The 57,522-nt window shown below is 70.4% G+C and carries 46 protein-coding genes and 6 pseudogenes; 38 read left to right on the forward strand and 14 right to left on the reverse strand.

From position 1 onward, the window contains the following. Positions 1–95: 95 nt before the first annotated feature. A pseudogene (locus ACIBJF_RS36010) lies at positions 96–329 on the forward strand (sigma-70 family RNA polymerase sigma factor); the annotation flags it as partial. Here the strand turns inward: ACIBJF_RS36010 and ACIBJF_RS36015 are convergent. After that, a complete protein-coding gene (locus tag ACIBJF_RS36015) occupies positions 311–670 on the reverse strand; it encodes a winged helix-turn-helix transcriptional regulator (protein ID WP_399180229.1) in 360 nt (119 codons plus the stop codon). The pseudogene ACIBJF_RS36010 and the gene ACIBJF_RS36015 overlap by 19 nt on opposite strands. 101 nt (positions 671–771) lie before the next feature. Here ACIBJF_RS36015 and ACIBJF_RS36020 point away from each other — a divergent pair, with 101 nt between their 5' ends. Then, positions 772–1,341, forward strand: a complete 570-nt coding sequence (locus ACIBJF_RS36020) for an NADPH-dependent F420 reductase (protein WP_399180231.1) — start codon at positions 772–774, stop codon at positions 1,339–1,341. Here the strand turns inward: ACIBJF_RS36020 and ACIBJF_RS36025 are convergent. Together ACIBJF_RS36025 and ACIBJF_RS36030 are read right to left on the reverse strand one after the other, a co-directional pair. Continuing rightward, positions 1,338–2,048 (reverse strand): glycerophosphodiester phosphodiesterase, encoded by a 711-nt coding sequence (locus ACIBJF_RS36025; RefSeq protein ID WP_399180233.1) that lies wholly within the window; start codon positions 2,046–2,048, stop codon positions 1,338–1,340. The genes ACIBJF_RS36020 and ACIBJF_RS36025 overlap by 4 nt on opposite strands. Before the next feature lie 36 nt (positions 2,049–2,084). Continuing rightward, on the reverse strand, positions 2,085–3,152 hold the full coding sequence (locus tag ACIBJF_RS36030) for an adenosine deaminase (RefSeq protein WP_399180235.1): 1,068 nt from the start codon (positions 3,150–3,152) through the stop codon (positions 2,085–2,087). A gap of 170 nt (positions 3,153–3,322) precedes the next feature. On the opposite strand from ACIBJF_RS36030, the gene ACIBJF_RS36035 reads away from it, so the two are divergent. Beyond that, complete coding sequence (locus ACIBJF_RS36035; RefSeq protein WP_399180236.1) at positions 3,323–4,126, forward strand: DUF4190 domain-containing protein; 804 nt, start codon at positions 3,323–3,325, stop codon at positions 4,124–4,126. A 69-nt stretch (positions 4,127–4,195) separates the two neighbouring features. Here the strand turns inward: ACIBJF_RS36035 and ACIBJF_RS36040 are convergent, their stop codons facing one another. After that, positions 4,196–4,753: an NADAR family protein gene (locus tag ACIBJF_RS36040; protein ID WP_399180238.1), complete on the reverse strand. Its 558-nt coding sequence runs from the start codon at positions 4,751–4,753 to the stop codon at positions 4,196–4,198. 209 nt (positions 4,754–4,962) lie between these two features. Between ACIBJF_RS36040 and ACIBJF_RS36045 the strand changes: the two genes are divergently transcribed. The 9 genes from ACIBJF_RS36045 to ACIBJF_RS36085 all read left to right on the forward strand — a co-directional run bounded on the left by ACIBJF_RS36045 (position 4,963) and on the right by ACIBJF_RS36085 (position 15,158). Continuing rightward, complete coding sequence (locus ACIBJF_RS36045) at positions 4,963–6,498, forward strand: gamma-aminobutyraldehyde dehydrogenase (protein ID WP_399180240.1); 1,536 nt, start codon at positions 4,963–4,965, stop codon at positions 6,496–6,498. Between the two features lie 97 nt (positions 6,499–6,595). Further along, on the forward strand, positions 6,596–7,843 hold the full coding sequence (locus tag ACIBJF_RS36050; protein ID WP_399180241.1) for a PotD/PotF family extracellular solute-binding protein: 1,248 nt from the start codon (positions 6,596–6,598) through the stop codon (positions 7,841–7,843). Positions 7,844–7,851: 8 nt separating this feature from the next. Beyond that, complete coding sequence (locus ACIBJF_RS36055) at positions 7,852–9,003, forward strand: ABC transporter ATP-binding protein (protein ID WP_399180243.1); 1,152 nt, start codon at positions 7,852–7,854, stop codon at positions 9,001–9,003. Continuing rightward, the gene (locus ACIBJF_RS36060) at positions 9,003–9,938 is read left to right on the forward strand and encodes an ABC transporter permease (protein ID WP_399180245.1); all 936 of its coding nucleotides are present in this window, start codon (positions 9,003–9,005) and stop codon (positions 9,936–9,938) included. Before ACIBJF_RS36055 ends, ACIBJF_RS36060 begins: the two co-directional genes overlap by 1 nt. Beyond that, positions 9,939–10,739 (forward strand): ABC transporter permease, encoded by an 801-nt coding sequence (locus ACIBJF_RS36065; protein ID WP_399180247.1) that lies wholly within the window; start codon positions 9,939–9,941, stop codon positions 10,737–10,739. Between the two features lie 67 nt (positions 10,740–10,806). Continuing rightward, positions 10,807–12,237: an NAD(P)/FAD-dependent oxidoreductase gene (locus ACIBJF_RS36070; protein ID WP_399180248.1), complete on the forward strand. Its 1,431-nt coding sequence runs from the start codon at positions 10,807–10,809 to the stop codon at positions 12,235–12,237. Positions 12,238–12,376: 139 nt separating this feature from the next. After that, the gene (locus ACIBJF_RS36075; RefSeq protein ID WP_399180250.1) at positions 12,377–12,649 is read left to right on the forward strand and encodes a hypothetical protein; all 273 of its coding nucleotides are present in this window, start codon (positions 12,377–12,379) and stop codon (positions 12,647–12,649) included. 139 nt (positions 12,650–12,788) lie between these two features. Then, the gene (locus ACIBJF_RS36080) at positions 12,789–13,247 is read left to right on the forward strand and encodes a hypothetical protein (RefSeq protein ID WP_399180252.1); all 459 of its coding nucleotides are present in this window, start codon (positions 12,789–12,791) and stop codon (positions 13,245–13,247) included. An 84-nt stretch (positions 13,248–13,331) separates the two neighbouring features. Beyond that, entirely contained in the window at positions 13,332–15,158 is a 1,827-nt protein-coding gene (locus ACIBJF_RS36085) for a chitinase (RefSeq protein ID WP_399180253.1), read from the forward strand. A 70-nt stretch (positions 15,159–15,228) separates the two neighbouring features. Here ACIBJF_RS36085 and ACIBJF_RS36090 read toward each other — a convergent pair. From ACIBJF_RS36090 to gabT, 3 genes and pseudogenes are all read right to left on the reverse strand, one after another. Further along, positions 15,229–15,480, reverse strand: a pseudogene (locus ACIBJF_RS36090) (phosphatase PAP2 family protein); the annotation flags it as partial. A 420-nt stretch (positions 15,481–15,900) separates the two neighbouring features. Then, positions 15,901–16,126: pseudogene (locus tag ACIBJF_RS36095) on the reverse strand (phosphoesterase); the annotation flags it as partial. A gap of 136 nt (positions 16,127–16,262) precedes the next feature. After that, a complete protein-coding gene (gabT, locus tag ACIBJF_RS36100) occupies positions 16,263–17,597 on the reverse strand; it encodes a 4-aminobutyrate--2-oxoglutarate transaminase (protein WP_399180255.1) in 1,335 nt (444 codons plus the stop codon). Between the two features lie 313 nt (positions 17,598–17,910). Here gabT and ACIBJF_RS36105 point away from each other — a divergent pair, with 313 nt between their 5' ends. The 4 genes from ACIBJF_RS36105 to ACIBJF_RS36120 all read left to right on the forward strand — a co-directional run bounded on the left by ACIBJF_RS36105 (position 17,911) and on the right by ACIBJF_RS36120 (position 25,330). Further along, positions 17,911–20,382, forward strand: coding sequence for an ATP/GTP-binding protein (locus ACIBJF_RS36105; protein ID WP_399180257.1), 2,472 nt, complete (start codon positions 17,911–17,913; stop codon positions 20,380–20,382). 128 nt (positions 20,383–20,510) lie between these two features. Further along, positions 20,511–22,169: a PucR family transcriptional regulator gene (locus ACIBJF_RS36110; protein ID WP_399180259.1), complete on the forward strand. Its 1,659-nt coding sequence runs from the start codon at positions 20,511–20,513 to the stop codon at positions 22,167–22,169. A 150-nt stretch (positions 22,170–22,319) separates the two neighbouring features. Next, on the forward strand, positions 22,320–23,765 hold the full coding sequence (locus tag ACIBJF_RS36115) for an aldehyde dehydrogenase family protein (protein ID WP_399180260.1): 1,446 nt from the start codon (positions 22,320–22,322) through the stop codon (positions 23,763–23,765). A 203-nt stretch (positions 23,766–23,968) separates the two neighbouring features. Next, on the forward strand, positions 23,969–25,330 hold the full coding sequence (locus ACIBJF_RS36120) for a S8 family serine peptidase (protein WP_399180262.1): 1,362 nt from the start codon (positions 23,969–23,971) through the stop codon (positions 25,328–25,330). 116 nt (positions 25,331–25,446) lie between these two features. Here the strand turns inward: ACIBJF_RS36120 and ACIBJF_RS36125 are convergent. Continuing rightward, positions 25,447–26,019 (reverse strand): annotated as a pseudogene (locus tag ACIBJF_RS36125) (fibronectin type III-like domain-contianing protein); the annotation flags it as partial. 226 nt (positions 26,020–26,245) lie between these two features. Here ACIBJF_RS36125 and ACIBJF_RS36130 point away from each other — a divergent pair. Continuing rightward, on the forward strand, positions 26,246–27,466 hold the full coding sequence (locus ACIBJF_RS36130) for an RNA-guided endonuclease InsQ/TnpB family protein (protein ID WP_399180263.1): 1,221 nt from the start codon (positions 26,246–26,248) through the stop codon (positions 27,464–27,466). 139 nt (positions 27,467–27,605) lie between these two features. Here ACIBJF_RS36130 and ACIBJF_RS36135 read toward each other — a convergent pair whose 3' ends face one another. Beyond that, the gene (locus ACIBJF_RS36135; RefSeq protein ID WP_399180264.1) at positions 27,606–28,619 is read right to left on the reverse strand and encodes a LacI family DNA-binding transcriptional regulator; all 1,014 of its coding nucleotides are present in this window, start codon (positions 28,617–28,619) and stop codon (positions 27,606–27,608) included. A 316-nt stretch (positions 28,620–28,935) separates the two neighbouring features. Here ACIBJF_RS36135 and ACIBJF_RS36140 point away from each other — a divergent pair, with 316 nt between their 5' ends. Next, entirely contained in the window at positions 28,936–30,873 is a 1,938-nt protein-coding gene (locus ACIBJF_RS36140; RefSeq protein ID WP_399180266.1) for an acyl-CoA dehydrogenase family protein, read from the forward strand. Between the two features lie 38 nt (positions 30,874–30,911). On the opposite strand, the gene ACIBJF_RS36145 is transcribed toward ACIBJF_RS36140, so the two are convergent. After that, on the reverse strand, positions 30,912–31,388 hold the full coding sequence (locus ACIBJF_RS36145) for a hypothetical protein (RefSeq protein ID WP_399180268.1): 477 nt from the start codon (positions 31,386–31,388) through the stop codon (positions 30,912–30,914). Positions 31,389–31,631: 243 nt separating this feature from the next. On the opposite strand from ACIBJF_RS36145, the gene dxr reads away from it, so the two are divergent. The 3 genes from dxr to ispG all read left to right on the forward strand — a co-directional run bounded on the left by dxr (position 31,632) and on the right by ispG (position 35,555). Further along, positions 31,632–32,903: a 1-deoxy-D-xylulose-5-phosphate reductoisomerase gene (dxr, locus tag ACIBJF_RS36150; RefSeq protein WP_399180270.1), complete on the forward strand. Its 1,272-nt coding sequence runs from the start codon at positions 31,632–31,634 to the stop codon at positions 32,901–32,903. Next, complete coding sequence (locus ACIBJF_RS36155) at positions 32,900–34,201, forward strand: M50 family metallopeptidase (protein ID WP_399180272.1); 1,302 nt, start codon at positions 32,900–32,902, stop codon at positions 34,199–34,201. The genes dxr and ACIBJF_RS36155 overlap by 4 nt, the downstream gene beginning before the upstream one ends. A gap of 196 nt (positions 34,202–34,397) precedes the next feature. Further along, positions 34,398–35,555, forward strand: a complete 1,158-nt coding sequence (gene ispG / locus ACIBJF_RS36160; protein ID WP_351807114.1) for a flavodoxin-dependent (E)-4-hydroxy-3-methylbut-2-enyl-diphosphate synthase — start codon at positions 34,398–34,400, stop codon at positions 35,553–35,555. 24 nt (positions 35,556–35,579) lie between these two features. On the opposite strand, the gene ACIBJF_RS36165 is transcribed toward ispG, so the two are convergent. Continuing rightward, positions 35,580–35,999 carry an ATP-binding protein gene (locus ACIBJF_RS36165; RefSeq protein WP_399180274.1) on the reverse strand — a complete coding sequence of 140 codons (420 nt, stop codon included), beginning with the start codon at positions 35,997–35,999 and terminating at the stop codon, positions 35,580–35,582. Positions 36,000–36,252: 253 nt separating this feature from the next. On the opposite strand from ACIBJF_RS36165, the pseudogene ACIBJF_RS36170 reads away from it, so the two are divergent. From ACIBJF_RS36170 to ACIBJF_RS36215, 10 genes and pseudogenes are all read left to right on the forward strand, one after another. Next, a pseudogene (locus ACIBJF_RS36170) lies at positions 36,253–36,985 on the forward strand (helix-turn-helix domain-containing protein). Beyond that, entirely contained in the window at positions 36,982–37,179 is a 198-nt protein-coding gene (locus ACIBJF_RS36175; protein ID WP_399180276.1) for a DUF397 domain-containing protein, read from the forward strand. The pseudogene ACIBJF_RS36170 and the gene ACIBJF_RS36175 overlap by 4 nt, the downstream one beginning before the upstream one ends. Before the next feature lie 104 nt (positions 37,180–37,283). Next, a complete protein-coding gene (locus tag ACIBJF_RS36180) occupies positions 37,284–37,661 on the forward strand; it encodes a WXG100 family type VII secretion target (RefSeq protein ID WP_399180278.1) in 378 nt (125 codons plus the stop codon). After that, positions 37,658–41,962, forward strand: a complete 4,305-nt coding sequence (locus tag ACIBJF_RS36185; protein ID WP_399180280.1) for an RHS repeat-associated core domain-containing protein — start codon at positions 37,658–37,660, stop codon at positions 41,960–41,962. Before ACIBJF_RS36180 ends, ACIBJF_RS36185 begins: the two co-directional genes overlap by 4 nt. Continuing rightward, complete coding sequence (locus tag ACIBJF_RS36190) at positions 41,962–42,762, forward strand: hypothetical protein (protein WP_399180282.1); 801 nt, start codon at positions 41,962–41,964, stop codon at positions 42,760–42,762. Before ACIBJF_RS36185 ends, ACIBJF_RS36190 begins: the two co-directional genes overlap by 1 nt. Positions 42,763–42,912: 150 nt before the next feature. Continuing rightward, positions 42,913–43,266 (forward strand): annotated as a pseudogene (locus ACIBJF_RS36195) (hypothetical protein). 387 nt (positions 43,267–43,653) lie between these two features. Further along, on the forward strand, positions 43,654–44,073 hold the full coding sequence (locus ACIBJF_RS36200) for a hypothetical protein (protein WP_399180284.1): 420 nt from the start codon (positions 43,654–43,656) through the stop codon (positions 44,071–44,073). Positions 44,074–44,457: 384 nt separating this feature from the next. Further along, positions 44,458–45,306, forward strand: coding sequence for a GNAT family N-acetyltransferase (locus ACIBJF_RS36205; protein ID WP_399180285.1), 849 nt, complete (start codon positions 44,458–44,460; stop codon positions 45,304–45,306). A gap of 20 nt (positions 45,307–45,326) precedes the next feature. After that, a complete protein-coding gene (locus tag ACIBJF_RS36210) occupies positions 45,327–45,857 on the forward strand; it encodes a GNAT family N-acetyltransferase (RefSeq protein WP_399180287.1) in 531 nt (176 codons plus the stop codon). 87 nt (positions 45,858–45,944) lie between these two features. After that, positions 45,945–47,648: a proline--tRNA ligase gene (locus tag ACIBJF_RS36215; RefSeq protein WP_399180289.1), complete on the forward strand. Its 1,704-nt coding sequence runs from the start codon at positions 45,945–45,947 to the stop codon at positions 47,646–47,648. Positions 47,649–48,105: 457 nt separating this feature from the next. On the opposite strand, the gene ACIBJF_RS36220 is transcribed toward ACIBJF_RS36215, so the two are convergent. From ACIBJF_RS36220 to ACIBJF_RS36230, 3 genes are read right to left on the reverse strand one after another with little or no spacing between them, the layout of a single operon-like run. Then, positions 48,106–49,005, reverse strand: coding sequence for an aminoglycoside phosphotransferase family protein (locus ACIBJF_RS36220; protein ID WP_399180290.1), 900 nt, complete (start codon positions 49,003–49,005; stop codon positions 48,106–48,108). Between the two features lie 52 nt (positions 49,006–49,057). Then, positions 49,058–49,552: a ferritin-like domain-containing protein gene (locus tag ACIBJF_RS36225; protein WP_399180292.1), complete on the reverse strand. Its 495-nt coding sequence runs from the start codon at positions 49,550–49,552 to the stop codon at positions 49,058–49,060. Then, complete coding sequence (locus ACIBJF_RS36230) at positions 49,549–50,058, reverse strand: hypothetical protein (RefSeq protein WP_399180294.1); 510 nt, start codon at positions 50,056–50,058, stop codon at positions 49,549–49,551. Before ACIBJF_RS36230 ends, ACIBJF_RS36225 begins: the two co-directional genes overlap by 4 nt. 329 nt (positions 50,059–50,387) lie before the next feature. Between ACIBJF_RS36230 and rimP the strand changes: the two genes are divergently transcribed. The 7 genes from rimP (at position 50,388) to truB (ending at position 57,437) form a co-directional block, all read left to right on the forward strand. Continuing rightward, complete coding sequence (rimP, locus tag ACIBJF_RS36235) at positions 50,388–50,906, forward strand: ribosome maturation factor RimP (protein ID WP_399180295.1); 519 nt, start codon at positions 50,388–50,390, stop codon at positions 50,904–50,906. A gap of 2 nt (positions 50,907–50,908) precedes the next feature. Beyond that, positions 50,909–51,895 carry a transcription termination factor NusA gene (nusA, locus tag ACIBJF_RS36240; protein ID WP_399180297.1) on the forward strand — a complete coding sequence of 329 codons (987 nt, stop codon included), beginning with the start codon at positions 50,909–50,911 and terminating at the stop codon, positions 51,893–51,895. A 141-nt stretch (positions 51,896–52,036) separates the two neighbouring features. Further along, on the forward strand, positions 52,037–52,333 hold the full coding sequence (locus ACIBJF_RS36245; protein ID WP_351807097.1) for a YlxR family protein: 297 nt from the start codon (positions 52,037–52,039) through the stop codon (positions 52,331–52,333). Between the two features lie 144 nt (positions 52,334–52,477). Then, positions 52,478–55,546, forward strand: a complete 3,069-nt coding sequence (infB, locus tag ACIBJF_RS36250) for a translation initiation factor IF-2 (RefSeq protein WP_399180299.1) — start codon at positions 52,478–52,480, stop codon at positions 55,544–55,546. Positions 55,547–55,738: 192 nt separating this feature from the next. Beyond that, on the forward strand, positions 55,739–56,032 hold the full coding sequence (locus ACIBJF_RS36255; protein WP_208898485.1) for a DUF503 domain-containing protein: 294 nt from the start codon (positions 55,739–55,741) through the stop codon (positions 56,030–56,032). Between the two features lie 41 nt (positions 56,033–56,073). Beyond that, a complete protein-coding gene (gene rbfA / locus ACIBJF_RS36260; RefSeq protein WP_351807095.1) occupies positions 56,074–56,535 on the forward strand; it encodes a 30S ribosome-binding factor RbfA in 462 nt (153 codons plus the stop codon). Continuing rightward, positions 56,532–57,437: a tRNA pseudouridine(55) synthase TruB gene (gene truB / locus ACIBJF_RS36265; protein ID WP_399180302.1), complete on the forward strand. Its 906-nt coding sequence runs from the start codon at positions 56,532–56,534 to the stop codon at positions 57,435–57,437. The genes rbfA and truB overlap by 4 nt, the downstream gene beginning before the upstream one ends. The last annotated feature ends 85 nt before the right edge of the window (positions 57,438–57,522 follow it).

The raw sequence follows: 57,522 nt of genomic DNA on the forward strand, positions 1-57,522 counted from the left end.
GCGGTCGTAGGGCGGGTAAAACCGTCAAGCCTGCCGCAGCGATGTAGGCAGGAATCTCCTTCCCGAGGCTTGCCGAGGGGAGGGGAGAGCTTCAACTCGACGGCAGCGTCACCCTCACCCAGAACGAACGCGGCGCCGACTACGGCCTCGGCGTGTTCCCGACCACCTGGGACGCGGTCGAGAAGGACATCACGACCGGCCCCGCCCAGGGCGCCCGGCGCTACAGCCTGGTCCGCGACACCGGCGACGACTCCGCACCCGTCCCGCAGTACCTCACCCGCGCCACCCCGGCCGACACGGCGACGGTGCCTCAGCGGTCCCGGGTGTAGTGCTCCTGGGCGGCCATGACCTCGTCCCCGTGCTCGAACGCCCAGGCACCGAAGGCGTCGATCGGACCGAGCAACGTCCGTCCCAGCGGTGTCAGTCCGTATTCGACGCGGGGCGGCGAGCCGCCGTAGGGCCGCCGCTCCATCAGGCCGTTGAACTCCAGCCGGCGCAGCGTCTCGGTCAGCACCTTCTGGCTGATCCCGCCGATGCGCTCGCGCAGCGCGCCCGGCCGGCTGGGGCCGTCCCTGAGGGCCCACAGAATCACCGAGTTCCAGGTGTTGCCGAGCAGGTCGAAGGCGAGCCGGGCCCGGCAGTCGGCGAGAAAGGCGTGGTCGTCGGTCACACACCGAATGGTGCCCGAGCGGCTTCCTACTGTCGTGCGCGTATTCAACGGGCTGGCCAAAGGAGGCAGTTGTGCGGATAGGGATTCTCGGTACGGGGTCGATGGCAAACGCGCTGGGCGGGCAGTGGGAGCGGGCCGGGCACGACGTGGTCGCGGGCAGCCGGTCGCGCGGCGATGTGCGGGCGGCGGTGGCGCACGGCAGTGACGCGGTGCTGCTCGCGGTGCCGTACGCGGCGGCCGCGGACCTGGTCGCCTCAGTCGAAGTCGCCCTGCGCGGGCGGGTGTTGATCGACTGCACCAATCCGGTGGGCGGCCCGGACTTCGGACTGCTCACGGCCGGCGGCCCGGCGGCGGCCGAGCGCATCGCCGCCGCCGCGCCCGGCGCCCGCGTGGTCAAGGCGTTCAATCTGTGCCACGAGAGCGTCTGGCGGCTGACCCCGCCGGTGTTCGGGGGCCGCCCGCTCGCCGTACCGGTGTGCGGGGACGACGGGGACGCGCTCACGGTCGTACGACGGCTGGTGCGGGACCTCGGCTGTGAGCCGCTGAACGCCGGGGGACTGGACCGGGCGGGGCTGCTGGAGGCGACGGCGGCGCTGCTGATCGGGCTGTGGGTGGGGGAGGGGGCGGACGCCCAGGCCATCGCGCCCCCGCTGGAGTTCTCCGGTGCCTAACGGCCGGCGGTGCCGCCGATGCCGCCGCCGTTGCGCAGGGCGTGCAGGACGTCGACCCGGTTCGTGGTGATCGAGTCGACGCCCAGGTCCAGCAGGCGGCTCATCGAGCGGCGGGTGTCCGGGGTCCACACGGACAGCAGGTAACCGTCGTGGTGGACGCGGGCCGCCAGCTCCCGGCTCACCAGGGAGAAGCGGTAGTTGAGCCAGCGCGGGCGGACCGCGTCCAGCAGCGCGGGCCGGGGCGGGGCGAGGCTGGTCCAGGTCAGCGCGATCTCGGCGGCCGGGTCGGCGGCGCGGACGGCGAGCATCGCCTCGGCGCCCGCGCAGTAGTAGACGCGCTCCTGGGCCCCGCTCTGCCGGACCACGTCCATGACCCGATCCACCATGCGCCGTCCGACCCGCCCGCACAGGTCCACCATCACCCGGCTGTCGCCGGTCGCGGCCAGCGTCTCCGCCAGGGTCGGCACACCGCCCGCCGTGAGCCCGCGCACCTCCTCGGCGGACAGCGCGGCGAGCGGCCGGCCGAGTTCCCACAGCCGCTCCAGCGTGTCGTCGTGCAGCAGCACGGGGACGCCGTCGCGGGTGAGCCGTACGTCGATCTCGACCGCGTCCGCGCCCCGGTCGAGCGCGGAACGCAGCGAGTCGATGGTGTTCTCACGGACACGGTAGGGGTCGCCGCGGTGGGCCACGGCGGTCACGGTCTGCATGGCCCCCATTGTGGGGTGCCCCCGATGTGGGGTGTGTCAGGAGGCGAGCCAGGCGCCGGTGTAGGTGTCGATCTCCGCCGCGATCCGGGCCTTGCCGCCGGCGTCCAGGAACGACGCCTCCACGGCGTTCTTCGCGAGGTCGGCCAGGCCCCGCTCGTCCAGGTCGAGCAGCCGGGCGGCCACCGCGTACTCGTTGTTGAGGTCGGTGCCGAACATCGGCGGGTCGTCGGAGTTGATCGTGACCAGCACCCCGGCCCGGGTGAACGCCTTGATCGGGTGCTCGTCCAGGGTGCGGACCGCGCGGGTGGCGATGTTCGAGGTCGGGCAGACCTCCAGCGGGATGCGGTGCTCGGCGAGGCGGGCGAGCAGCCCGGGGTCCTGCGCGGAGCTGGTGCCGTGCCCGATGCGCTCGGCGCGCAGATGGGTCAGCGCGTCCCACACCGTCTCCGGGCCGGTCGTCTCGCCGGCGTGCGGGACCGAGTGCAGACCGGCGGCGATGGCCCGGTCGAAGTACGGCTTGAACTGTGGCCGGGGCACGCCGATCTCGGGCCCGCCGAGCCCGAACGACACCAGTCCCTCCGGCCGGATCCGGTCGTCGGTGGCGAGCCGTGCCGTCTCCTCGGCGGACTCCAGCCCGGCCTCGCCGGGGATGTCGAAGCACCAGCGCAGCACGGTCCCGAACTCGGCCTCGGCGGCCTTGCGGGCGTCCTCGATCGCCGCCATGAAGCCCAGCTCGTCGATGCCGCGCCGGGTGGAGGAGAAGGGGGTGATGGTCAGCTCGGCGTAGCGCACCTGCTGCCGGGCCAGGTCGCGGGCGACCTCGTAGGTCAGCAGCCGGACGTCCTCCGGGGTGCGGATGAGGTCGACGACCGACAGGTACACGTCGATGAAGTGCGCGAAGTCGGTGAAGGTGAAGTAGTCGGCGAGGGCCTCGGGGTCGGTGGGGACCTTCGAGTCGGGGTGGCGGGCGGCCAGTTCCGAGACGATGCGCGGGGAGGCGGAGCCGACGTGGTGGACGTGCAGTTCGGCCTTGGGCAGTCCGGCGATGAAGGTCCGTAGATCGCGGTCGGCGGTGCCGGCGGCGGGTACGGAACTGTCGGTCATGGGGTCCTCCCCGGGAAGGGCGCCCGCGTGGAGTGGCCGGTGGTGCCGGGTCGCCGGTGCGGGCGCGGTGATCGGCTGATCGGTCGCGCGGGATCATCGTAGGCCCCGCCCCCACGCCGTCCGGGCCTGCCCGTAGCATGGCGGGACGTCCAGCAGAGGGGGCCTTCACCATGTCCGACGAGGCGCCACAGTCCACGCCACAGCGGCACCAGCCTGCGGGCGAGGCACCGACGGCACCCTGGGTGTCCCTGGACAAGCGGACACAGGAGGACCAGGCCCCCTGGCAGGCTCCGGGGCAGGGGGCGATATCCGGGTCGCGTCCGGATTCCGTACCCGGTGACGGGTCCGTCCCCTACCAGCGGACGCTGACCTCGCTGCCCTCCTCGCCCGACGAGCCCGCCGATGCCGCGCTGCAGGCCTGGGCCCCGCCAGCCGCCGCCGCGCCCCCGGCGGCGAACCCCTTCGCGCCTGCGGCGGCCACGCCGCCCGCGAACCCCTACGCCCCGCCGGCCGGCCACGCGAACCCCTACGCGGCGCCGGCCGCCGCCTACGCACCGCCCGCCGCGCAGCACGCGGGACCCGAGCCCGTGCCCCCGCCGCCCATCGCCCCCGACGGCCCCGGCCAGGTGCCGTACGGCTACCCGGGCATGCCCACGGCCTACGGCTACCCCGGCCGGCCCCAGCCGCCGTACCCCGGTCCCTACGGCTGGCCCGGCATGCAGCCGCTGCCGAGCAACGGCATGGGCGCGGCCTCTCTCGTGCTGGGCATCCTGTCTGCGGTCGGCTTCCTGCTGTGGCCGATCGCCCTGGTGCTGGGCACCCTCGCGCTGATCTTCGGCGCACTGGGCCGCGGCAAGGCCAAGCGCGGCGAGGCCACCAACCCCGGCGTGGCCCTGGCCGGCCTGATCTGCGGCGGGTCCGGCATCGTCCTGGCCCTGGGCTTCATCGCCTTCCTGATCGCGTTCAGCAGCTGACAGGCCGGTCGGGGCGCGATCAACGCCCGCCGCACCGGCGGCCGGGACCGCGCCGCACCCTCGACGGCGTCAATCCGCTCTCAACCGGTCCCGCGCCTCCATCAGCGCGAAGCCCAGGAGATTGAGGCCCTTCCACCGCTCGGGATCCGAGGCCGCCTCGTCATCCGCGGCCAGCCCGATCCCCCACACCCGGTCCACGGGGCTCGCCTCCACCAGCACCCGGTCACCGGTGTTCAGCAGGAACTCCCGGAGCGCACCGTCGGCCGCGAACTTGTGCACGCTCCCCTCGACCACGATCCGGAAGCGCTCCCGCTCCCATATCGCCTCGTCGAAACCCCGGACCAGCCGGCCGGCCTTCTTGGCCTGGGAGGGATGGCCGGAGTCCAGCACCCCGCGCTCCGCCTCCGCGTCCCCGAACAGCCGCGCCTTGCCGGCCATCATCCAGTGCTCGGCCGTCGCGTACTCCACGCCGTCCACGGTGAACGCGGACGGCCACCACTGGCTCAGACAGCTCGCGCCGATCCTGCCGTCCGGCCTCGGCCGGTGCCCCCAGAAGTGGAGGTACTTGATCCGGGACCTCGCCCGAACCTCCCTGATCAGGGCTTCCACCCCGTCGATCTTCCCCATGCACGCGAGTCTGGCACGCACCACTGACAGTTCGTCCGCCCTTTAACGGCCCTACTCGACACCTGGTCGACAGATTCCGTTGCGTAACCAAAAGGCAACAACGGAATCACTTGTTGGAGTCCTGTAGCTCTGTCAGGATCGGCACTCAAATCGAGCTGGAGCTACGCCACCCACCCCCCGGGACGGGGCGAACGGCGGAGGAGAGCGACATGCACAACCCGGGCACCGCCACCCCGGAACGATTCCCCGCGCAGGAGCGGTTCGCCGAGGGCGCGCAGTTCATCGGCGGCCGACCGGCCAAGGGCACCTCGGGCCGTACCCACGCCGTGGTCGACCCCGCCACCGGCGCGGAGGTGTACACCTACGAGCTGGCCGGCACCGACGACGTCGACGCGGCCGTCGCCGCCGCGCGGGAGGCCTTCCCGGGCTGGGCCTCGGCCTCCCCGGGCGAGCGCTCCGACGCCCTGCACCGGTTCGCCGCGGTGCTCGCCGAGCGCGCGGAGGACTTCGCCCGCGCCGAGTCCCTGCAGTGCGGCAAGCCGCTGAAGCTCACCCGCGAGTTCGACGTGCCGGGCACCATCGACAACACCGCCTTCTTCGCGGGCGCCGCCCGGCACCTGCAGGGGCAGTCCGCCGGTGAGTACTCCGGGGACCACACGTCGTACGTCCGGCGCGAGCCGATCGGCGTCGTCGGATCGATCGCGCCCTGGAACTACCCCCTCCAGATGGCCGCCTGGAAGATCCTGCCGGCGATCGCCGCGGGCAACACCATCGTGCTGAAGCCCGCCGAGCTGACCCCGCTCACCTCGCTGCTGTTCGCCCAGGCCGCCGCGGACGCCGGCATTCCCGACGGTGTGATCAACATCGTGACCGGGACCGGGAGGGAGGCGGGGGAGCACCTGGTCGGCCATCCGGATGTCGCCATGACCTCCTTCACCGGGTCCACCGCCGTCGGCAAGCGCGTCGCCGAGGTGGCCACCGCCACGGTCAAGCGGCTGCATCTGGAGCTCGGCGGCAAGGCACCGTTCGTCGTCTTCGACGACGCCGATCTGGAGGCCGCCGTCCACGGAGCCGTCGCCGGTGCGCTCATCAACACCGGCCAGGACTGCACGGCCGCCACGCGCGCGTACGTGCAGCGGCCGCTGTACGAGGCCTTCGTGGAGCGGACCGCCGCCCTGATGGAGTGCGTGCGGCTCGGGGACCCGTTCGCGCCCGGCACCGACCTCGGGCCGCTCATCTCGCACGTCCAGCGGGACCGGGTGGCCGGCTTCGTGGACCGCGCGCGTGCCTACGCGCGCGTGGTGACCGGCGGCGAGGCCCCGAAGGGCGACCTGGAGCGGGGCGCCTACTACCGGCCGACCCTGATCGCCGACGCCCCCCAGGTCAGCGAGATCGTCCAGTCCGAGATCTTCGGCCCGGTCCTGGTCGTCCTGCCCTTCGACGGTGACGACGAGGGCATCCGGCTGGCCAACGACACCCCGTACGGCCTCGCCGCCTCCGCGTGGAGCACGAACGTGTACCGCGCGAACCGCGCCACCCGCGAGATCAAGGCGGGCTGCGTGTGGATCAACGACCACATCCCGATCATCAGCGAGATGCCGCACGGCGGATACAAGGCGTCCGGCTTCGGCAAGGACATGTCGGTGTATTCCTTCGAGGAATACACGCAGGTCAAGCACGTAATGTTCGACAATACGGCGGTCGCCAGGAAGGACTGGCACCGCACGATCTTCGGGGACCGGTAGCAACCGGACATCAGCAGGAGCCGGCTTGCCGCCGGGTGTGACGTTCCGGCCCTCGACCAGGCCGACCACTCATCCCTCCCGAAAGGGCACCACGCGCATGGAGCAGTACGAGCCCGACCGCTTCACACCGGTCGAACTGGCCGCCATACGGCGCAGCTTCCGCAGCGGCCGGGCCGCGATGACCCGCCGGTCGCTGTTGCGCGCCTCAGCGGGCGGCGCGCTCACGGTCGGCGGACTCGGGGCGCTGAGCGCCTGCGGCATCCCCGCGGCGACCAAGACGCAAGGAGGCGTGTCCGGCGACGACCACTCGGCCAAGGAGAAGGTCGTCAACTTCTCCAACTGGCCCGAGTACATCGACGTGGACGACAAGACGAAGCGGCACCCCACGCTCGACGCGTTCGCCAAGCGGACCGGCATCCAGGTCAAGTACACCGAGGACATCAACGACAACGACGAGTTCTTCGGCAAGATCCAGCCGCAGCTCGCCGCCGGCCAGGACACCGGCCGTGACCTCGTCGTGCTCACCGACTGGCTGGCCGCCCGCATGATCCGCCTCGGGTACGTCCAGAAACTGGACCCGTCCAACCTGCCGCACGCCTTCGCCAACCTGTCGGACCAGTTCCGCGCCCCCGACTGGGACCCCGGCCGGGCGTACTCCTATCCCTGGCAGGGCATCTCGACCGTCATCGCCTACAACAAGAAGGCGCTCGACGGCATCGAGGTGAAGTCGGTCTCCGACCTGCTCGACAACCCCAAGCTCAAGGGCCGCGTCGGCTTCCTGACCGAGATGCGCGACAGCATCGGCATGACCATGCTCGACATGGGCAAGGACCCGGCGAAGTTCACCGACGACGACTTCGACGCGGTGGTCGCCCGGCTGCAGAAGGCCGTCGACAAGGGGCAGATACGCCGCTTCACCGGCAACGACTACACGTCCGACCTCACCAAGGGCGACTTCGCCGCCTGTGTGGCCTGGGGCGGCGACATCGTCCAGCTCCAGGCGGACAACCCGCACGTCGGCTACGTCATCCCCGACAGCGGCTACATGACGTCGACCGACAACATGCTGATCCCCAACAAGGCGCGCCACAAGACGAACGCCGAGCGGCTCATCGACTTCTTCTACGAGCCCGAACCGGCCGCCGAGCTCGCCGCGTACGTCAACTACGTGAGCCCCGTCGCGGGAGTGCAGCCCTATCTTGCGAAGATCGACAAAACGGCGGCGAGTAACCCGCTGATCCTTCCCGACAAGGCCATGCAGGCGAAGTCCCATGCCTTCCGCGCGCTGACGCAGAAGGAAGAGACCGCCTACCAGCAGAAGTTCTCGAAGCTCACAGGGGCGTGACGACGACGATGACGACACCAGACAACAGCGGCGACGTCCGCCTCTCCGGTATCAGCAAGACGTATGGCAACGGCTTCACCGCCGTGCAGACGCTCGACCTGACCGTGCCGCAGGGCTCTTTCTTCGCCCTGCTCGGCGCCTCCGGCTGCGGCAAGACCACCACCCTGCGCATGATCGCCGGCCTGGAGGAACCCTCCTCCGGCACCGTGCACCTCGGCGACCAGGAAGTGACCCATCTGCCGCCGTACAAACGGCCGGTGAACACGGTCTTCCAGTCCTACGCCCTCTTCCCGCACCTCGACATCTTCGAGAACGTCGCCTTCGGCCTGCGCCGGCGCGGCATCAAGAGCGTGAAGAAGCAGGTCGAGGAGATGCTGGAGCTGGTCCAGCTCGGCGAGCAGGCGCGCAAGAAGCCGCACCAGCTCTCGGGTGGCCAGCAGCAGCGTGTCGCCGTCGCCCGCGCCCTCATCAACCACCCCAAGGTGCTGCTGCTCGACGAGCCGCTCGGCGCACTCGACCTCAAGCTGCGCCGCCAGATGCAGCTGGAGCTCAAGCGCATCCAGACCGAGGTCGGCATCACCTTCGTGCACGTCACGCACGACCAGGAGGAGGCCATGACCATGGCCGACACGGTCGCCGTGATGAACGCGGGCCGCGTCGAGCAACTCGGCTCGCCCACCGACCTGTACGAGAACCCGAACACCACCTTCGTCGCGAACTTCCTCGGCACCTCCAACCTCATCGAGGCCGAGGTCGACACCAAGAACGGCGACGACATCGTGCTCAAGGCGGGCGGCGGCAAGCTGGTGCTGCCCAAGGCGCGGTGTTCGGCCCCGGCGACGGCCGGCGGCAAGGTGCTGGTCGGCATCCGCCCCGAGAAGATCTCCCTCACGCACGCCGACGACGCGGGCGAGATACCGGAGGGCCGCAACCGGCTCACCGGCAAGATCGCGGACGCCAGCTTCATCGGCGTCTCCACCCAGTACGTGATCGACAGCCCGGTCTGCGACGAGCTCTCGGTGTACGTCCAGAACGTCGAGCGCGACGGCCGGCTCGTGCCCGGCGCCGACGTTGTCCTGCACTGGAGCCCGGCGCACACCTTCGGCCTGGACGCGGCCCAGGACATCGACGCGGGCACCGAGGAAGAGGCGGCCGCCTGATGACGACGCTGACCGAAGCCGAGGCGCCCCCGCCCCTCGCGCCCGTGACCGAGGAGACGAAGCCCCCACGCAAGCGCGGCCGGTTCACGCCGTACTGGCTGCTGCTGCCCGGCCTGCTGTGGCTGGTCGTCTTCTTCGCGCTGCCGATGATCTACCAGGCCTCCACCTCCGTGCAGACGGGCTCGCTGGAGGAGGGCTACAAGGTCACCTGGCACTTCGCGACCTACTGGCACGCGCTGAGCGAGTACTGGCCGCAGTTCCTGCGGTCCGTCCTCTACGCGGCCGCCGCCACGGTCCTGTGCCTGCTGCTCGGCTACCCGCTGGCCTATCTGATCGCCTTCCGCGCGGGCCGCTGGCGCAACCTGATCATGATCCTGGTGATCGCGCCGTTCTTCACCAGCTTCCTGATCCGCACCCTGGCCTGGAAGACGATCCTCGCCGACAACGGCCCGGTCGTGCACACCCTGAACTCGCTGCACGTCCTGGACCTCACCAACTGGCTCGGCTGGACGGCCGGCGACCGCGTCCTCGCCACACCGCTGGCGGTGGTGTGCGGACTGACGTACAACTTCCTGCCGTTCATGATCCTGCCGCTGTACACCTCGCTGGAGCGGATCGACGGACGGCTGCATGAGGCGGCCGGCGACCTGTACGCCAAGCCCTGGACCACCTTCCGCAAGGTCACCTTCCCGCTGTCGATGCCCGGCGTGGTCTCCGGCACGCTGCTGACCTTCATCCCGGCGGCCGGCGACTACGTCAACGCCGAACTCCTCGGCTCCACCGACACCCGCATGATCGGCAACGTCATCCAGACGCAGTTCCTGCGGATCCTGGACTACCCGACGGCCGCGGCCCTCTCCTTCATCCTCATGGCCGCCATCCTGGCCATGGTCACGATCTACATCCGCCGGTCCGGGACGGAGGATCTGGTCTAAATGCCCTTCGTCAACTGGCTCAAGCGCCATCTCGTCGTCATCGCGGGAACCCTGACGCTCGCGTACCTGCTGCTGCCCAACGTCATCGTGACGGTGTTCTCCTTCAACAAGCCGAAGGGGCGCTTCAACTACGAGTGGCAGCAGTTCTCCCTGGGCGCCTGGAAGCAGCCGTGCGGCGTCGCCGACATGTGCGGCTCGCTGTCCATCAGCCTCCAGATCGCCGTCTGGGCGACCGCCGGCGCCACCCTGCTCGGCACGATGATCGCCTTCGCGCTGGTCCGCTACCGCTTCCGGGCCCGCGGCGCCGTCAACTCGCTGATCTTCCTGCCGATGGCGATGCCCGAGGTCGTCATGGCCGCCTCGCTGCTCACCCTGTTCCTCAACATGGGCGCACAGCTGGGCTTCTGGACGATCCTCATCGCCCACATCATGTTCTGCCTCAGCTTCGTCGTCACCGCGGTCAAGGCGCGTGTGATGTCGATGGACCCGCGCCTGGAGGAGGCCGCCCGGGACCTGTACGCCGGTCCCGTGCAGACCTTCCTGCGGGTCACCCTGCCGATCGCGGCACCGGGCATCGCCGCGGGTGCGCTGCTGTCGTTCGCGCTCTCCTTCGACGACTTCATCATCACGAACTTCAACGCCGGCTCGACCGTCACCTTCCCGATGTTCGTGTGGGGCTCGGCGCAGCGCGGCACCCCCGTCCAGATCAACGTCATCGGTACGGCCATGTTCCTCGTCGCCGTCCTCATCACGCTGTTCTCGATGGTCATCGGCAACAGCCGTAACAAACAAAAGGCATAGGCCTTTTCAGGAATTCCCTTGTCGGGAAAGCCCCCGTCGGGAATGTCTTCTGTAGGGAGTTGAAATCATGGCCCCAAGCGCCATGAGCCGTGGCAAAGACAACTGGATCGCCTCTCTCTCCGAAGCCCAGCCGGTCCCGTACTGGCTGGAAGACCCCGGCAAGCCACCCGCCGAGCCCGCCCTCACCGGCACCGACACCTGCGACCTGCTGGTCGTCGGCGGCGGCTACAGCGGGCTGTGGACCGCGCTGAACGCCAAGGAGCGCGACCCGCGGCGCGACGTGGTCCTGCTGGAAGGCCGCGAGGCGGGCTGGGCCGCCTCGGGCCGCAACGGCGGCTTCTGCGCCGCCTCCCTCACCCACGGTCTGCCCAACGGCCTCACCCGCTGGCCCGACGAGATCCACAAACTGGAGGAGCTGGGCCGGCGCAACCTCGACGAGATCGAGGCCGCGCTCGCCCGGCACGGCATCGACTGCGACTTCGAGCGCACCGGCGAGATCGACGTCGCCACCGAGACCTACCAGGCCTGGGAACTGAAGGACTGGCACCGGGAGCTGGCGGAGAAGGGGCTCGCGGACGGCATCGAGTTCCTGGACGCCGACGCGGTGCGCGAGCAGGTGAACTCGCCCACCTTCGAGGCCGGCCTGTGGGACCGCCGGGGCGTGGCCATGCTGCACCCGGCGAAGCTGGCCTGGGGCCTGAAGAAGGCCTGCCTGAAACTCGGGGTGCGGGTCTACGAGCACACACCCGCGCTGACCCTGAAGGCGTACGGCGCCGGCATGGCCGTACGCACGCCGTACGGCGCGGTTCGCGCCCGCAGGGTCGCACTCGGCACCAACATCTTCCCCAGCCTGCTGCGCCGCGTGCGCTCCTACACCGTGCCCGTCTACGACTACGCGCTGATGACCGAGCCGCTGAACGCCGACCAGCTGGCGTCGATCGGCTGGAAGAACCGACAGGGCCTCGGGGACAGCGCCAACCAGTTCCACTACTTCCGGCTGTCCGCCGACAACCGGATCCTGTGGGGCGGCTACGACGCGATCCACCACTACGGCGGCCGGGTGCGCGCCGAGTACGACGACCGTCCGGAGACGTACGCCAAGCTCGCGGGCCACTTCTTCACCTGCTTCCCGCAGCTGGAGGGCGTCCGCTTCACCCACGCCTGGGGCGGCGCGATCGACACCTGCTCGCGCTTCTCGGCGTTCTTCGGCACGGCGCACCAGGGGAAGGTCGCGTACGCGGCCGGGTACACCGGCCTGGGCGTGGGCGCGACCCGCTTCGGCGCGGACGTGATGCTCGACCTGCTGGACGGGGAGCGCACCGAGCGGACCGAGCTGGAGATGGTCCGCAAGAAGCCGCTGCCGTTCCCGCCCGAGCCGTTCGCCTGGACCGGCATCGCCCTCACCAAGTGGTCCCTGGCGCGCGCCGACGCGCACGGCGGCCGCCGCAATCTATGGCTGCGGACCATGGACCGGCTGGGACTGGGCTTCGACAGCTGAGCGCGGGTACCCCGCCCTTACGGCGCCGTCAAGCCACGAGATCCCGGAACATGACCCTTCTGCCGCATTCCGGCGTACTGGAAGCACGGACCTCACCCGAGGCACCGATGCCACACCACCGGAACAGCAGGAGACGATCATGACCCGCATCACGGGTACCACCCGCACCCCCGACGGCTTCCGCGCCAGGCGCCGCCTCGGCCTGGCGACGGCGGTGGCCTCCGCCGCCGTCGTCGCCGGAGGCGTCATGCTGCCGGCCGCGGCCGCCTCGGCGGCGCCGATGCACCAGACGTCCGCGGTGACCACGGCCCACCAGAAGGAGCACCACGACCAGGGCTACTGGCACCACCACCGTCACTACTACTGGGACTGCTGGGACTATTACTACTGGGACTCGGACTACGACTGGTGACGGCCCCCGCCGACCGGGAACGTGATCCAGGTCACCTGAAGGGGGGCGCGGAACCCGCGTAATGCCCCCGGAAGGCCTCCCTCTCTCCTCCTGATACGACCGCGCCGGACGGTCGGGTGAGAGAAAGGGAGGCCTTCTCATGACTGGGGCGAAGACGGCCGTCGAATGGCTGGCATCCGTCGCACCGGACCCCGAAGCCTGCCGCTGGGAATGGGAGCGCAGCCCCCTCGGGGTCGCGCTGCTGCCCGCCGGCCGGGCCTGGGACGTACTGATCCTGCCGAGCGACCTCGGTTATCCGACCCTGGACGTGCTCACCCGCGTGCTCGACCGGCCCGGCCCGGTACTCGTCGACTTCGGCGACAACCGGGTCGGGTTCTTCGTGCCGCCGGGCACCGCGGCCCGCTGGGTCGGCACCGGCGTCCGCACCGCCGGACCCGGCACCTGGATCGTCGTGCCGTATCCCGGCCGGGCGACCCGGGACGTGCGCTGGCTGGTGCCGCCGGACGGCTCGGGCACACTGACCGACCCGGCGCTGCTGGAGTCGGCAATGCACGAGGCGGCGGCGCGGCTGGCCTCGGGAGGGGGCGGGGACGGCTAGCGCCCGGAAACCTTGACAACAGGATTGGTCTGGACCAAGTTGAGTGCGCTCCACCCTCCAACTCCCCCGACACCGGAGGCCCTTGTGGAACGCGCCCCACGCCCCCCGCGCCCACGACGTCCCAGATCCGTCCTCGCCCTGCTCACGGCCGCCCTGCTGGCCGTGCCCGGCATCACCGCACTCTCGTCGGCCGCGCGAGCGGCCGACGCGGACATCGCGACGAACGGCGGCTTCGAGTCCGGCCTGACCGGCTGGACCTGCACGGCCGGTACGACGGTCAACTCGCCGGTGCACGGCGGCACTTCGGCGCTGCAGGCGACCCCGGCCGGCAGCGACAACGCGCAGTGCGCGCAGACGGTGACCGTCCAGCCCAACGCGCAGTACACGCTGACCGGTTACGTCCGCGGCTCGTACGTCTACCTCGGCGCGAACGGCACCGGCACCACCGACGTCTCCACCTGGACCCAGTCCGCCCCCGACTGGCAGAAGCTGACCACCACCTTCACCACCGGCGCCACCACCACGAAGGTCACCATCTACACGCACGGCTGGTACGGCACCGGCACGTACTACGCCGACGACATCTCCCTCGTCGGCCCCGGCGGCAGCGGCACCGGACAGCCGCCCGCCGCGCCCACCGGCCTGAGGGCCACCGCCGTCACCTCGTCCTCCGTGACCCTGTCCTGGTCGGCGGTCACCGGCGCCACGAGCTACACGGTGTACCGCGACGGGACCAAGTCCCAGACGGCGAGCAGAACTTCGGCCACCGTGACCGGGCTGTCCGCATCGACGGCGTACGGCTTCCAGGTCGCCGCGACCAACGCCGCCGGCGAGTCCGCGAAGTCCGCCGTCGTCACCGCCACGACCGGCGCCGGCACCGGAGGCGGCTCCGCCGACCTGCCCACCCACGCCCTCGTCGGCTACCTGCACGCGAGCTTCGCCAACGGCTCCGGCTACACCCGCCTCGCCGACGTACCCGACAGCTGGGACGTCGTCGACCTCGCCTTCGGCGAGCCCACCTCGCCCACCTCCGGGGACATCCGCTTCAACCGCTGCCCGGTCACCGAGTGCCCGAACGTCGAGAGCGACGCCGACTTCAAGGCCGCGATCAAGGCCAAGCAGGCGGCCGGCAAGAAGGTGCTGATCTCGATCGGCGGCCAGAACGGCCAGGTCCAGCTCACCACCACCGCGGCCCGCGACACCTTCGTCTCCTCGGTGTCGAACATCATCGACACCTACGGCCTCGACGGCCTCGACATGGACTTCGAGGGCCACTCCCTGTCCCTCGACACGAGCGACACCGACTTCAGGAACCCGACGACCCCCGCGATCGTCAACCTCATCTCCGCCCTGAAGACCCTGAAGGCGAGATACGGCTCGAAGTTCGTGCTCTCGATGGCCCCGGAGACCTTCTTCGTGCAGATGGGCTACCAGTACTACGGCACCGGCAAGTGGGGCGGCCAGGACCCGCGCTGCGGCGCGTACCTCCCGGTCATCCACGCCCTGCGCGACGACCTCACGCTCCTGCACGTCCAGGACTACAACTCCGGGCCGATCATGGGCCTGGACAACCAGTACCACTCCATGGGCGGCGCCGACTTCCACATCGCCATGACCGACATGCTGCTCACCGGCTTCCCGGTGGCGGGGGACCCGAACAACGTCTTCCCACCCCTGCGCCCCGACCAGGTGGCGATCGGCATGCCGGCGTCGACGAACGCGGGCAACGGCTATGTGGGCCCCTCCGAGGTCACCAAGACCCTGGACTGCCTGACGAAGAAGACGAACTGCGGCTCGTACGCGACCCACGGGACCTGGCCCGCGCTGCGCGGTCTGATGACATGGTCGGTGAACTGGGACCGCTATGCGAACTGGGAGTTCCAGAAGACCTTCGACGCGTACTTCGGCTGAGGCCCGTCACCAGGGACAGGGTGGCCAGCAGCACGGTGGACAGACACCAGCTGGCCACCACGTCCAGCGGCCAGTGCCAGCCACGGCGGACCAGGCCGTACGACACCCCGACGACCAGCAGCGCGCAGCCGGCCACCAGGAGCCGGCGGGTGACGGCCGACCGAAGCCAGGGCAGCAGGAGCAGGGTCGCGGAGCCGTAGGCGACGGCCGCCGTGGCCGTGTGCCCGGAGGGGAAGTAGCCGACGGCCGGGGGCACCACCGGGGTCCCCGGCCGTGCGGTCCAGTCCTTGAGCGGTACGACGATCGCCGGGACCAGTGCCATCAGGAGGGCCGCGGCCAGCGGCGGCAGCCACCACCGCTCCGTCCCGGCGGCCCGCCCCCGCCACAGGACGTAGCCCACGACCGCGACGAGGACCGGTACGGCGACCTGGATGTTGCCGAAGTCGGAGAGGAACCCGCCGAACCGGTCCGGCTCGACCAGGGTTCGGCTGAGGCGGGAGTCCAGGCGCAGCAGCGGGCCGTGGTCCACGACCTGCCAGGTGATCAGGGCGAAGACGACGGCCGGTACGCCGAGGAGCAGGGAGCGGCTGGTTGAGGTCGACACGGCGTCCAGCTTCGCAGGTCCGCTCGGCCTGGAATGCGCCACATGGCCATACAGGCTGACAGTGCGTCGGTTTGTGCCGTTCTCATGGCGCGCCCCACATGAAGCCCGGCTGCAGCGGTGACGGCATCAAGAGAAGGGGAAGGAGGTCGGCCGCCCCGGAACAGGGGGGGTAGTTCCGAGGCGGCCGTCCGGATCGGAACGTCGCGCGCCCCGGGGGGTTTGGGGCGGCGACCGTCCGATCGGTGAGGAGATCCCGGAGCCGTCAGGCGCCGGTTGTGTGCGCGAGGGCACGACCAGGTCGAAGCTGGGGAGGCCCCGGCCTGAAATCGCCCACAGTCCCCTGTGGGCGGGGTGTATCTCTCATCTGGGTAGAACCTACGGCAGGCCGGGCCGCTTGGGCAGACGGAATCGGCTCCCGCCATCCACCTCGCACACCTTCTTCACACGGCCTGCCGCAGGCACCCCTCACAGGGGCGGACCCGTCGCTCGGATGCGCGGGATCAGACGCGCGCGAAGGCCTGCTCGATGATGTCGAGGCCCTCGCCCAGCAGGTCCTCGCCGATCACCAGCGGGGGCAGGAAGCGCAGCACGTTGCCGTAGGTGCCGCAGGTCAGGACCAGCAGGCCCTCGGCGTGGCAGGCCTTGGCGAGGGCGGCGGTGGCCTCCGGGTTCGGCTCCTTGGTGGCGCGGTCCTTGACCAGCTCGATGGCGATCATGGCGCCGCGTCCCCGCACGTCGCCGATGACGTCGAACTTCTCGGCCATGGCGGTGAGGCGACCCTTCATGATCTCCTCGATGCGCTTGGCCTTGCCGTTGAGGTCGAGCTCCTTCATGGTCTCGATCGCGCCGAGCGCGCCCGCGCAGGCGACGGGGTTACCGCCGTACGTGCCACCGAGGCCACCGGCGTGCGCGGCGTCCATGATCTCGGCGCGGCCGGTCACGGCGGCGAGCGGAAGGCCACCGGCGATGCCCTTGGCGGTCGTGATCAGGTCGGGGACGATCCCCTCGTCCTCGCAGGCGAACCACTGCCCGGTACGGCAGAAGCCCGACTGGATCTCGTCGGCGACGAAGACGATCCCGTTGTCGGCGGCGAACTGCCGGATGGCCGGCAGGAAGCCCTTGGCCGGCTCGATGAAGCCGCCCTCACCGAGCACCGGCTCGATGATGATCGCGGCCACGTTGTCCGGGCCGACCTGCTTGGTGATCTGGTCGATGGCCTGCGCGGCGGCCTCCGGACCGGCGTTCTGCGGACCCGTGGGCCAACGGTAGGCGTACGCCACCGGCACCCGGTACACCTCGGGCGCGAACGGCCCGAAGCCGTGCTTGTACGGCATGTTCTTCGCCGTCAGCGCCATGGTCAGGTTGGTGCGCCCGTGGTAGCCGTGGTCGAACACGACGACGGCCTGGCGCTTGGTGTAGGCGCGGGCGATCTTGACGGCGTTCTCGACGGCCTCGGCGCCGGAGTTGAACAGCGCGGACTTCTTGGCGTGGTCACCGGGCGTCAGCTCGGCCAGAGCCTCCGCGACGGCGACGTACCCCTCGTACGGGGTGACCATGAAACAGGTGTGGGTGAAGTCGGCGAGCTGGGCGCTCGCCCGCCGTACGACGGCCTCGGCGGACGCGCCGACGGAGGTCACGGCGATGCCGGACCCGAAGTCGATGAGCCGGTTGCCGTCGACGTCCTCGATGATCCCGCCACCCGCGCGCGTGGTGAAGACCGGCAGCACGGAGCCCACGCCCTGCGCGACCGCGGCGGTACGGCGGGCCTGCAGCTCCTGCGACTTCGGGCCGGGGATGGCGGTGACGACGCGGCGCTCCTGCGGAAGTGCGGTCATGGGGGCTCCTGATGATCTTGCGTACCGAGCGGTCTGATCTGGCGTCCCGGACGATCCCGGGCGGTGAGTTTTCGGCCGCTTACCTATCTTTCTTCGCAGGCTAGGGCCGGGGGTGGGGGGTGGGCATGCTCCATGTGGGCGTCTTCTGCGAGGGTCGTTGTCCGGAGTGGACATAGAGGAGCCAGGAGAGGGACGCCGTGGCGTGCTCGTATCTCGCCGCGCGCCCCGTCACGTAATCGCGGAACTCGCCCTGCGAGGGCATTAGATTGACTCGCTGATGGTGGACGGAGCGGCTGGTCAGGGGGCAGGGGCGATGGACAGCGACGGGACGCAGGACACGCGGGGCACTCACGCGCACCCCGTGCCGCGGCCGACGGAACCGACGGACGGGTCCGCGGCACCGCGGAACGGGCCCGCGACGCCGTACGGCACACCCGCCGTGCCGCCACGGCCGACGCGGGCGCCGGACCTGCCGCCGATGGCCGCAGAGCCGGGGTACGCCCCCCATCCGCCGCATCCCCGCTCACCCGTCGCCGACTGGCTCGATGAGCCGCGCCCGGCCGTCGAGCCCGGTATCTGGCGCTTCGGCTACCGCCGGCCCGTGGCCGCACGCCAGGCACAGCGCCTGGCCCCCGTCACCATCGTCGGCTTCGTCGTCCCCCTGGCCGCGGGACTGCTTCTGTGGTCCCTGTGGCGGCACGGCGGCCTCCCCTACCAGTGGACCGTCCTCAAGCTGCTCACCCCCGACGACTGGTGGTGGCCCGGCACCACATCACCGAAGGGCTACCAGGGTCTGGAGGCCAAGACGGTCGCCGACGGTGTGTTCTTCGCGATCCTTGTCTACGCCATGGCCCGCTTGGGCAGTTGGTCCGACGTCATCCGGCACTTCGTCAGCCGGCGCGAACAACCCGCTCGCGCCCTGATCGCCGCCCTCGGCGCGCTGATCGCGCTGGCCTTCGTCTTCCCGAGCTGGTTCGGTCTCGACTGGGACGCCCTGCCCGTCCAGGATCCGGTGTTCTCCCTGATCGTCCTGCTCAACGGCGGCGACTACGGCGTGTTCGCGTCGAAGCTGCTCACGGACGGGCTGTACACACTGATCAGTCTGCTGGTGCTGTGGCCGTTCGCCCGCATCGGCGGCTGGTGGCCCCTCGCGAAGGACGCGCTCGCCGCGCGGGCGCGGGCCAGGACGGCCGAGGCAGCCGCGCAACCGGCCGTCGACCGCCGGCCGTCGCAGTGGCCCGAACTGCGCGAGGCCGGTCAGCACCAGGCCGCGGACGTGCTGGCCGCCGAGGTCGACGCCGGCCGGATGACCGACGTGGACTGCGCCAGGGTCGGCCACATGTGGACCGTGGCGCGCGCCCGGGCCCGGCTGTCCTCCTTCACCGACACCGTCCTGCGCGAGGGCGCCGCCGCCTGGACCCACCCCTCCGGTGACCGCGACCTGACCGGCCGGGCCGTCCGGCATGATCTGCTCGTCGGGCAGGTGCGCATTGGGCAGTGGGTGGCGGGGGAACGCACCCCGCTCGCCTACGGCGGCGCCGGCGCGGCACTCGCGCCGGACACCCTGGGAACCTCGCTGCTGGCCGTCGGACCCTCGGGTTCCGGCAAGACACGCCACCTGATCCGGCCCGTCGTCGAGTCGCTCGGCCTGCAGGCCCTCGCCGGACAGTGCGCCGTGGTCGCCGTGTGCGCGGCCGGCACCCCGCTCGGGCCCGACTCGGCCTACGACGTGGTCGTACGGCTCGGCGACCCGCGGTCCGTGCACGACCTCGACCCGTACGCGGACTCCGACGACCCCGACGAGGCGGCCGCCTTCCTGGCGGAGGGGCTGGCCGGCGACCTGGACACCGTGAGCGGTCAGCGGTCGGGCACCGCGCTCGCCCAGCTCCTCGGCCCCTATCGGGCGGCGCACGGACGCTTCCCTGCCCTGCCCGTGCTGCGGGAACTCCTGGAGGGCGATTCCGCGGCCCTGGCCGCGCTGCGTGACGCGCTCGCCGGGGAAGAGCACGCCGTGATGCGCCGCGAACTCGATGCACGCGCCCGGCAGTCGGGCAGCGCCGGGGATCCGGGGCCGGTCCTGGCCGACCGGCTCGCGGTGCTGGACCGGCCGGCGTTCGCCGAGTTCTTCGGCGGGGGCGGCGGCAGCGCCCGGCCGTTCTCCCTGCGCGCCGTCGCCCACCATCCGTTGCGCGTCCGCGTCGACCTGCCCGACCGCGGACACGAGGAGGCGTCGCGGATCGTCACCCGGCTGCTGCTCGCCCAGTTCGGCGCCGTGGCGTCGGCAGGCGAACGGACCCACTTCGCCTGTCTCGTCCTGGACGACGCAACCGGCGCGGTGACGGCCGAGTCCGTCCGCCGCATCCAGCGCCTGCGTTCCCGCAACGCGGGCGTGGTGCTCGCCCTGCGCACGGTCGGCGATGTCCCCGAGGCGCTGCACGGGCCGCTGTACGCGGCCGTCGGCTGCCATATGGCGTTCTCCGGCGTGACCACATGGGACGGCGGCAGGTTCGCGGACGCCTGGGGCACGCAGTGGGTGGAGACCCGGGACGTGGCCCGGCACACCGTCTTCGCGGACCAGCCGATGACACGCGCCATCCATGCCCTGCGCAAGCTGGTGACCGGCAAGGCGGTGACGACGGAGGCCGTCACTGTCCGCCAGGTGGAGCGGGAGCGTTGGTCTGCGTCCGAGTTGGCTCATGGGGTGCCGGCGGGGCATGCGGTGGTGTCGTTGACGAGTGTGCGGGGGGAGCACGCGCCGCCGCTGCTGGTGGATCTGCGGGGGTGAGAGGGCGGCGGGGGATCGTACGGTGAGGCAGAATCGGTGTAGGTCGTTCATACGGTTCGGCCAAAAGATCCATCCCCTGTGCCGACCCGTCCACCCGGACGCCCGGCTTCGCGTCAACTGAAGGACCGATGCCCCCTACCCTCGCCTCGCTCGTCCACCACTCCGCGCTGAAGCTGACCGTGCGCGCGGGCGAGGACCGCCTCGACGTGCCCGTCCGCTGGGCCCACGTCAGCGAGCTGGCCGACCCCGTGCCGTACATGGAGGGCGGTGAGCTGCTGCTGATCACCGCGCTCAAGCTGGACGCCGAGGATCCCGAGGCCATGCGGCGCTATGTGAAGCGGCTGGTGGGCGCGGGGGTCGTCGGGCTCGGGTTCGCCGTGGGGGTCAATTACGAGGACATCCCGGCGGCCCTCGTCGACGCCTGCCGGCAGGAGGGGCTGCCGTTGCTGGAAGTCCCCCGCCGCACCCCCTTCCTCGCCATCAGCAAGGCCGTGTCCGCCGCCATCGCCGCCGATCAGTACCGGGCCGTCACCGCGGGGTTCGCCGCGCAGCGCGAGCTGACCAAGCAGGCTCTGAACGCCGGACCCGAGGGGCTGCTCGGCGCGCTCGCCGGGCAGGTCGACGGCTGGGCCGCGCTGTACGACGCCTCCGGCGCCGTCGTCGCCGCCGCTCCCGAGTGGGCCGGCCGGCGCGCCGCCCGGCTGACGGCGGAGGTCGAGCGCTTGCGGGAGCGGGCCGCGCCCGCCTCCTCCGTGGTCGGCGGACCCGAGCACGAGGACCGGGTCGAGCTGCACTCCCTGGGGACGGGACGGCGGCCGCGCGCCGCGCTCGCCGTCGGCACCGCCGCGACCCTCGGCACCGCCGAACGGTACGCCGTGCACTCCGCCATCGCCCTGCTCACCCTCACCACCGAACGCTCCCGCTCGCTGCACGCGGCCGAACAGCGCGTCGGCACGGCCGTACTGCGCATGCTCCTCGCCGGCGAGCCCGACCACGCCCGGGCCGTCGCCGGCGACCTGTACGGCGGGCTGCTCGACGCGCCGTTCCGGATGATCGTCGCCGAGTCGGCGTCCGGATCCGCCGCCCGGGCGCACGCCGATGCCCACGCTCACGTGCGGGCGCCGGGTGCCGCTGGCGCCGCCGCTGCCGCCGGCGACCTGGGCGGTGATCCGCTGGGCGAGCTGGCGGAGAGCATGGAGTCCGCCGCCGCGCGCTCCGGGGAGGCCGTGCTGGTCGTGCCCGACGGGGAGCGGCTGGTGGTGCTCGCCGCCGACGGGGGCACGGCGGTGGCCGCCTGCACGCGGTACGCGGCGGCGCTGGAGGCGGCGCGGGCGGTGCCCGAGCCGGCCGGGGGCACCGAGGAGGAGCTGGTCGTCGGGCTGTCCGCGCCGGCCGGGCCGATCGCCGCCGCTGCGGCCTTCAAGCAGGCCGAGCAGGCCTTGTCGGTGGCGCGGCGGCGGGGGCGGGTGCTGGTCGAGCACGAGCAGCTGGCCGCGGGGTCCGTGCTGCCGCTGCTGGCCGACGACGCGGTGAAGGCGTTCGCGGACGGGTTGCTGCGGGCGCTGCACGAGCACGACGCGACGGGGCGCGGCGACCTGGTCGCCTCCCTGCGGGCGTGGCTGTCGCGGCACGGGCAGTGGGACGCGGCCGCGGCGGACCTGGGGGTGCACCGGCACACGCTGCGGTACCGGATGCGGCGGGTCGAGGAGATCCTCGGGCGGTCCCTGGACGATCCCGACGTCCGGATGGAGCTGTGGCTCGCCCTGAAGGCGACCAGCGCCGAATAGTCCGAACAGAGCGGCGCCGAGTAGTCCAAACAGTAGTATGCGGTACGGCTACTGCTACGCCACGGACAAGCGACCCCCGGCCGCCCCCGCCCTACCGTGGAGCACGAAAGCCAAGCACACCCCCAAACGCGGAAGGGCCGGGACTCACAGATGACTTCCACCCACGCCTTCTGGCTCGCCGGCCGCCAGGTCACCGGCGAGGACACCTTCGACGTCACCTCCCCGTGGGACGGCCGGCTCGTCGGCAAGGTGAGCGTGCCGTCCGACGCCCAGGTCGAGGAGGCCGTGGCCGCCGCGTACGCCGTGCGGGACGAGTTCGCCGCCACCCCGGCGCACGTACGCGCCGCCGCCCTCGACCACGTCAGCAAGCGACTGGTCGAGCGCACCGAGGAGATCGCCCAGCTGATCTCCGCCGAGAACGGCAAGCCCATCAAGTGGGCCCGGGGCGAGGTCGGCCGTGCCGTCTCCGTGTTCCGGTTCGCCGCCGAGGAGGCCCGGCGGTTCAACGGCGGCGAGGCCCAGCGCCTGGACACCGACGCCGGCGGCCAGGGCCGGCTGGCGCTGACCCGCCGCTTCCCGAAGGGCGTCGTGCTCGGCATCGCGCCGTTCAACTTCCCGCTGAACCTGTGCGCCCACAAGGTCGCCCCCGCGATCGCCGTCGGCGCCCCGATCATCCTCAAGCCCGCCCCAGCCACCCCGCTCTCCGGCCTGATCCTGGGCGAGCTGCTGGCCGAGACCGACCTGCCGGCCGGTTCCTGGTCGGTCCTGCCGGTCCCGAACGACCGCATGCCGGCCCTGGTCCAGGACGAGCGCCTGCCGGTGATCTCCTTCACCGGTTCCGACAAGGTCGGCTACGCCATCATGGACTCGGTCCCGCGCAAGCACTGCACGCTGGAGCTCGGCGGCAACGGAGCCGCGGTCGTCCTCGGCGACTACGCCTCCGACGCCGACCTGGACTGGGCCGCGACCCGCATCGCGACCTTCTCCAACTACCAGGGCGGCCAGTCCTGCATCTCCGTGCAGCGCGTGATCGCCGACGCCTCCGTCTACGACCGTCTGCTGCCGCGCATCGTCGCCGCCGTCGAGGCCCAGGTCACCGGTGACCCCTCCGACGCCAAGACGGACGTCGGCCCGCTGGTCAGCGAGGACGCCGCCAAGCGCGTGGAGTCCTGGGTGAAGGAGGCCGTCGAGGCCGGCGCCACGCTGCTCACCGGTGGCGACCGCGACGGCGCCTCCTACGCGCCGACCGTCCTCACCGACGTACCGGCGGACGTCACCCTCGCCTGCGAGGAGGTCTTCGGACCGGTCCTCACCGTGCAGAAGGTGGACGGCGAGGCCGCGGCCTTCGCCGCGGTCAACGACTCCAAGTACGGCCTCCAGGCGGGCGTGTTCACCCACGACCTGCAGGTCGCCTTCCGCGCCCACCGCGCCCTCGAGGTCGGCGGCGTGGTGGTCGGCGACGTCCCGTCCTACCGCGCCGACCAGATGCCGTACGGCGGCGCCAAGCAGTCCGGTGTGGGCCGCGAAGGCGTGCGGTTCGCGATGGAGGACTACACCTACGAGCGCGTGCTGGTCCTGACCGGCCTCGCGCTCTGACCTGCCACGGACAGGTCGGAAACAGAACGGCCGCAGCCCACTGTGCGGGGGCTGCGGCCGTTCGTGTTCACAAAAGCTCTGGCCGGGTAAAGGATTCGACATCGGCGGGTCAATAATCTTGTTCTGTGCATGACTCAATCGACGGTCTGTGTGTCTCCTAAGGCGACCGATCACGTCCGACTCCGGACCACTCAGGGGAACACATGCACATAGCCCGTACCGGGCGCGGCCTCGCGGCCTCCGCCGCCACCGCCGCACTCGTCGCCGCAGGACTGGCGACCGTTTCTTCGGCCGGCGCCACCACCGCCGCGCCCGCCGGCGTACCGCACACCTTCGCGCAGCCGGCCATCGCGGGGCACGCCCTGGTCCACGGCGTGGCCAGCCCCCTCCCCATCGCGCAGTGCCAGTCCAAGTGGCACATCGCCTGCTACAACCCGCTGCAGTACCGCACCGCGTACAACCTGAACCCGCTGTACAAGAAGGGCATCACGGGCAAGGGACGGACGATCGTCATCGTCGACTCCTTCGGCTCCCCGACCGTCCAGCACGATCTGGACGTCTACAGCAAGCACTTCGGGCTGCCCAGCACCAAGGTCCAGGTCGTCAAGTGGGGTCACGTCCCGAAGTTCGACCCCAAGAACTCCGACATGACCGGCTGGGCCGGCGAGACCACGCTGGACGTCGAGATGGCCCACGCCGTCGCGCCCGGCGCGAAGATCGTCCTGGTGGAGACGGCGGTCGCCGAGACCGAAGGCACCACCGGTCTGCCGGAGATGATGTCCGCCGAGAAGAGCCTGATCGACCACGGCGTCGGCGACGTCATCAGCCAGAGCTTCGGCGCCACCGAGAACACCTTCCCGGGCTTCGGCAAGGGCGACTTCTCCAGCATCAAGAAGCTCCGGTACGCCTTCGAGGCCGCGCAGCGCAAGCACGTGACCGTGCTCGCCTCCTCCGGTGACGGCGGCGCCACCGACCTGAAGGCGGACGGCAAGACGTACTACAACAAGCGCGTCAACTCCTGGCCGTCGTCCGACCCGTTGGTCACCTCCATCGGCGGCACCCAGCTGCACCTGAACGACAAGGGCGAGCGCGTCAAGCCGGACAGCGTCTACAACGACTACGGCGCGGGCGGCGGCGGCCAGTCCCACGTGTTCACCCGCCCCGCCTTCCAGGACGGTGTGAAGAACGTCGTCGGCACCCGTCGCGGCACCCCGGACATCTCGATGGCCGCAGCGGTCGACGGCGGCGCCTGGATCTACTCCAGCTACGACCCGACCGCCACCGGCTGGGACGTCTCCGGCGGCACCAGCGAGGCCAGCCCGCTGTTCTCGGGCATCGTCGCCCTCGCCGACCAGGCGGCCGGCCACCGCGTGGGCAACATCAACGCGGCGCTCTACACCCTTTTGAAGCAGAAGAACCCGGGCGTCCTCGACGTCAACGACGGCACCGACAACACCTACCAGGGCGTCAAGGGCTACAAGGCCGTGGGCGGCTACGACATGGCCACCGGCGTGGGCACGCTGGACGCCCTGCGGCTGGCCCAGGCCCTCGCCGAGAAGCACTGACGACACCCGTCCCCGCTTGGCCCGAGCGTGGCGCTGCCCGCCATGCAGAAGGGGCCCGGCACCGCTGCCTTCCGGTGCCGGGCCCCTTCCCGTCGTCGGTCTCCTGCGGACCCTCGACCGCGGAAGCCCACGTGCGCGAGCCGCAACGGGCCGCGCAGCCTGAGGTGGACGTCGTGCACGCCCTCGGCGACGAGGCCGGCGGCCAGGGTGGTGTAGGCGTGGACGTCGGCGATGGGCGCGTCCGGCGTCAGCACGGCCAGCACCGAGCCGCCGTCCAGGGACACCTCCAGCACACCCTCGCCCGCCACCTGCGCCGTCACCTCGCTCACCCCCGTACCGAAGTCGCAGCCGCAGTAGACCAGTTCGGCCGCCGCGTCGCGCGCCGGCGTCACCGCGTAGCCCGCCGTCCGGGTCCGGTCCACGATCGCGATGCCCGACTGCTCGTCGAAGTCGGCCGCCGCCAGACCGCGTCGCACCACCGGGCGCGGGGCCGGCGGCGTGCCGTCGAGGTGCACGGTCGTGCGCAGGCGGATGTCCTCGCTGGACGCGCCGAGCAACAGGTCGTACGGGCCCCGCTCCAGCCGCCGGCAGCCCTGTGCCACGTCCCAGAACTCCAGGGCGGCCGACGGGACTTCGAAGGAGACACGGGCCGTCTCGCCGGGGGCGAGGGTGAGCCGGCGGTGGGGGAGGACTGGGCGAGAGAGACCTTGGACCGCGTGACGGCGGGCTCGTTCACCGGGTTCCTCCGAGGATGCCCCGGCCTTCGGGCCGGGGAGGAATCGGACTCCTGCGGAGCAGGGCAGGGATAGCCGGATCGCCGTCAGGGCGATCCGGCGTCCACCCCGCACGGCGGTGACGTCGCCCACCATGATCAAGAACTCTCAACTGTCAGTGGCCTCGGGTAGGTTCGGATGCATGACGACGGAGGCGACCACGAAGGACACCGGGCATGCCCGGTACACCTTCCGTGTGCGCCTGTCGAACACGGCCAGGCGCCGGCTCGAAGCCGAGTGGGATCGCTGCCGCTGGATCTGGAACGAGTGCGTCGCGAAGTCCCGGCAGGTGCACGCGCAGAGCCGGGCGACGGGTGAGAAGCTGACGTGTGGTCCGGCTCAGCTCGACAAGATGCTGACCGAGGCCCGCAGGGTGACGCCCTGGCTGGCTGAGGGCGCGAGTATGCCTCAGCAGCAGGTGATACGCGACTTCGCCACGTCCCGCACGAAGGCGCTGAAGGACATCAAGGACCGGCTTCCGACGCACCGGCGGGCCGGGATGCCCAGGTGGAAGAAGAAGCGGGAGGCGCGGCCCAGCCTCAACTACACCAGGCGCGGTTTCCGCCTCAAGGACGGCCGCCTGCACCTCGCGGGCCAGATCGTGCTGAGGGTGGTGTGGTCGCGGCCCCTTCCGGCCGACCCGTCGAGTGTGCGCGTGTTCCAGGACACGCTCGGACATTGGTACGTGTCCTTCGTCGTTCCCGCGCAGAGTGAACCGCTCGCCGCCACGGGGCGCGTGCTCGGGGTGGACTGGGGTGTGACGGAGACCGCCACCACCACCGACGACGCCTACGACCTGCCGCATGCCGAGCACGGCAGGCGGGCCGCGCAGCGGCTGGCGAGGTACCAGCGGATGATGGCCCGGCGCCGGCCTCCCAAGGGACAGCCCGCATCCGCCGGCTACCGCAAGGCGCAGGCCCAGGCGGCGAAGCTGCACAAGAAGATCGCGAGGCAGCGGGAGGACACCGCCCGCAAATGGGCCAAGTCCGTGATGCGCGGCCACGACGGGGTTGCGGTGGAGGACTTCAGGCCGAGGTTCCTGGCGAAGACCACCATGGCCCGCAAGGCGGCCGATGCCGCCATCGCCGCGACGAAGCGTGCCCTGGTCGAGATGGGCCGCAAGCACGGGCGGGAGGTCCGTCTCGTGCACCCGGCGCACACCACGAGGGACTGTGCCAAGTGCGGAGCGAGAACCAAGCACGCACTGCCTCTGTCGATGAGAACGTATACCTGCACCGCGTGCGGAGCCGTGTCCCCCAGGGACAAGAACTCCGCCCGCGTGATGCTGGTCCGGGCAGGTTGGAACCCGGACGGTGCCGAGGGCGTAAGACCACCCGAGCCGCCGGCTCCGGTGGCGGCCTGAGCCGTAAATCCCCGCTCAGCCCCGGAGGGCGACGCATCCCCTCCCTTCAGGGAGGGGAGCCTTCAATGCATGCTCCTGAAGGACGGCGGGACAGGGACAAGGCAGGCAGAGGGGTGCCCTGGAGCACGGGAAGGCGCGGTCAGGAGGCGGCCGGTGCCGGTCCCGAGCTCGCCCGTACCGTCAGCTCGGGCGCGATCAGCACGACCTCGTCGCCGCCTCGCCCGTCCAGCTTGGCCACCAGGTGCTCGACCGCGTACCGGCCCATCTCCTGCGCCGGTATGGCGACCGAGGTCAGCCGCACCGACGCCTGGACGGCGACCTGGTCGGGGCAGATCGCGACCACGGACACGTCCTCCGGGACGGCCCGGTCCTGCTGGCGCAGCAGCGCGAGCAGCGGCTCCACCGCCGACTCGTTCTGCACCACGAACCCGGTCGTCGCCGGCCGCTCGTCGAGGATCCGGGCCAGGGTCACGGCCATCGCGTCGTAGCCGCCGTCGCACGGGCGGTGCAGCACCCGGACGCCCGTCTCGCGGGCCCGGGCGCGCAGTCCGTCGAGGGTGCGCTCGGCGAAACCGGTGTGCCGCTTGTAGACGGCCGGGGCCTCGCCGATGACAGCGATGTCACGGTGCCCGAGCCCCGCCAGATGCGCCACGCACAGCGCGCCCGTCGCGCTCCAGTCCAGGTCCACGCAGGTCAGACCGGTGGTGTCGGCGGGCAGGCCGATCAGCACGGAGGGCTGGTCGGTCCCGCGCAGCAGCGGCAGCCGCTCGTCCTCCAGCTCGACGTCCATCAGGATCATCGCGTCGGCGAGACTGCTGCCGGTCACCCGGCGCACCGCGTCGGGTCCCTCCTCTCCGGTGAGCAGCAGGACGTCGTAGCCGTGGTTGCGGGCCGTGGTGGCCACCGCGATGGCGATCTCCATCATCACCGGCCCATACATGTCGGTGCGCAGCGGGACCATCAGCGCGATGATGTGCGACCGCTTGCCGGCCAGGGCGCGGGCGCCGGCGTTCGGGTGGTAGCCCAGTTCCCGGATGCTCTGCTCGACCCGGAGCCGGGTGGTCGCGGAGATGGACCGCTTGCCGCTGAGGACATAGCTCACCGTGCTCGCCGAGACTCCGGCGTGCTGGGCGACCTCGGCAAGGGTGACCATCCGTGCTCCAAGCATGGTGAAGCGCTTCGACAACGCGCGTTGCTGACGAGGATGGGTGAGGGTGAGAGTGACACTCGCCTCAGCTGGGGCGGGGTGTCCATAGGCTGTCGAAGCGCTTCGACAGCCTTTCGCTGGCCGATATCCCGAACGAGTCGCCGAGCAGCAGTACACCTGCGGGCCGGACTCCGGCAGGCCTTTCGGCCGTTCGGACGCGCGAGGGGTGGTGGGGTCGGCCCGTTTCGGGTACCAACGATCCAGTAGCACTGGTCGGTACGATCAGTCCAATTCGTCCCTCTTCGCGGCGAGGTGAGCCTCAATGTCCGCCCCTACCAAGTCACGCACCACCGTCACCGAGCGCGAGGCGCGCCGGGTGGCGGAGGCCGCCCGGCAGCAGGACTGGCACAAGCCCAGCTTCGCCAAGGAACTCTTCCTCGGGCGCTTCCGGCTCGACCTCATCCATCCCCACCCGCTCCCGGACCCCGAGAGCGTCCAGCGCGGCGAGGAGTTCCTCGCCAAGCTGCGCACGTTCTGCGAGTCCACGATCGACTCCGCCCGTATCGAGCGCGAGGCCCGCATCCCCGACGAGGTCGTGACCGGCCTGAAGGAGCTCGGCGCCCTCGGCATGAAGATCGACCCCAAGTACGGCGGCCTCGGTCTCACGCAGCTCTACTACAACAAGGCCCTCGCCCTGGTCGGCTCCGCGAGCCCCGCCGTCGGCGCCCTGCTCTCCGCCCACCAGTCGATCGGCGTACCCCAGCCGCTGAAGATCTTCGGCACCCAGGAGCAGAAGGACGCCTTCCTGCCCCGCTGCGCCCGCACCGACATCTCCGCCTTCCTGCTCACCGAGCCGGACGTCGGCTCCGACCCGGCCCGCCTCGCCACCACGGCCGTACCCGACGGGGACGACTACGTACTCGACGGGGTGAAACTGTGGACCACCAACGGGGTGGTCGCCGACCTGCTCGTCGTCATGGCACGCGTGCCGAAGTCGGAGGGACACAAGGGCGGCATCACCGCGTTCGTGGTGGAAGCGACCGCGGAGGGCGTCACCGTCGAGAACCGCAACGCCTTCATGGGCCTGCGCGGCATCGAGAACGGCGTCACCCGCTTCCACCAGGTGCGGGTCCCGGCCGCGAACCGGATCGGCCCGGAGGGCGCGGGCCTGAAGATCGCGCTCACCACGCTCAACACCGGCCGGCTCTCGCTGCCGGCGATGTGCGCGGGCGCCGGCAAGTGGTGCCTGAAGATCGCCCGCGAGTGGTCGGCGGAGCGCGAGCAGTGGGGCAAGCCGGTGGCGCTGCACGAGGCCGTCGGCTCCAAGATCAGCTTCATCGCGGCCACCACCTTCGCCCTGGAGGCCGTCCTCGACCTCTCCTCGCAGATGGCCGACGAGGACCGCAACGACATCCGCATCGAGGCCGCCCTCGCCAAGCTCTACGGCTCCGAGATGGCCTGGAAGATGGCCGACGAACTCGTCCAGATCCGCGGCGGCCGCGGCTATGAGACGGCCGAGTCGCTGAAGGCACGCGGCGAGCGCGGGGTCCCGGCCGAGCAGATCCTGCGCGACCTGCGCATCAACCGCATCTTCGAGGGTTCGACGGAGATCATGCACCTGCTGATCGCCCGCGAGGCCGTCGACGCCCACCTCTCGGTCGCCGGCGACCTCATCGACCCCGACAAGTCCCTGTCCGACAAGGCGAGGGCCGGCAAGAACGCGGGTGTGTTCTATGCCAAGTGGCTGCCGAAGCTGGTCGCCGGACCCGGTCAACTTCCCACGTCCTACGGCCAGTTCAAGTACGGCGTCGATCTCTCCGGGCATCTGCGCTATGTCGAGCGCACCGCCCGCAAGCTGGCCCGCTCCACCTTCTACGCCATGTCCCGCTGGCAGGGTCGCATGGAGACCAAGCAGGGCTTCCTCGGGCGGATCGTGGACATCGGCGCCGAGCTGTTCGCGATGAGCGCGGTCTGCGTCCGGGCCGAACTGCTGCGCAGCCGCGACGAACACGGCCGCGAGGCCTACCAGCTGGCCGACGCCTTCTGCCGGCAGGCCCGCATCCGGGTCGAGGAACTCTTCGACCGGCTGTGGACCAACACCGACGCCCTCGACCGCAAGGTGGTCAAGGGCGTGCTCGGCGGGGCCTACACCTGGCTGGAGGAAGGCGTCGTCGACCCGTCCGGGGACGGCCCGTGGATCGCCGACGCCACCCCCGGAGCGTCGAAACGGGAGAGCGAGCGCCGCCCCTTCGGGGACTGAGCCGCCCTCCCGCCTGCCGACCGGGTGCCTGGGGTTGGTCAGTTGCCCCAGGTGCCCTGGTCCACGGCGCAGGTCCAGCCCGAGCCGTGCAGGGTGAACTTCACCTTGTAGCTGTGGGTGTTGAGCAGATGCGTCTGCACCTTCACCCCGAGGCTCGCCTTCTTGTTCAGCGTCCCCGTGTACACGGTCACCGTCTTCGACGTCTTGTGGGTGACCTTGCCACCCGTGGCCTTGGCCGAGCCGAAGCGGATGTTCTTGACGTCGGTGACGGTGAAGCTGACCTTCTTGAAGGTCTTCGTCGTGCTCTTGTTCTTGATGCCGAAGTACAGACCCCCGTTGGTCACCCAGCCGTGCGAGTCGATGTAGAAGCTGGTCGGGTAGACCAGGTTGATCGGGCAGCCGGAGCTCGTCGGCGCCTGGGCGGCGGCGAACGCGCCCCCGGCCAGACCGAGCTGAGCGGCGGTCAGGACACCGGCCGTCCCCAGGACGGCGGCAGTCGTACGCATACGGTTCATGGTGGAACTCCTCCCCCTTTGGCCCTTCTTGACGGGCGCCAACGGAAGGATGCCATCACCGGTGCGCGAAAGCGCGCGTTTTCGGGATCGCCCCACCGATGGTGTTCGTGATCGACACCGACACGTGATCTTTACCGACGCTTCACAGCGGGACAATCACTCCATACGGCGCGAACCACTCCGACGCACCCGCCCGGGGGATGCCCTGTCCTGCCGGTCACCGGTTGGGGCAACAATGGGGGGATGACCGACAGCCCCGCCCATCCGGCACCCCTCGCCGATCCGCACCTCGTCTACGACCCCCTCACGGGCGACAGCCCCAAGGACGTGGTGATCCTCGGCTCCACCGGATCCATCGGCACCCAGGCCATCGACCTCGTGCTGCGCCACCCCGACCGCTTCCGGGTCACCGCCCTGTCCGCGAACGGCGGCCGCGTGGCCCTCCTCGCCGAGCAGGCCCGCCGGCTGCGGGTGCGGACCGTCGCGGTCGCCCGCGAGGACGTCGTACCCGCCCTGCGCGAGGCGCTCGCCGCCGAGTACGGCCCCGGCGAGCCGCTGCCCGAGATCCTCGCCGGACCGGACGCGGCCACCCAGGCCGCCGCCTCCGACTGCCACACCGTGCTGAACGGCATCACCGGCTCCATCGGCCTCGCGCCCACCCTCGCCGCCCTGGAGGCCGGCCACACCCTGGCGCTCGCCAACAAGGAGTCCCTGATCGTCGGCGGACCGCTGGTCAAGGCGCTCGCCAAGCCGGGGCAGATCATCCCGGTCGACTCCGAGCACGCCGCCCTCTTCCAGGCCCTGGCCTGCGGCACGAGGACCGATGTACGCAAGCTGGTCGTCACGGCGTCCGGGGGGCCCTTCCAGGGCCGCACGAAGGCCGACCTGGCCCGGGTGACCGTCGAGGACGCCCTCGCCCACCCCACCTGGGCGATGGGCCCGGTGATCACGATCAACTCCGCGACCCTCGTCAACAAGGGCCTGGAGGTCATCGAGGCACACCTCCTCTACGACATTCCCTTCGACCGCATTGAGGTGGTCGTGCATCCCCAGTCGTATGTCCACTCGATGGTCGAGTTCACCGACGGATCCACGATCGCCCAGGCGACGCCCCCCGACATGCGCGGGCCCATCGCCATCGGTCTGGGCTGGCCCGAACGCGTCCCGGACGCGGCGCCCGCCTTCGACTGGAGCAAGGCCTCCACCTGGGAGTTCTTCCCCCTGGACAACGAGGCCTTCCCCTCGGTGAACCTCGCCCGGCACGTGGGAGAGCTCGCGGGGACCGCGCCGGCGGTGTTCAATGCGGCCAACGAGGAGTGCGTCGAGGCCTTCCGCAGCGGCGCGCTGCCCTTCAACGGCATCATGGAGACAGTCACCCGGGTGGTCGAGGAGCACGGCACCCCGGTTTCGGGAACTTCACTCACCGTGTCGGACGTCCTCGAAGCGGAGACCTGGGCAAGGGCCCGGGCCCGCGAACTGACAGCCACGACGGCGACCGCGGAGGCGCGTGCATGACGACCTTGATGTTCATCCTCGGCATACTGGTCTTCGTGGTCGGCCTGCTCGTCTCGATCGCGTGGCACGAGCTGGGGCACCTCTCCACGGCCAAGCTCTTCGGGATCCGCGTCCCGCAGTACATGGTCGGCTTCGGCCCGACCATCTGGTCGCGGAAGAAGGGCGAGACCGAGTACGGCATCAAGGCCGTCCCGCTCGGCGGCTACATCCGCATGATCGGCATGTTCCCGCCCGACGACCAGGGCCGCGTCTCCGCCCGCTCCACCTCCCCGTGGCGCGGCATGATCGAGGACGCCCGCTCGGCGGCCTTCGAGGAACTCCAGCCCGGCGACGAGACCCGCATGTTCTACACGCGCAAGCCGTGGAAGCGCGTCATCGTCATGTTCGCCGGCCCCTTCATGAACCTGATCCTCGCGATCGGCCTGTTCTTCACCGTGCTCATGGGCTTCGGCATCCCGCAGCAGACCACCACCGTCGCCTCCGTCTCGCCCTGCTCCATCGAGCAGAGCGAGCACCGCGACAGCTGCAAGAAGTCCGACCCGGTCTCCCCGGCGGCGCAGGCTGGCATGAAGGCCGGCGACAAGATCCTCTCCTTCGACGGCAAGCCCACCAAGGACTGGAACACCCTCTCGGACCTCATCCGCGACAGCGCCGGCAAGAACGTCGCCATCGTCGTCGACCGCAAGGGCCACCAGATGACCCTGCACACGACGATCACCACCAACCTGGTCGCCAAGAAGGACGCCAAGGGCAACTACGTCAAGGGCTACGTCAAGGCCGGCTTCCTCGGCTTCAGTGCCGCGAACGGAGTCGTCAAGCAGGACTTCGGCGGGTCGGTGAGCTGGATGACCGACCAGGTCGGCAACGCCGTCGACTCCCTCGCCGCCCTGCCCGCCAAGATCCCGGCCCTGTGGGACTCGGCCTTCGGCAACGCCCCGCGCCAGCCGGACTCCCCGATCGGCATCGTCGGCGCCGCCCGCATCACCGGCGAGATCGCCACGCTGGACATCCCCGCCTCCCAGCAGCTCGCGAACTTCGTGATGCTCCTGGCCGGCTTCAACCTCTCCCTGTTCCTGTTCAACATGCTCCCGCTGCTCCCGCTCGACGGCGGGCACATCGCGGGCGCCCTGTGGGAGTCCCTGCGGCGCAACGTGGCCCGGGTGCTGCGCCGTCCGGACCCGGGCCCGTTCGACGTGGCGAAGCTGATGCCGGTGGCGTATGTGGTGGCCGGGATCTTCGTCTGCTTCACCGTGCTCGTCCTGATTGCGGATGTCGTCAACCCGGTCAAGATCAGTTAGGCGTTAACCCCGTGCACATCTCGTAGCCGTACGACGTTCTCGGCGGCCCGGAGGAGGATCTTCCGGGCCGCAATCCATCGAGTGGGTTTACCGGGTGGGATGTGCTGGCGCCTAGGGCCGTACCGTAATCTCGAAGCCTGGAGCCCGCTCGTAGACGGGACCGGACCTTGATCCACGACTTGGGGTTGCACAGCAGATGACTGCGATTTCTCTCGGCATGCCGTCCGTTCCGACCAAGCTCGCCGAGCGCCGGAAGAGCCGGCAGATCCAGGTCGGAAGCGTGGCGGTCGGCGGAGACGCGCCCGTCTCGGTCCAGTCGATGACCACGACCCGTACGTCGGACATCGGCGCCACCCTCCAGCAGATCGCGGAGCTGACGGCGTCCGGCTGCCAGATCGTGCGCGTGGCGTGCCCCACCCAGGACGACGCCGACGCCCTGGCGACCATCGCGAAGAAGTCCCAGATCCCGGTGATCGCGGACATCCACTTCCAGCCCAAGTACGTCTTCGCCGCCATCGAGGCCGGCTGCGCCGCGGTCCGCGTGAACCCCGGCAACATCAAGCAGTTCGACGACAAGGTCAAGGAGATCGCCAAGGCCGCCAAGGACCACGGCACCCCGATCCGCATCGGCGTGAACGCCGGCTCCCTGGACAAGCGCCTGCTCCAGAAGTACGGCAAGGCGACGCCGGAGGCGCTCGTCGAGTCCGCCCTGTGGGAAGCGTCTCTCTTCGAGGAGCACGACTTCCGCGACATCAAGATCTCCGTCAAGCACAACGACCCGGTCGTCATGATCGAGGCCTACCGCCAGCTCGCCGAGCAGTGCGAGTACCCCCTCCACCTCGGGGTGACGGAGGCGGGCCCCGCCTTCCAGGGCACGATCAAGTCGGCGGTGGCGTTCGGCGCGCTCCTCTCCCAGGGCATCGGCGACACCATCCGCGTGTCCCTGTCCGCGCCCCCCGTCGAGGAGGTCAAGGTCGGCCTCCAGATCCTGCAGTCGCTCGGCCTGCGCCAGCGCGGTCTGGAGATCGTCTCCTGTCCGTCCTGCGGCCGCGCCCAGGTGGACGTCTACAAGCTCGCCGAAGAGGTCACCGCGGGCCTCACCGGCATGGAGGTCCCGCTGCGGGTCGCCGTCATGGGCTGTGTGGTGAACGGTCCGGGCGAGGCCCGCGAGGCCGACCTCGGTGTCGCCTCCGGCAACGGCAAGGGCCAGATCTTCGTCAAGGGCGAGGTCATCAAGACCGTCCCCGAGTCCAAGATCGTGGAGACCCTCATCGAGGAGGCCATGAAGCTGGCCGAGCAGATGGAGAAGGACGGCGTGGCCTCCGGCGAGCCGTCGGTGTCCGTGGCCGGCTGATCTTCTCGGCTTTCGTGAGTCCCGTCACCGCTGGGTGGCGGGACTCAGCCATACCTCCGCCCAGACGGATTTGCCGGGCTGCAGCGGCGTGACGCCCCACTTGTCGGCGAGCGCCTCGACCAGCAGCAGCCCCCGCCCGGACTCGTCGGCCGGGACCCGCAGCTCGGGCAGCCGCTCGGTACGGGTGTCGGCGACCTCCAGACGCAGGGTGCCGGCCGACTCGGTGAGCTGGAGACGGAAGTCCCGCCCGGGTACGTGCCCGTGCCGGACCGCATTCGCCACGAGCTCGGCGGCGATCAGTGTGACGGCTTCGTTCACGGGGCCGTCGTAGGCGTGCCCCCACTCGTCCAGCCGGTACGAGACGAGCCGCCGGGCGAGGCGGGCGCCGCGTGGGGTGGAGGTGAAGCGCATGGCGAATTCGCGGGTGGAGATTTCCGACTTCATGCCGCTTACGTTTGCGCACGCTCAGTAACGTTGAACAGCGGCCGCACCTTGACCAACACGGGTTGTACGAGCGTGGGGTGGGGCTGTACGCGGGCGCGCCGTGACCGGCGGTGGCGTGGGGGTATTGGGGGTGTATGTGAGCGAGGAAGCGCAAGGAACACCGGAAAACCAGGAAGCGCCGGAGCCGGAGCCCGGCTCAGGCATCCCGCTCGTCTTCGGGCGGCTGTTGAAGCGTCTGCGGACCCAGGCGGGCATGGAACGCGCGGAACTCGGCTCTCGTACTGGCTATTCGGCGGCGACCATCGCGTCGTTCGAGCAGGGGAGGCGCATTCCGCCGGCCAGGTTCATCATGCAGGCCGACGAGGTGCTGAACGCACGCGGGGTGCTGGTCGACTTCATCGAGGAGATGGAGACGGCGCAGTATCCGGCGTTCTTCCGGGATGCGGCGGCGCTGGAGAAGCAGGCAGTCGCGTTGCACGTGTTCGCCGTGCAGGCCGTACCCGGTCTGTTGCAGACGGAAGACTACGCGCGGGCGGTGTTCACCATGTGGCGGCCACCGCTGGACGAGGAGACGATCGAGCAGCGGGTGACGGCACGGCTGGCCCGCCAGGACATCTTCGCGCGAAACCGGCGCCCACCATGACCTTCGTGATGGAGGAGGCCGTCGTACGTAGGAGACTGGGTGGATTGGCCGTCTGGCGTGGCCAGTTGGAGCACATCCTGCTTGTCGGTCAGCGGCGTAACGTGGAGATCCAGGTGATGCCGGACGATCGCGACGAACACGCCTCCCTCAACGGTCCGTTCACTTGATCGAGACGGCGAAAGGACGCAGGATCGCCTATGTACCGGCGTACAGGGCCAGCCGCCTCTTCACGGACCGTGCGACGGTCAGGGAAGTGGAGGACCAGTACGGTCTCCTGCGCGCTCAGGCCCTCACGCCACGTGAATCGCTGGCCTTTGTAGGGAAGTTGCTGGGAGAGACATGAACGTTGATCAGCCGACAGAGCTGGTGTGGTTCAAGAGCAGCTACAGCAGCGGTGATGGCGGCGAATGCGTAGAGGTCGCCACCAGCCCCACCACCATCCACGTACGAGACTCCAAGCAGAACCCAGCCACCGCAGCCACTCTCGCTCTGCCCCCGGCCGCCTGGCAGGCGCTCCTCGATCTTGTCCAAGCTTGAGCGGAGCTTTACCGCCCCTTTGGTGCCGCTCCCGATTGCGAACTCGTCCTTAGAACTAGTGTTTTCGGGCTGGTGAGCAGACTGACGGGGAGGGGCGCGGCACCATGGGTGACCAGGTCGGCAGCGGTGGCGACGGCAAGATACTCGACATCAAGATCGCCGATCTGAAGCAGACGGCTCCGCATTTCCAGACGCACAGCTCGGATCTCACCAAGGCGCTCACCAAGCTCAAGACGGCGCTCGCGGCGGCCGGTTCGCCATGGGGCGACGACAAGCAGGGCAAGGAGTTCCACAACGCCTACGGCCCGAACGTCACGAAGATCGAGCACGCGGCGGACATCCTCGCCCAGGGCCTGGCCAGCATCCATGAGGCGATGAGCGACATGGCGGACGGCCACATCGACAACGAGCAGCTCGTCCGCTCGATGTTCAGCCGGATCCATGTACAGGGCCACGGGCAGGGCGGGGGCCAGGCCAAGTGAGCGCGGCGGACAAGGCGAAGGAGATCGTCCAGGATCTCACCGGCATGTGGTGGCCGGCGGCCGACGAGGGCGGACTGCGGGACGCGGCCAAGGCCTGGCGGGCCTTCGCCGACGACGTCGAGGACGTGCTGTCCGCGGCGAACAAATCGGCCCGGCACATCATCGAGGACAACAAGGGCGAGGCGATCTCCGCCTTCGACGACCCGTTCTGGCGCCGCTACTACCACGACGGCCATGGCTGGCTGAAGGACATGGCCGACGCCGCCCGGGACATGGCGAAGGCGCTCGACAAGTACGCCGACGCCGTGCACAAGGCGGTCACGCACCTGGAGCACGAGCTGGAGATCGTCGGCGCGACGATCGTCGCGGGCACGGCGCTGGCGATCTTCACGGCCGGTATCTCCGAGGGCGCGGCGGCCGCGGCCACCGCGAGCATCGTGGAACTCGCCGGGACCCTGGGCGTCGAGGTCTCCACGGAGATCGCCACGATCGCGGGCACCACGCTGAGTACGGCCGCGATCGGCGGCGTCGAGTCGGTCACCGTGGACCTGGCCGTCAGCCAGCCGGTCGCCATCGCCACCGGCGAGAGCAAGGGCTTCAGCCTGGACGAGGCGAGCGACGCGGCGACGTCCGGGATGGTGTTCGGCGGCATGTTCGGGGGTGCCGGCGCCATGGCCAAGGTCGCGGGCGAGGCGGGCGGCTTCGGTGCCCTCTTCGACGGCATCTCCATACCCGGCGCCCGCGCGCTGCCCAGCGAACTCGACGGCTTGGGAGACGTGGCCGCGAGCGACGCGCGGAGCACGGCCCGCCAGGCCGCGGGCGAGGACCCGGAGGGCGTGGCGGAGAACCCGGGCAACAAGGTCCAGGACGACAACACCGACCCGGTGGACCTGGTCACCGGCAAGATGTACCTGCCGCAGACCGATGTCGTACTCCCCGGCACGCTCCCTCTGGTCTTCACCCGCCGTGTGGAGTCCGGCTATCGCCTGGGCCACTGGTTCGGCCCGTCCTGGTCATCGACGATCGACCAGCATCTGGTGATCGACGCAGAGGGCGTCATCTTCGTCACCGAGGACGGCCTCCTCCTCACCTACCCCCACCCCCAGCCCGGCGCCCCGACCCTGCCCACCCATGGCAGCAACCGCTGGCCCCTGGCCCGCGTCGACGGCGGCTACACGGTCACCGATCCCCGCTCGGGCCGGGTGTGGCACTTCGCCGACCAGGGCGAGGACCGCGCGGTCCTGGCACAGATAGACGACCGCAACGGCAACTGGCTGACCTTCGAGTACGACGCCGAGGGCACCCCGCTGGCGATCGACTCCTCCGGCGGCTACCGCCTGAAGATCACGACAGCCGGCGACCGGGTCACGGCCCTGCACCTGGCGGGCGCGGCCCCGGACGGCACGGACCAGGAGATCAAGCGCTACGCCTACTCACCCGAAGGCCACCTGACGGAGGTCATCAACTCCTCGGGCCTACCCCTGCGTTTCGGCTATGACGACCGCGCCCGGGTGGTGTCCTGGACGGACACGAACAACCGCAGCTACACCTACGAGTACGACGACCGGGACCGCTGCATCGCCGAGAGCGGCTCCCACGGCCACATGGCGCTGCGTCTGTCGTACGACGAAACGGACCCGGCGACCGGCCACCGGGTCACCACGACGGTGACGGGGGAGGGCCACACCCGCCGCTACCTCATCAACGCCAGCAGCCAGGTCGTCACGGAGATAGACCCGCTGGGCGCGGCCACTCACTTCACCCGCGACCGCTACAACCGCCTGCTCTCGATCACGGACCCGCTGGGCCACACGACGACGTTCCGCTACGACGACGAGGGCAACCTGCTCTCGGTTATCCGTCCGGACGGCCGCGAGGCGAGGGCGGAGTACAACGACCTGGGCCTGCCGGTGAAGGTGACCGGCCCCGACGGCAACACCCACCGCCGTACCTACGACGAGCGGGGCAACCGCACGTCGGTGACGGACCCGGCGTCCCAGGCCACCCAGTTTGCGTACAACGAGGCCGGTCATCTGACGTCGGTGACGGACCCGCTGGGTCACACGACCAGGGTGACCTGCAACCACGCGGGCCTGCCGATCGAGGTCACCGACCCCCTGGGCGCGGTCACCCGTTACACCCGGGATGCCTTCGGCCGCCCAGTCGCGGTCACGGACCCGACGGGCGCGACGACCCAGCTGGAATGGACGGTGGAAGGCCACCTGGCCCGCCGCACGGCCCCCGACGGCACGACGGAGAGCTGGACGTACGACGGCGAGGGCAACTGCACCAGCCACACCGACCCCCTGGGCGGCGTCACCCACTTCGAATACACCCACTTCGACCTGCTGTCGGCCCGCACGGGCCCGGACGGCGTCCGCTACGAATTCGCCCACGACGCGGAACTGCGCCTGACGAAGGTCACGAACCCCCAGGGCCTGACCTGGGAGTACGCCTACGACGGCGCCGGCCGCCTGCTGTCGGAGACGGACTTCGACGACCGCACGCTGACATACGAATACGACCCGGCGGGCCGCCTGACCTCACGCCGGAACGCTCTCGGTGAGGTGACGACCTTCGAACGCGACGCCCTGGGCCGCGTCACCACCAAGAACGCCGCAGGCGCCGCCACCACCTACGCCTACGACTTCACCGACAACCTCGCCCAGGCCACGGGCCCGGACGGCACCACACTGAGCCTGCTGCGCGACCGCTACGGCCGCCTGCACTCGGAGACGGTCAACGGCCGCACGGTGACGTACACGTACGACGCCGTGGGCCGCCGCACAGGCCGCACGACGCCCACAGGAGCCGTCACCACCTGGACGTACGACGCGGCGGGCCGCCGCACGGGGATGGTGGCTTCGGGTCGCACGATCGACTTCGCCTACGACGAAGCCGGCCGCGAACTGACCCGCCACATCGGCGAAACGATCAACCTGCAGCAGACCTTCGACCCTCTGGGCCGCCTGACCACCCAGTCGGTGACCGGCGCAGAAGGCCGCACGCTGCAAAGCAGGGCATACACCTACCGCGCCGACGGCAACGTCATCGGAATCGACGACCACCTGTCCGGCACCCGCCGCTTCGACCTGGACACGACGGGCAGGGTGACAGCAGTCCATGCGGCGAACTGGACGGAGCGCTACGCCTACGACGAAGCAGGCAACCAAACAGAAGCGACCTGGCCGACGAACCACCCGGGCACGGAGGCAACGGGACCCCGCACCTATACGGGCACCCGCATCACCCGAGCCGGCACCGTCCGCTACGAACACGACGCCCTGGGCCGCATCACCCTCCGCCAGAAAACCCGCCTGTCGCGGAAGCCTGACACCTGGCGCTACGAGTGGGACGCCGAGGACCGACTCACATCGGTGGTGACCCCAGATGGCATCCGCTGGCGCTACACCTACGACCCTCTGGGCCGCCGCACCGCAAAGCTCCGCCTGGCCGAGGACGGGGAAACGGTGCTGGAGCGGGTGGACTTCACCTGGGACGGCACAACTCTCTGTGAACAGACCACCACCTCTGCAGCCCTCCCCAACCCGGTCACCCTCACCTGGGACCACCAGGGCCTCCGCCCACTCGCCCAAACGGAACGCATCACCGCAGCGAATGCGCCACAGGACGAGATCGACTCCCGCTTCTTCGCCATAGTCACCGACCTGGTCGGCACCCCGAACGAACTCATTGACGAACAGGGCGACATCGCCTGGCGCACCCGAAGCACCCTCTGGGGCACGACGGCATGGGCAGCGAACAGCACGACCTACACACCCCTGCGCTTCCCGGGCCAGTACTACGACCCGGAAACCGGCCTTCACTACAATTTCTTCCGCCACTACGATCCCGAGGCGGCTCGCTACCTCACTCCGGATCTGCTGGGTCTCGCCCCGGCGCCAAATCCAGTAAGCTATGTCCACAATCCTCTGGAGTGGACTGACCCACTCGGGCTTGCGCCGTGCGCCCGAGGAGGTTGGGCAGACAGAGCGGATTTCTCCAGCCAGAAGACAATGAGCAAGAAGTTCCATGCTCATGCCGGAGACTTCCTCGACAACCCCGGAAATCTGAACAAGGCAAACCTGCAGCGTTTCGAAGACGCCATGCGTGAGCACATGACCGCAGACGGAACGAAGGTATACCGTTTCAATTACCGCAATCAAGGACCTGCGGTCGGATTTATTGATCCGGCATCACAGAAGATGGTGATGCTGCATTCCGATGGAAAGTTCTGGTCTGCTTGGAAATTGGGAGATAAGCAGTTTCAGGGGATTGTTGACAAGGGATTCCTGTGGTGATGAACGCAGAAAACGAAGAAGAGCCGGCTCTCATCGCCATCCTCACCCCGGAAGGGTCCTTCTCGCCGTCATGGCTGCGGGGCAAGACGGTCGCACCGGTGCCGACAGGATCACGCATGGACACGGCGCTGATTCGCAGAATAGCGTCCGGCTGTCGAGCTGTCGGGGTGCAGCATGTCTTGTGGGTGCTCCTTGAGAATCGTACCGCTGTGACCGGTGATGAGACCGTATCCAGACTCTCAGTGGATTTGGGTCACGCGGACGTGCCACCACCGTCTGTCATTTACACGCCCGACCTCCAGGGAGCCGTGCTGTTCCCGGAAGCGGGGTACGCACTTGTCGGTGGGACCGATAAGTTCATGGCTTCTGCGGTCGGTGAAGGCACGGACGCGGCTCGCACACGGTTCCGTCGATATGCGGGCTCCCTCGAGCGTCGGCATCCTGGCCTGGTAACTGTGGCAGATTCCTACCCCGCTCGACAGAGGGCATGGTCCCATCCGTCAGACGTAACTCCCGGAAGCTCTGCGGCACGCCAACTGAACCTGCTCGACCAGTTGGCGGACGGGACGTGCACAGCGCCCGAGTTCGCGCATGCCTGGTGGGAGGCGCGGCGTGCCTCTCAAATGAACGGTGAACGAATCCAGGGGCCTCTCGCAGATCTCTTCGACCATATTTTCATGCTCCTTGAAGATTACGAAGTCGAACCAGAACTGCGAGAACCTGGCGACCTGTCCGCCGCAGAGCTTTCGGCAGCCGTGCGCGATGTCTGGGGCCACTTCCGTCGCGCGGGCGCGGAATGAGCTCGTCGCGCTACTATGCCCCGCTCAACTACCTCAAGAAGTGACACATTCTCCATTCGGGTCGTCTCCGTCCCATCGCCCGCCGAAGCCGAGGCCGGCGTCGGGGCGGTCGGCCGCATTACGGTGCGGGACTTTGGAGAGAATTTTCCGATGGATCTGACCTACTGGGATGTGGAACGCTATCAGGCCAGCTGGGTCAGGGCGTTGAAGGTTCTCGAACGAGCGGATGATGCGGTATCGTGCCTCATTTAATCCATCATGGATCCGACGAACAGGAACTTTGTTTTCTGTTGGCCCCTCTGCCGGTCGGGAAGTCTCGTCTACGTCCAGAACTCGATTATTTTCCTTGAAGGAATCGCAGAGGATTTCACCCCGGACGAGCCTTGGCGTTTCGTGGAACCGCGGTCCACGGTCGACGAGGACGGGCAGGAGATCTCTGAGTGGCAGACGACCATCGGTGAAGTCAGGGAGTTCCTCCGATCGGTGCGGTCTTGGACTGGGTAGCTGGAATCCGTGTCGTCTCGACCGACACCACGCTTCCTTTGGCACGCGCCTTGCCCCCTACCGGCCTGATCCACTCGGCCCGAATGCAGGGCCAGGCGGTGCGCTGGCGCTGCGCCTCCCCGGCTGCTTCGGCTGGAACCGGGACGCAAACCCTCTGCGAGCAAACCACCACCTCATCGGCTCACCTGGGACCACCAGGGCTTCCGCCCACTCGCCCAAACGGGAACGCATCACCGCAGCGGATGCGCCAGAGGACGAGATCGACTCCCGCTTCTTCGCCAGCATCACCGACCTGGTCGGCACCCCCAAGCACCCTGTGAGGCACGACGGCTGGTCCATGTGGAAACCTGATTGTGGACAACACTCGAGTACCACTGGGCTTAAGTAATGCACATTGAGATTCTGGACTTTTCACCCAGCGGGGAGAGCGGGAAAAGACCCATGGTCGCCTTCAGTAGCGCCTGCGGACTGGCATGGGCCCAGTGGTGTGGGTCCGAGATGCCACGGGTGGGCATGCCTGTGAATGCCGAGATCGAGATTCCAGATGAGATCGACCAGTGGGCCATCGTCGACGGACCGGACGTGGTGGCATCGGACGCACCGGGATCACCGGTCCGGATCAGGGGTGCCGTGGCCGCCGTGGACGAGGACTCCGTGACGGCTATCCGGGTCGGCGCCGACATCGTTCTCGTGGAGTTCACGGACCCCTTGAACTCCACGCAGCCCGACCAGGCACTCAGGCCGGGAGTCGGGGACTTCATCGAATTCACGACACCCCGGATCGAGGTTTACCCCTACTCCGTCTGATCTCTCTTCATCCTTCTCCGGCGGAAGCGAGGGGAACGACTGCGTCGAAGTCGCCGGCCTGGCCAGGCGTACTGCGTGCTCTGAGGTTCGTGCCGTACTCGAACGGTTCGAGGACCTGTGGTACGCGAGCCAGGGTGACCGAATAATAAGGACTCTGGCGCCCCTGGACGACACGGTGGGCGGGAGGACCCGAGCTGCCGGGACAGGAGGAGATCACCTTCGGTGTCGTACTGCTGCCCGGCCGAGGCGCGCAAAGAGGTCCAGGAAGAGCCGCGCCGAGAGCTTCCTCGCAGGTAGGTCCCCCTTTCCTCACCCCGAGGCGCCGCACAATCCCACGAGGTACAGTGCCGGGACCAGCAGAACCCCCAGGGTGAGGCCCCGCACGTGTTGACCCAGACCACCTCACGGGTGCTCGAACCGAGCGACCTTGACGCCGCGCTCGCCGTCCTCGACCGCGATCCGGTCGCGAACGCCTTCGTGACCTCGCGGGTCCAGGTCGCGGGCCTCGACCCGTGGCGGCTCGGCGGCGAAATGTGGGGCTGGTACGAGGACGGCATGCTCACGTCCCTGTGCTACGCGGGCGCCAACCTGGTCCCGGTCTGCGCCACCCCGCGCGCCGTCCGCGCCTTCGCGGACCGGGCGCGAAGGGCCGGCCGCCGCTGCTCCTCGATCGTCGGCCCCGCCGAACCCACATCCGCGCTGTGGCGCCTGCTGGAACCCCACTGGGGTCCCGCCCGCGAGGTCCGCGCCCACCAGCCCCTGATGGTCACCGACCGCATGCCCGGCGACATCGCCCCGGACCCCTATGTCCGCCGCGTCCGCAAGGACGAGATGGAGACGATCATGCCGGCCTGCGTGGCGATGTTCACCGAGGAGGTCGGCGTATCGCCGCTGGCCGGCGACGGCGGCCTGCTCTACCAGGCCCGCGTCGCCGAACTCGTCGGCTCCGGCCGCTCCTTCGCCCGCCTCGACGAGCACGGCAAGGTCGTCTTCAAGGCGGAGATCGGCGCGGCGACCCGCCATGCCTGCCAGATCCAGGGCGTCTGGGTGGCCCCCGAGTACCGGGGCAGGGGCCTGGCCGCCCCCGCCATGGCGGCGGTGCTGCGCTATGCCCTCGCCGACGTGGCCCCGGTCGTCAGCCTGTACGTGAACGACTTCAACACGACGGCGAGAAGGACGTACCGGCGCGTGGGCTTCCAGGAGGTCGGCGCCTTCATGAGCGTCCTGTTCTGAACCCGCTGTACGCTCCCGCCATGGACCTCGTGATCGGCCCCCTGGACCTCGCTGCCCGTGTCGACGAGGCCCTCGCCGTCCAGGCCGTGGCCTTCGGGCTGGGGCCCGACGAGGTCGCCGTACGGCGGCAGATCGTCCAGCGGCACATGCAGTTCCCGGGTGCGCGGGCGCTCGGCGCGACCGTCGGCGGACGCCTCGTCGGCTTCGTCTACGGCATGCCCAACTCCCGCACCCACTGGTGGTCCACCGTCGTGGAGCCGTACCTCCGCGCGAGCGGCAACGACTTCTGGCTGGACGACTCCTTCGTGATCACGGAGCTGCACGTCCACCCCGCCCACCAGAACCGGGGCATCGGCCGCCGCCTGATCACCAGGATCACCGACACCGCCGACGAGCCCCGCTCGATCCTCTCCGCGATCGACACCGACAGCCCCGCCCGCGGCCTGTACTTCTCCCTCGGTTACGTCGACCTCGCCCGCCGGGTCCACTTCCCGAGCGCGCCGAAGCCGTACGCGGTGATGGGCGCCCACCTGCCCCTGCGCCGGGGATAAAGCAGGGGCGTATCCGATTTCCACCGGCATGGCCCGCCCGGCTAACCTCCTATGCCATCACCCTTACCCGGCAGGAGTACGAGAACCATGGCGAACGCACCGGTCCAGCGCATGTCCCAGTTGATGGCGAAGACGCTGCGCGACGACCCGGCGGACGCCGAGGTCCTCAGCCACAAGCTTCTCGTCCGCGCCGGCTACGTCCGCCGCACGGCCGCCGGCATCTGGAGCTGGCTGCCCCTCGGCATGAAGGTCCTCGCCAACGTCGAGCGGATCGTCCGCGAGGAGATGGACGCCATCGGCGCCCAGGAGGTCTCCCTCCCCGCCCTGCTGCCCCGCGAGCCCTACGAGGCGACCGGCCGCTGGGACGAGTACGGCCAGGAACTGTTCCGCCTCAAGGACCGCAAGGGCGGCGACTACCTCCTCGGCCCCACCCACGAGGAGATCTTCACCCTTCTGGTCAAGGACCAGTGCACGTCCTACAAGGACCTGCCGGTGATCCTGTACCAGATCCAGACCAAGTTCCGGGACGAGGCCCGCCCCCGCGCCGGCATCCTGCGCGGCCGCGAGTTCCTGATGAAGGACTCGTACTCCTTCGACCTGGACGACGAGGGGCTCGCGAAGTCGTACGCCCTGCACCGCGAGGCCTACCAGCGTGTCTTCCAGCGCCTCGGCCTCGACTACCGCATCTGCGCCGCCACCGCCGGCGCCATGGGCGGCTCGAAGTCGGAGGAGTTCCTGGCCCCGGCCGAGGCCGGCGAGGACACCTTCGCGGACTGCCCGAACTGCGACTTCGCCGCCAACACCGAGGCGATCACCTACGCGCTCAAGCCGGTCGACGCCTCGGACGTGCCCGCGCTTCAGGACATCCCCACCCCGGACACCCCGACCATCGAGACCCTGGCCGCCTCCCTCGGCGTCCCCGCCTCCGCCACGCTGAAGAACCTGCTGGTGAAGGTGGACGGCGAGATCGTCGCCATCGGCGTCCCCGGCGACCGCGAGGTGGACCTGGACAAGGTCGAGGCGCACTTCGCCCCGGCTGTCGTCGAGATGGTCACCGAGGCCGACTTCGCCGGCCGTCCCGACCTGGTCCGCGGCTACGTCGGCCCGCAGGGCCTGGGCGAGAAGGTCACCTACATCGCCGACCCGCGGGTGGCCCCCGGCACCTCCTGGATCACCGGCGCGAACAAGGACCAGACCCACGCGAAGAACGTCGTCGCCGGCCGTGACTTCGAGGTCGACGCGTACGTGGACGTCGTCGTGGTGCGGGAGGGCGACCCCTGCCCGAAGTGCGGCACCGGCCTGAAGCTGGACCGCGCCATCGAGATCGGCCACATCTTCCAGCTGGGCCGCAAGTACACCGACGCCCTCAAGCTCGACGTCCTCGGCCAGAACGGCAAGCCGGTCCGCGTGACCATGGGCTCCTACGGCATCGGCGTCTCCCGCGCGGTCGCGGCCATCGCCGAGCAGAGCGCCGACGACAAGGGCCTGGTGTGGTCCAAGGAGGTCGCCCCGGCCGACGTGCACGTGGTCGCCGCCGGCAAGGCCCTGCAGACCGAGCTGGCCCTCGACGTCGCCGACAAGCTGGCCGCCGCGGGCGTCCGCGTCCTGGTCGACGACCGGGCCGGCGTCTCCCCGGGCGTGAAGTTCACCGACGCCGAGCTGATCGGCGTCCCGCAGATCCTGGTCGCCGGCCGCCGCTCCGCCGAGGGCGTGCTGGAGCTGAAGGACCGCAAGACCGGTGAGCGCGAGGAGCTGACGGTCGAGGACGCGATCGCCCGCCTCACGGCCTGACGACGGTGAGGGCGGCGGTCACGCGCGTGAGCGCCGCCCCTCCCGCCGGGAGAGCGTCCCCTGGTCCCGGCTTTTGAAGGTGACGCGGAAGACGGTGCCGTGGCGGGCGGGTGCCTCGGCGACGGTGGTCTGGCCGGTCGTCCCACTCGACGGTGAACGACCGATCGTCGAGCTCCGGCCCGGGCAGGCGCAGCCAGACTCGCCGCTTGCGAACGACATGGCGCAGGGCGCCAGCCATGGCGGTGGCTGGGCTGCTGGTGGCGGGCTGCGCCGCGGCGGGGCCGGACGCCGGCGAACGCCACCGCCTGGCGATGTCGGCGGCGGTGCGGCGCCGGCGGGCAGAGGCCGAACGGGCCATTCACGAGCGGGTGGCGGCCTGCACCGCGCGTCGCTCACCGGAGCCCGTGCCGCCGCGACGGACCCCACCACCCATGTGCGATGAGTGCGCCGCGCACGCCTACAGCCAGCTCGCGAACTCCAGCAGCAGTTCCGCGTCCTTCTCACGGCCCACGCGCCGCGCCCGCACCCCCGACTCCACCGCCCGGAACAGCGTCCAGCCCCGCAGCCGCTCCTGGTCCACCTCCAGCGACTCCGCGAGCCGTTTGATCCGGCGGCGGGTCGTCGCCGGGCCGGACGGAGCGGCGATCAGGTCCTCCACCCGGTCCCGCACCAGCCGCGCCAGATCGAACGCGCACTCACCCACCACCGGGTCGGGGCCCACCGCGAGCCACGGCATGCGCTCCCCGGCCAGCACCTTGCTCTGCCGGAACGTACCGTGCAGCAACCGGTGTTCAGGCGGGGCCGCCAGCAGTTCCCCGCGGACCGCGACCGCCGCGTCGACCAGCGGCGCCACCTCGGGGTCGGCCTCCGCGCCCGCCCGCATCGCCGCCGCCTGGCGGCCCGTGCGCTCGGCGACGGTCTCGAAGACATGGCCGGCCGGCGGCTCGACCCACAGCCGCCGCAGCGTGCCCGCGGCCTCCAGCAGCGCCTTCGCCTCCGGCAGCGACCGCACGGACACGTCCGGGTGCAGCCGCTCCAGCAGCAGCACACCGTCCTCCGCGCCGGTTTCCAGCAGCTGTACGGCGCCCAGCCCGCCCCAGTGCGCCAGCGCCGTCCGCTCGCTCTCCGGGCGGGCCCGGGGCGGGGCCAGCTTCAGCACGGCCGGGGTGCCGTCGGCCCGCCGCACCAGCACCACCAGGCTGCTGCGCCCGCCCGGCACCTGAACCCGCTCCACGGTCAACTCGCGCCTGGCGACGGCCTGTTCGGCGATCACGGGCAGCCTGGCGAGCCAGTCGTCCCCGGCCGGTGCCGTCTCACCGAGCGCCCGTACCAGGCGCGGCGGCGGTTCGAAAGCCATGCGCGAGTCGTTCCCTTCCAGTCCGGGTCGTGTCGTACGGGCGTCTACCGCGTCACGGGGACACCGGGGCGGAGGCCGACGGTGTCGTACCGGCCGCGCCGGTCCCTTCGCCGGCGGCCCGTTCGGCGAGCCCAGGGAAGGCTACGCTCTCCCCGCTCCAGCGCACCGCGCGCGCCGCGGCCTCCCGCAGCGCGGCGGCGGCCGACGCGCGCCGCGCGCCCGTCGCCGCCCGCACCAGGTCCGCGTAGACGCCGGCCACCCGGTCCTCCAGCCGGGCGGCGAGCCGCACGGCCGTGGCCGGGTCCTGCACCTGGAACGGCAGCGCGTAGGCCGCGTTCGCGGCGACCGGCTGCCCGCCCAGATCGCGGACCTCGCGGGTCAGCGCGTCCCGGCGCGCCCGGTGGGCGTCGTACGCCGCCCGCGCCTCGGTCCGGCGCGCCGAGCCGATCCGGCCGCCGACGACACCGTAGCCGTACACCGCCGCGTGCTCCGCCGCCAGCGCCTCCTGCAGCGCCCTCAGTTCGGCCGACTTCGCCTCGTCGCTCACTTCGCCCCCTCCGTCAGCAGGTACGCGTGCGTGGCCCCGGCCGCCGCCACCGACGCCAGCAGCCGCGCCAGCTCGCCCGGCACCTCCACCAGGGCCTTGGCGCGCCGGTCGGCGAGGGCGCGCTCGGCGCCGGCGAGGTCGGCGAGGGCGTCCTTCTCGGTGGCCGGGACGGCCGGACCGGCGGACGGGGAAGCGGACGACTTCGCGGGCGTGGGCGTCGTACCGTCCCCGAACGCGTCGGCGTGGGCCGCCACCTGTGCGCGCAGCGGGCCCAGCCGCTCCGCCAGGCCGGGGTGCGCGGCGAGCACGGCGTCGTACCGGGCGAGCAGTTCCCGGCTGTCCCGGGCCGCACGCGCGCGTGCCCGTTGCGTCACCGACGGACCACCACCGCCGCCGGAGTCCGGATCAGCCGAACACCCCGCCAACAGGGCGGCCCCGGCGGCCGAGACGAGCAGGGTTCTTCTGCGCGGCCCCGAGGGGGCGCGCAAGGGTGGGCGGTACGGCACGGCTGACGTCCTCGGGGGGCTCGTACGAACACACGGGCGGGAGGGCGGCCCGCCGTGATCACGGTACCCGCGCATTCCCTCGCCTCATGTCACCGGCTCAGTGGACCCACCGTGAGCGGCGCGCGGCTGGAGCGATGTGCGGCTCCGCCGCGTGGGCGCGACCAGCCCCCCACAACCCGCACCCGCCGACGGTCAACAGCCCCCGAACCGGAGGGCGCCAGCCCCCGCCGCCGGAGGCACGCGCACGCAACAGTGCCCGCGACCGGATACCCTTTGACCAGACACGCGACCCATCCCACAACAGCACACGCGGCCGAGGAGTCACCCGGATGAGCACCACCCAGAGCGAGAGGCTGCGAGAGCTGCTCGAACCGCTCGTCACCTCCCAGGGACTGGATCTCGAAGAGATCGCCGTGGACTCCGTCGGACGCAAGCGGGTGCTGCGCGTGGTCGTCGACTCCGACTCCGGAGCTGATCTGGACGCCATCGCCGATGTGAGCCGTGCGCTCTCGGCGAAGCTCGACGAGACCAACGCGATGGGCGACGCGGCGTACGACCTGGAGGTCGGAACCCCCGGCGCGGAGCGCCTCCTCACCGAGCACCGGCACTTCGTGCGCGCCACCGACCGGCTCGTGAAGTTCCAGCTGACCGAGGGCGGCGAGCTGGTCGCCAGGATCCTGAAGGTCGACGACGAGGGCCTGGACGTCGAGGTTCCCGGGGTCAAGGGCCGCAAGGCCACCAGCCGCAGGCTCGGCTTCCCGGAGATCGCCAAGGCGCGCGTGCAGGTCGAGTTCAACCGCAAGGACGACAAGGTCGAGAAGGACCTGAAGGAAGAGGAGGAGGCGTAGCCGTGGACATCGACATGAGTGCCCTGCGGGGCTTGGTTCGGGAGAAGGAGATCTCCTTCGACCTGCTGGTCGAGGCGATCGAGTCGGCCCTCCTCATCGCCTATCACCGCACCGAGGGAAGCCGCCGACACGCGCGCGTGGAGCTCAACCGGGAGACCGGGCATGTGACCGTGTGGGCGAAGGAGGACCCCGAGGACCTGGAAGAGGGGCAGGAGCCCCGCGAGTTCGACGACACCCCGTCGGGCTTCGGGCGGATCGCCGCCACCACCGCCAAGCAGGTGATCCTGCAGCGGCTGCGGGACGCCGAGGACGACGCCACGCTCGGCGAGTACGCCGGCCGCGAGGGCGACATCGTCACCGGCGTGGTCCAGCAGGGCCGCGACCCGAAGAACGTGCTGGTCGACATCGGCAAGCTGGAGGCCATCCTGCCGGTGCAGGAGCAGGTGCCGGGCGAGACCTACCCGCACGGCATGCGCCTTCGGTCGTACGTCGTCCGGGTGGCCAAGGGCGTCCGCGGACCGTCGGTCACCCTCTCCCGCACGCACCCCAACCTGGTGAAGAAGCTCTTCGCCCTGGAGGTGCCGGAGATCGCCGACGGCTCGGTGGAGATCGCCGCGATCGCCCGTGAGGCCGGTCACCGCACCAAGATCGCCGTACGGTCCACCCGTTCGGGCCTGAACGCCAAGGGCGCCTGCATCGGCCCGATGGGCGGCCGGGTGCGCAACGTGATGGGCGAGCTGAACGGCGAGAAGATCGACATCGTCGACTGGTCGGACGACCCGGCCGAGATGGTCGCGAACGCCCTGTCACCCGCTCGGGTGAGCAAGGTGGAGGTCGTCGACCTGGCCTCCCGCTCCGCCCGGGTGACCGTGCCGGACTACCAGCTGTCGCTCGCGATCGGCAAGGAGGGGCAGAACGCCCGCCTCGCCGCCCGTCTCACCGGCTGGCGGATCGACATCCGGCCCGACACCGAACAGCTGGCCGAGTAACGCCGGGTAACGCCCGATAAACGCCGAGCGACCGGGGCGGCCCGGGAATAGATCCAAGCCGCAGGTCGCTTGGTTTACGACAACAGCCGTTCGATTTTTCCCCCGAAGGGGTGAGGTCGGTGCGGGGAGGTAGACTTAACCGTGTCTGGCCGGACGCATGCCGGAGCATGCCCTGAGCGCACCTGTGTGGGGTGCCGGGAGCGGGCGGCCAAGGACGATCTGCTGCGGATCGTGAAGATCGAGGACGCATGCGCCCCCGATCCTCGCGGTACGCTGCCCGGCCGGGGTGCCTATGTACACCCCGCACTGGTCTGTCTCGACCAGGCGGTACGCCGCCGGGCGTTCCCGCGGGCACTGCGCGTCCCGGGACCGCTCGACACAAAGGCGTTGCGCCGATACGTCGAGCAGACAACAGTTGCCGAGCAGGCAACACCGTAAGACGTGCCGTACGGAACCCCGTGCGGCCTGGTACCTCGCGAGTCGAAAGCAGGTCGAGATTGCGATGAGCACTCGATGAGTACGCGATGAGTACGCCCATGAACTAGCGACGGTCCGGCTTCACCCGGACCTCAAAGGAGCGAAGTGGCTAAGGTCCGGGTTTACGAACTCGCCAAGGAGTTCGGAGTTGAGAGCAAGGTCGTCATGGCTAAGCTCCAGGAGCTCGGTGAATTCGTCCGTTCGGCGTCTTCGACCATCGAAGCGCCTGTAGTACGCAAGCTGACCGACGCCTTCCAGGGCGGTGGCAACGGCAAGTCCGCCGCGAAGCCCGCCCCGCGCAAGGCCGCCCCCAGGCCCGCCGCGCCCTCTCCGGCGCAGGCGGCCCGTCCGGCTGCCCCGAGGCCGGCGGCCCCCAAGCCTCCGACGGCGCCCGCTGCCCAGCAGCCGGCCGCCCCGTCGGCTCCCGCGGCGTCCGCGCCGGCTCCGGGCCCGCGCCCGGTGCCGGGTCCCAAGCCCGCGCCGCGTCCGGCTCCGGCCGCCCCGGAGTTCACCGCTCCGCCGGCCGCTCCGGCCGCCCAGACCCCGCAGGCCCCGGCCGCGCAGGGTCCGCGTCCCGGCGCCCGTCCGGGTGCCCCGAAGCCCGGTGGTGGCCGTCCGGGTGCTCCCGGCCAGGGTCAGGGCCGTCCGGGCCAGGGTGCCCCGCGCGCCGGTGGTCAGGCCCCGCGTCCGGGTGCCCGTCCGGCCGGTCCGCGTCCGGGTAACAACCCCTTCACCTCCGGTGGCTCCACCGGTATGGCCCGTCCGCAGGCCCCGCGCCCGCAGGGCGGCCCGCGTCCGGGCGGTCCGGGTGCCCCCGGCGCCGGTCCCCGTCCGCAGGCCCCCGGCCAGCAGGGCGGCGGTCCGCGTCCGCAGGCTCCGGGCGGTCCCCGTCCGAGCCCGGCCGGCATGCCCCGTCCGCAGGGCGGTCCGCGTCCCGGCCCGTCCGGTCCGCGCCCGAACCCCGGCATGATGCCGCAGCGTCCCGCTGCGGGTCCGCGTCCCGGCGGCGGTGGCCCCGGTGGCCGCGGTCCCGGTGGCGGCGGTCGTCCCGGTGGCGGCGGCGGTCGTCCGGGTGGCGCCGGCTTCGCCCGTCCCGGTGGCGGCGGTGGCGGCTTCGCCGGTCGTCCCGGCGGTCCCGGTGGCGGCGGTGGCGGTGGCTTCGCCGGCCGTCCGGGTGGTCCCGGCGGTGGCGGCGGTGGCCGTCCCGGCTTCGGCGGCCGTCCCGGCGGTCCCGGTGGCCGCGGTGGCACGCAGGGCGCCTTCGGCCGTCCCGGCGGTCCGGCGCGTCGTGGCCGCAAGTCGAAGCGGCAGCGTCGCCAGGAGTACGAGGCGATGCAGGCCCCGAGCGTCGGCGGCGTGATGCTGCCGCGCGGCAACGGCGAGACCATCCGTCTCTCCCGCGGCGCGTCGCTCACCGACTTCGCGGAGAAGATCAACGCCAACCCGGCGTCCCTGGTCGCGGTCATGATGAACCTCGGCGAGATGGTCACCGCGACGCAGTCCGTCTCCGACGAGACCCTGCAGCTCCTCGCCGACGAGATGAACTACGCGGTTCAGATCGTCAGCCCGGAGGAGGAGGACCGCGAGCTGCTCGAGTCCTTCGACATCGAGTTCGGCGAGGACGAGGGCGACGAGGAGGACCTGGTGGTCCGTCCGCCGGTCGTCACCGTCATGGGTCACGTCGACCACGGTAAGACCCGCCTGCTCGACGCCATCCGCAAGACGAACGTCATCGCGGGCGAGGCCGGTGGCATCACCCAGCACATCGGTGCCTACCAGGTCGCGACCGAGGTCAACGACGAAGAGCGCAAGATCACCTTCATCGACACCCCGGGTCACGAGGCGTTCACCGCCATGCGTGCCCGTGGTGCGAAGTCGACCGACATCGCGATCCTGGTCGTCGCGGCCAACGACGGCGTCATGCCGCAGACGGTCGAGGCGCTCAACCACGCCAAGGCGGCCGACGTGCCGATCGTGGTCGCGGTCAACAAGATCGACGTCGAGGGTGCCGACCCGACCAAGGTGCGCGGTCAGCTGACCGAGTACGGCCTGGTGGCCGAGGAGTACGGCGGCGACACGATGTTCGTCGACATCTCCGCCAAGCAGGGTCTGCACATCGACTCGCTGCTGGAGGCCGTGATCCTCACGGCCGACGCCTCGCTCGACCTGCGGGCCAACCCGAACCAGGACGCGCAGGGCATCTCGATCGAGTCCCGTCTCGACCGCGGCCGTGGTGCCGTGGCGACGGTCCTCGTCCAGCGAGGCACGCTGCGGGTCGGCGACACGATGGTGGTGGGCGACGCCTACGGCCGCGTCCGCGCCATGCTCGACGACAACGGCAACAACGTCGCCGAGGCCGGCCCGTCGACGCCGGTCCAGGTCCTGGGCCTGACCAACGTCCCGGGTGCGGGCGACAACTTCCTCGTGGTCGAGGAGGACCGTACGGCCCGCCAGATCGCGGAGAAGCGCGCCGCCCGTGAGCGCAACGCCGCGTTCGCCAAGCGCACGCGCCGCGTGTCGCTGGAGGACCTGGACAAGGTGCTCAAGGCCGGCGAGGTCCAGCAGCTGAACCTGATCATCAAGGGTGACGCTTCCGGTTCGGTCGAGGCCCTGGAGTCCTCGCTGCTCCAGCTGGACGTCGGCGAAGAGGTCGACATCCGGGTCCTGCACCGCGGCGTCGGTGCGGTCACGGAGTCCGACATCGACCTGGCGATGGGCTCCGACGCCATCGTGATCGGCTTCAACGTCCGCGCGGCCGGCCGCGCGGCGCAGATGGCCGAGCGCGAGGGCGTGGACGTCCGGTACTACTCGGTCATCTACCAGGCGATCGAGGAGATCGAGGCGGCCCTCAAGGGCATGCTCAAGCCGGAGTTCGAGGAGGTCGAGCTCGGTACGGCGGAGATCCGCGAGGTCTTCAAGTCGTCCAAGCTGGGCAACATCGCCGGTGTCCTCATCCGCTCCGGCGAGGTGCGCCGCAACACCAAGGCCCGCCTCATCCGCGACGGCAAGGTGGTCGCGGAGAACCTCACCATCGAGGGCCTGCGTCGCTTCAAGGACGACGTCACCGAGATCCGCGAAGGCTACGAGGGCGGTATCAACCTCGGCAACTTCAACGACATCAAGGTCGACGACGTCATCGCGACGTACGAGATGCGGGAGAAGCCGCGGGCGTAACGGCCCACGGTTCGTGAAGCTGGCCGACGGGACCGAGGTCCCGTCGGCCAGCGCCCCTTTTTCCGGTGCGGCGTCGCGGGCGGCGCCGCGGCCGACGGTGACCAGGAAACTCGGTCGAGCCACCGACGGCCAGGCGGTAACGTGGCTCCCAGGCCATCGATCCCGTACCGGCGGGTATACCCGGCACACAACATGTACGTGGGGACTCTGTCCTTCGACCTCCTCCTCGGCGACGTCCACTCGCTGAAGGAGAAGCGCTCCGTCGTCCGCCCGATCGTCGCCGAACTCCAGCGCAAGTACGCGGTGAGCGCGGCGGAGGTGGACCACATGGACCTCCACCGGCGGGCGATCATCGGCCTCGCCATGGTCTCCGGCGACGCGGCCCACCTCACCGACGTACTCGATCGGTGCGAACGGCTGGTCGCGGGCCGCCCCGAGGTCGAGCTGCTGTCCGTACGACGGCGCTTCCACGGCGAAGACGACTGACCACAGAACGCAAGAAGAAACAAGGAACGGGAGACGGACCAGTGGCCGACAACGCGCGGGCGAAAAGGCTGGCGGACCTCATCCGGGAGGTGGTGGCCCAGAAGCTGCAGCGCGGGATCAAGGACCCGCGGCTCGGCTCGCACGTCACCATCACGGACACCCGGGTCACGGGTGACCTGCGGGAGGCGACCGTCTTCTACACGGTCTACGGCGACGACGAGGAGCGGAAGGCCGCCGCGGCGGGCCTGGAGAGCGCCAAGGGCATCCTGCGCTCCGAGGTGGGCCGCGCGGCCGGTGTGAAGTTCACGCCGACCCTGACCTTCGTCGCGGACGCACTGCCGGACACCGCCCGGACCATCGAGGACCTCCTCGACAAGGCGCGGCAGTCCGACGAGAAGGTGCGCGAGGCGGCCACCGGCGCCACGTACGCCGGCGGCGCGGACCCGTACAAGAAGCCGTCCGAGGACGACACGACCGACACGGACGGCGACGCCGCGGAATGACGCAGAAGCACACCACGCCCGACGGCCTCGTCATCGTCGACAAGCCGTCGGGCTTCACTTCGCACGACGTGGTCGCCAAGATGCGCGGCATCGCCCGGACCCGCCGGGTCGGCCACGCCGGCACCCTCGACCCGATGGCGACCGGCGTCCTGGTCCTCGGTGTCGAGCGCGCCACCAAGCTCCTCGGGCACCTCGCCCTCACGGAGAAGGAGTACCTCGGCACCATCCGCCTGGGCCAGAACACGATCACCGACGACGCCGAGGGCGAGGTCACCTCGTCCACCGACGCCTCGAAGGTGACCCGGGACGCCATCGACGCCGGCATCGCCAAGCTGACCGGCGACATCATGCAGGTGCCGTCCAAGGTCAGCGCCATCAAGATCGACGGCGTACGGTCGTACAAGCGGGCGCGCGACGGCGAGGACTTCGAGATCCCCGCCCGCCCGGTGACCGTCTCCTCCTTCACGGTGTACGACGTCCGGGACGCCGTGACCGACGACGGCACCCAGGTCCTCGACCTGATCGTCTCCGTCGTCTGCTCCTCCGGCACCTACATCCGCGCCCTCGCCCGTGACCTGGGCGCCGGCCTCGGCGTCGGCGGCCACCTCACCGCGCTGCGCCGGACGCGCGTCGGACCGTACAAGATCGATGCGGCGAAGACGCTGGACCAGCTCCAGCAGGAGCTGACCGTGATGCCGATCGCGGACGCCGCCGCGGCCGCGTTCCCACGCTGGCAAGTGGACCCCCGGCGCGCCCGGCTGCTGCTGAACGGCGTCCGGCTGGAGATGCCCGAGGAGTACGCGGGCGCCGGTCCCGTCGCCGTCTTCGACGCCGAGGGCCGCTTCCTCGCGCTCGTCGAACACCACAAGGGCAAGGCGAAGAGCCTGGCCGTCTTCGGCTGAGACATCCGCCGGGACGTCTGCCTGGGACGCCTGCCACGGGTGTCACCCATGCGCGTCGCCCGTGGAGCGGCGGCCGGCCACGGGG

This window comes from Streptomyces sp. NPDC050743, from assembly GCF_044456925.1.
In the GTDB taxonomy this organism is placed as follows: domain Bacteria; phylum Actinomycetota; class Actinomycetes; order Streptomycetales; family Streptomycetaceae; genus Streptomyces.

Bases quoted from the DNA above. Each gene is read 5' to 3' on its own strand.
- ACIBJF_RS36120 (WP_399180262.1), top strand. From the start codon at position 23,969: ATGCACATAGCCCGTACCGGGCGCGGCCTCGCGGCCTCCGCCGCCACC.
- ACIBJF_RS36070 (WP_399180248.1), top strand. From the start codon at position 10,807: ATGGCCCCAAGCGCCATGAGCCGTGGCAAAGACAACTGGATCGCCTCT.
- ACIBJF_RS36065 (WP_399180247.1), top strand. From the start codon at position 9,939: ATGCCCTTCGTCAACTGGCTCAAGCGCCATCTCGTCGTCATCGCGGGA.
- ACIBJF_RS36055 (WP_399180243.1), top strand. From the start codon at position 7,852: ATGACGACACCAGACAACAGCGGCGACGTCCGCCTCTCCGGTATCAGC.
- ACIBJF_RS36035 (WP_399180236.1), top strand. From the start codon at position 3,323: ATGTCCGACGAGGCGCCACAGTCCACGCCACAGCGGCACCAGCCTGCG.
- ACIBJF_RS36060 (WP_399180245.1), top strand. From the start codon at position 9,003: ATGACGACGCTGACCGAAGCCGAGGCGCCCCCGCCCCTCGCGCCCGTG.
- ACIBJF_RS36040 (WP_399180238.1), bottom strand. From the start codon at position 4,753: ATGGGGAAGATCGACGGGGTGGAAGCCCTGATCAGGGAGGTTCGGGCG.
- ACIBJF_RS36130 (WP_399180263.1), top strand. From the start codon at position 26,246: ATGACGACGGAGGCGACCACGAAGGACACCGGGCATGCCCGGTACACC.
- ACIBJF_RS36165 (WP_399180274.1), bottom strand. From the start codon at position 35,999: ATGAAGTCGGAAATCTCCACCCGCGAATTCGCCATGCGCTTCACCTCC.
- ACIBJF_RS36145 (WP_399180268.1), bottom strand. From the start codon at position 31,388: ATGAACCGTATGCGTACGACTGCCGCCGTCCTGGGGACGGCCGGTGTC.
- rimP (WP_399180295.1), top strand. From the start codon at position 50,388: ATGAGCACCACCCAGAGCGAGAGGCTGCGAGAGCTGCTCGAACCGCTC.
- ACIBJF_RS36215 (WP_399180289.1), top strand. From the start codon at position 45,945: ATGGCGAACGCACCGGTCCAGCGCATGTCCCAGTTGATGGCGAAGACG.
- ACIBJF_RS36030 (WP_399180235.1), bottom strand. From the start codon at position 3,152: ATGACCGACAGTTCCGTACCCGCCGCCGGCACCGCCGACCGCGATCTA.
- ACIBJF_RS36050 (WP_399180241.1), top strand. From the start codon at position 6,596: ATGGAGCAGTACGAGCCCGACCGCTTCACACCGGTCGAACTGGCCGCC.
- ACIBJF_RS36255 (WP_208898485.1), top strand. From the start codon at position 55,739: ATGTACGTGGGGACTCTGTCCTTCGACCTCCTCCTCGGCGACGTCCAC.
- ACIBJF_RS36190 (WP_399180282.1), top strand. From the start codon at position 41,962: ATGAACGCAGAAAACGAAGAAGAGCCGGCTCTCATCGCCATCCTCACC.
- ACIBJF_RS36175 (WP_399180276.1), top strand. From the start codon at position 36,982: ATGAACGTTGATCAGCCGACAGAGCTGGTGTGGTTCAAGAGCAGCTAC.
- ACIBJF_RS36020 (WP_399180231.1), top strand. From the start codon at position 772: ATGGCAAACGCGCTGGGCGGGCAGTGGGAGCGGGCCGGGCACGACGTG.
- ACIBJF_RS36220 (WP_399180290.1), bottom strand. From the start codon at position 49,005: ATGGCTTTCGAACCGCCGCCGCGCCTGGTACGGGCGCTCGGTGAGACG.
- ACIBJF_RS36140 (WP_399180266.1), top strand. From the start codon at position 28,936: ATGTCCGCCCCTACCAAGTCACGCACCACCGTCACCGAGCGCGAGGCG.
- ACIBJF_RS36155 (WP_399180272.1), top strand. From the start codon at position 32,900: ATGACGACCTTGATGTTCATCCTCGGCATACTGGTCTTCGTGGTCGGC.
- ACIBJF_RS36045 (WP_399180240.1), top strand. From the start codon at position 4,963: ATGCACAACCCGGGCACCGCCACCCCGGAACGATTCCCCGCGCAGGAG.
- gabT (WP_399180255.1), bottom strand. From the start codon at position 17,597: ATGACCGCACTTCCGCAGGAGCGCCGCGTCGTCACCGCCATCCCCGGC.
- ACIBJF_RS36080 (WP_399180252.1), top strand. From the start codon at position 12,789: ATGACTGGGGCGAAGACGGCCGTCGAATGGCTGGCATCCGTCGCACCG.
- ispG (WP_351807114.1), top strand. From the start codon at position 34,398: ATGACTGCGATTTCTCTCGGCATGCCGTCCGTTCCGACCAAGCTCGCC.
- truB (WP_399180302.1), top strand. From the start codon at position 56,532: ATGACGCAGAAGCACACCACGCCCGACGGCCTCGTCATCGTCGACAAG.
- ACIBJF_RS36105 (WP_399180257.1), top strand. From the start codon at position 17,911: ATGGACAGCGACGGGACGCAGGACACGCGGGGCACTCACGCGCACCCC.
- ACIBJF_RS36200 (WP_399180284.1), top strand. From the start codon at position 43,654: ATGCACATTGAGATTCTGGACTTTTCACCCAGCGGGGAGAGCGGGAAA.
- ACIBJF_RS36075 (WP_399180250.1), top strand. From the start codon at position 12,377: ATGACCCGCATCACGGGTACCACCCGCACCCCCGACGGCTTCCGCGCC.
- ACIBJF_RS36135 (WP_399180264.1), bottom strand. From the start codon at position 28,619: ATGGTCACCCTTGCCGAGGTCGCCCAGCACGCCGGAGTCTCGGCGAGC.
- ACIBJF_RS36210 (WP_399180287.1), top strand. From the start codon at position 45,327: ATGGACCTCGTGATCGGCCCCCTGGACCTCGCTGCCCGTGTCGACGAG.
- dxr (WP_399180270.1), top strand. From the start codon at position 31,632: ATGACCGACAGCCCCGCCCATCCGGCACCCCTCGCCGATCCGCACCTC.
- ACIBJF_RS36115 (WP_399180260.1), top strand. From the start codon at position 22,320: ATGACTTCCACCCACGCCTTCTGGCTCGCCGGCCGCCAGGTCACCGGC.
- ACIBJF_RS36110 (WP_399180259.1), top strand. From the start codon at position 20,511: ATGCCCCCTACCCTCGCCTCGCTCGTCCACCACTCCGCGCTGAAGCTG.
- ACIBJF_RS36180 (WP_399180278.1), top strand. From the start codon at position 37,284: ATGGGTGACCAGGTCGGCAGCGGTGGCGACGGCAAGATACTCGACATC.
- ACIBJF_RS36025 (WP_399180233.1), bottom strand. From the start codon at position 2,048: ATGCAGACCGTGACCGCCGTGGCCCACCGCGGCGACCCCTACCGTGTC.